General features: G+C 61.7%; 58 protein-coding genes and 1 riboswitch (2 of these 59 running past the window's edge). Of the genes, 33 read left to right on the forward strand and 25 right to left on the reverse strand.

Annotation, left to right across the window (positions count from 1 at the left end; all coding sequences use genetic code 11):
* From EFD56_RS10200 to crcB, 5 genes are all read right to left on the reverse strand, one after another.
* Positions 1 to 277, reverse strand: partial view of a calponin homology domain-containing protein gene (locus EFD56_RS10200; RefSeq protein WP_064825309.1) — the 5' portion only. 182 nt of this gene lie to the left of the window's left edge; the window shows 277 of its 459 coding nt (coding positions 1-277); its start codon is at positions 275 to 277; its stop codon lies beyond the left edge, outside the window.
* A gap of 67 nt (positions 278 to 344) precedes the next feature.
* Positions 345 to 1130 carry an ATP12 family chaperone protein gene (locus EFD56_RS10205; RefSeq protein WP_004675560.1) on the reverse strand — a complete coding sequence of 262 codons (786 nt, stop codon included), beginning with the start codon at positions 1128 to 1130 and terminating at the stop codon, positions 345 to 347.
* Positions 1131 to 1139: 9 nt separating this feature from the next.
* Positions 1140 to 1793, reverse strand: coding sequence for an HAD-IA family hydrolase (locus EFD56_RS10210; protein ID WP_004675562.1), 654 nt, complete (start codon positions 1791 to 1793; stop codon positions 1140 to 1142).
* On the reverse strand, positions 1790 to 2782 hold the full coding sequence (locus EFD56_RS10215; RefSeq protein ID WP_012483948.1) for an RluA family pseudouridine synthase: 993 nt from the start codon (positions 2780 to 2782) through the stop codon (positions 1790 to 1792). The genes EFD56_RS10210 and EFD56_RS10215 overlap by 4 nt, the downstream gene beginning before the upstream one ends.
* 94 nt (positions 2783 to 2876) lie before the next feature.
* Positions 2877 to 3254, reverse strand: coding sequence for a fluoride efflux transporter CrcB (crcB, locus tag EFD56_RS10220; RefSeq protein ID WP_004675568.1), 378 nt, complete (start codon positions 3252 to 3254; stop codon positions 2877 to 2879).
* 120 nt (positions 3255 to 3374) lie between these two features.
* On the opposite strand from crcB, the gene EFD56_RS10225 reads away from it, so the two are divergent.
* Positions 3375 to 3641: a hypothetical protein gene (locus tag EFD56_RS10225; protein WP_010002004.1), complete on the forward strand. Its 267-nt coding sequence runs from the start codon at positions 3375 to 3377 to the stop codon at positions 3639 to 3641.
* A 75-nt stretch (positions 3642 to 3716) separates the two neighbouring features.
* On the opposite strand, the gene EFD56_RS10230 is transcribed toward EFD56_RS10225, so the two are convergent.
* Together EFD56_RS10230 and EFD56_RS10235 are read right to left on the reverse strand one after the other, a co-directional pair.
* Positions 3717 to 4745: a DUF1775 domain-containing protein gene (locus EFD56_RS10230; RefSeq protein WP_085742573.1), complete on the reverse strand. Its 1029-nt coding sequence runs from the start codon at positions 4743 to 4745 to the stop codon at positions 3717 to 3719.
* A 73-nt stretch (positions 4746 to 4818) separates the two neighbouring features.
* Positions 4819 to 5199, reverse strand: coding sequence for a hypothetical protein (locus tag EFD56_RS10235; RefSeq protein WP_010018907.1), 381 nt, complete (start codon positions 5197 to 5199; stop codon positions 4819 to 4821).
* Between the two features lie 158 nt (positions 5200 to 5357).
* Positions 5358 to 5450, forward strand: a riboswitch (glycine riboswitch).
* A gap of 157 nt (positions 5451 to 5607) precedes the next feature.
* Here EFD56_RS10235 and gcvT point away from each other — a divergent pair.
* The 6 genes from gcvT to EFD56_RS33690 all read left to right on the forward strand — a co-directional run bounded on the left by gcvT (position 5608) and on the right by EFD56_RS33690 (position 12428).
* Positions 5608 to 6744, forward strand: a complete 1137-nt coding sequence (gene gcvT, locus EFD56_RS10240) for a glycine cleavage system aminomethyltransferase GcvT (protein ID WP_037139556.1) — start codon at positions 5608 to 5610, stop codon at positions 6742 to 6744.
* A 26-nt stretch (positions 6745 to 6770) separates the two neighbouring features.
* The gene (gene gcvH / locus EFD56_RS10245; protein ID WP_010017992.1) at positions 6771 to 7133 is read left to right on the forward strand and encodes a glycine cleavage system protein GcvH; all 363 of its coding nucleotides are present in this window, start codon (positions 6771 to 6773) and stop codon (positions 7131 to 7133) included.
* On the forward strand, positions 7133 to 9997 hold the full coding sequence (gcvP, locus tag EFD56_RS10250) for an aminomethyl-transferring glycine dehydrogenase (protein WP_037139559.1): 2865 nt from the start codon (positions 7133 to 7135) through the stop codon (positions 9995 to 9997). The genes gcvH and gcvP overlap by 1 nt, the downstream gene beginning before the upstream one ends.
* 209 nt (positions 9998 to 10206) lie before the next feature.
* Entirely contained in the window at positions 10207 to 11247 is a 1041-nt protein-coding gene (locus tag EFD56_RS10255; protein ID WP_037139562.1) for a glycoside hydrolase family 25 protein, read from the forward strand.
* A gap of 139 nt (positions 11248 to 11386) precedes the next feature.
* Positions 11387 to 11689: a flagellar basal body rod C-terminal domain-containing protein gene (locus EFD56_RS10260; protein WP_004675582.1), complete on the forward strand. Its 303-nt coding sequence runs from the start codon at positions 11387 to 11389 to the stop codon at positions 11687 to 11689.
* A gap of 346 nt (positions 11690 to 12035) precedes the next feature.
* Positions 12036 to 12428, forward strand: a complete 393-nt coding sequence (locus EFD56_RS33690) for a hypothetical protein (RefSeq protein WP_406549600.1) — start codon at positions 12036 to 12038, stop codon at positions 12426 to 12428.
* Positions 12429 to 12493: 65 nt separating this feature from the next.
* Here the strand turns inward: EFD56_RS33690 and sufA are convergent, their stop codons facing one another.
* From sufA to sufB, 7 genes are all read right to left on the reverse strand, one after another.
* Entirely contained in the window at positions 12494 to 12886 is a 393-nt protein-coding gene (gene sufA / locus EFD56_RS10270; RefSeq protein ID WP_004675584.1) for a Fe-S cluster assembly scaffold SufA, read from the reverse strand.
* A gap of 92 nt (positions 12887 to 12978) precedes the next feature.
* A complete protein-coding gene (locus EFD56_RS10275) occupies positions 12979 to 13359 on the reverse strand; it encodes an SUF system Fe-S cluster assembly protein (protein ID WP_004675587.1) in 381 nt (126 codons plus the stop codon).
* A 12-nt stretch (positions 13360 to 13371) separates the two neighbouring features.
* The gene (locus EFD56_RS10280) at positions 13372 to 14613 is read right to left on the reverse strand and encodes a cysteine desulfurase (protein ID WP_004675588.1); all 1242 of its coding nucleotides are present in this window, start codon (positions 14611 to 14613) and stop codon (positions 13372 to 13374) included.
* 12 nt (positions 14614 to 14625) lie between these two features.
* Entirely contained in the window at positions 14626 to 15900 is a 1275-nt protein-coding gene (gene sufD / locus EFD56_RS10285) for a Fe-S cluster assembly protein SufD (protein WP_037139566.1), read from the reverse strand.
* Positions 15901 to 15924: 24 nt separating this feature from the next.
* Positions 15925 to 16680, reverse strand: a complete 756-nt coding sequence (gene sufC, locus EFD56_RS10290) for a Fe-S cluster assembly ATPase SufC (protein WP_004675591.1) — start codon at positions 16678 to 16680, stop codon at positions 15925 to 15927.
* Positions 16681 to 16760: 80 nt separating this feature from the next.
* The gene (locus tag EFD56_RS10295; protein WP_004675593.1) at positions 16761 to 16994 is read right to left on the reverse strand and encodes a hypothetical protein; all 234 of its coding nucleotides are present in this window, start codon (positions 16992 to 16994) and stop codon (positions 16761 to 16763) included.
* A 1-nt stretch (position 16995) separates the two neighbouring features.
* Complete coding sequence (gene sufB, locus EFD56_RS10300) at positions 16996 to 18465, reverse strand: Fe-S cluster assembly protein SufB (RefSeq protein ID WP_004675596.1); 1470 nt, start codon at positions 18463 to 18465, stop codon at positions 16996 to 16998.
* Positions 18466 to 18514: 49 nt separating this feature from the next.
* Here sufB and EFD56_RS32580 point away from each other — a divergent pair, with 49 nt between their 5' ends.
* The gene (locus EFD56_RS32580; RefSeq protein ID WP_164736823.1) at positions 18515 to 18661 is read left to right on the forward strand and encodes a hypothetical protein; all 147 of its coding nucleotides are present in this window, start codon (positions 18515 to 18517) and stop codon (positions 18659 to 18661) included.
* A 68-nt stretch (positions 18662 to 18729) separates the two neighbouring features.
* On the opposite strand, the gene EFD56_RS10305 is transcribed toward EFD56_RS32580, so the two are convergent.
* Positions 18730 to 19896: a cysteine desulfurase family protein gene (locus EFD56_RS10305; protein ID WP_037139570.1), complete on the reverse strand. Its 1167-nt coding sequence runs from the start codon at positions 19894 to 19896 to the stop codon at positions 18730 to 18732.
* Positions 19897 to 20113: 217 nt separating this feature from the next.
* Between EFD56_RS10305 and EFD56_RS10310 the strand changes: the two genes are divergently transcribed.
* Both EFD56_RS10310 and EFD56_RS10315 read left to right on the forward strand, forming a co-directional pair.
* Positions 20114 to 20791 (forward strand): alpha/beta hydrolase, encoded by a 678-nt coding sequence (locus tag EFD56_RS10310; protein ID WP_004675601.1) that lies wholly within the window; start codon positions 20114 to 20116, stop codon positions 20789 to 20791.
* A 142-nt stretch (positions 20792 to 20933) separates the two neighbouring features.
* Positions 20934 to 22100, forward strand: a complete 1167-nt coding sequence (locus EFD56_RS10315; protein ID WP_037139573.1) for an acyltransferase family protein — start codon at positions 20934 to 20936, stop codon at positions 22098 to 22100.
* Here the strand turns inward: EFD56_RS10315 and EFD56_RS10320 are convergent.
* Positions 22090 to 22620 carry a GNAT family N-acetyltransferase gene (locus EFD56_RS10320; RefSeq protein WP_037139576.1) on the reverse strand — a complete coding sequence of 177 codons (531 nt, stop codon included), beginning with the start codon at positions 22618 to 22620 and terminating at the stop codon, positions 22090 to 22092. The two genes, EFD56_RS10315 and EFD56_RS10320, sit on opposite strands and share 11 nt — an antisense overlap.
* Positions 22617 to 23735 (reverse strand): anhydro-N-acetylmuramic acid kinase, encoded by a 1119-nt coding sequence (locus EFD56_RS10325; RefSeq protein WP_037139579.1) that lies wholly within the window; start codon positions 23733 to 23735, stop codon positions 22617 to 22619. Before EFD56_RS10325 ends, EFD56_RS10320 begins: the two co-directional genes overlap by 4 nt.
* A gap of 132 nt (positions 23736 to 23867) precedes the next feature.
* Between EFD56_RS10325 and tyrS the strand changes: the two genes are divergently transcribed.
* Complete coding sequence (tyrS, locus tag EFD56_RS10330; RefSeq protein ID WP_037139583.1) at positions 23868 to 25124, forward strand: tyrosine--tRNA ligase; 1257 nt, start codon at positions 23868 to 23870, stop codon at positions 25122 to 25124.
* A gap of 83 nt (positions 25125 to 25207) precedes the next feature.
* Here tyrS and EFD56_RS10335 read toward each other — a convergent pair whose 3' ends face one another.
* Positions 25208 to 25489, reverse strand: coding sequence for a hypothetical protein (locus tag EFD56_RS10335; protein ID WP_037139585.1), 282 nt, complete (start codon positions 25487 to 25489; stop codon positions 25208 to 25210).
* A 181-nt stretch (positions 25490 to 25670) separates the two neighbouring features.
* Here EFD56_RS10335 and EFD56_RS10340 point away from each other — a divergent pair, with 181 nt between their 5' ends.
* On the forward strand, positions 25671 to 27332 hold the full coding sequence (locus EFD56_RS10340) for an alpha-amylase family protein (protein WP_126905196.1): 1662 nt from the start codon (positions 25671 to 25673) through the stop codon (positions 27330 to 27332).
* An 18-nt stretch (positions 27333 to 27350) separates the two neighbouring features.
* Here EFD56_RS10340 and EFD56_RS10345 read toward each other — a convergent pair whose 3' ends face one another.
* Positions 27351 to 30749, reverse strand: a complete 3399-nt coding sequence (locus EFD56_RS10345) for a YhdP family protein (protein ID WP_085742575.1) — start codon at positions 30747 to 30749, stop codon at positions 27351 to 27353.
* Positions 30750 to 30874: 125 nt separating this feature from the next.
* Between EFD56_RS10345 and EFD56_RS10350 the strand changes: the two genes are divergently transcribed.
* The 5 genes from EFD56_RS10350 to EFD56_RS10370 all read left to right on the forward strand — a co-directional run bounded on the left by EFD56_RS10350 (position 30875) and on the right by EFD56_RS10370 (position 35687).
* A complete protein-coding gene (locus EFD56_RS10350) occupies positions 30875 to 31348 on the forward strand; it encodes a peroxiredoxin (RefSeq protein WP_085742576.1) in 474 nt (157 codons plus the stop codon).
* Positions 31345 to 32172 (forward strand): ferritin-like domain-containing protein, encoded by an 828-nt coding sequence (locus EFD56_RS10355; protein WP_085742577.1) that lies wholly within the window; start codon positions 31345 to 31347, stop codon positions 32170 to 32172. The genes EFD56_RS10350 and EFD56_RS10355 overlap by 4 nt, the downstream gene beginning before the upstream one ends.
* Positions 32173 to 32277: 105 nt before the next feature.
* Positions 32278 to 33600, forward strand: coding sequence for a M23 family metallopeptidase (locus EFD56_RS10360; protein WP_085742578.1), 1323 nt, complete (start codon positions 32278 to 32280; stop codon positions 33598 to 33600).
* 157 nt (positions 33601 to 33757) lie between these two features.
* Positions 33758 to 35257, forward strand: coding sequence for a DEAD/DEAH box helicase (locus EFD56_RS10365; RefSeq protein ID WP_064818309.1), 1500 nt, complete (start codon positions 33758 to 33760; stop codon positions 35255 to 35257).
* Between the two features lie 7 nt (positions 35258 to 35264).
* Positions 35265 to 35687, forward strand: coding sequence for an NUDIX domain-containing protein (locus tag EFD56_RS10370; RefSeq protein WP_085742579.1), 423 nt, complete (start codon positions 35265 to 35267; stop codon positions 35685 to 35687).
* A 350-nt stretch (positions 35688 to 36037) separates the two neighbouring features.
* Here EFD56_RS10370 and EFD56_RS10380 read toward each other — a convergent pair whose 3' ends face one another.
* Positions 36038 to 36358: a TfoX/Sxy family protein gene (locus EFD56_RS10380; RefSeq protein WP_038689192.1), complete on the reverse strand. Its 321-nt coding sequence runs from the start codon at positions 36356 to 36358 to the stop codon at positions 36038 to 36040.
* A 31-nt stretch (positions 36359 to 36389) separates the two neighbouring features.
* Positions 36390 to 36884, reverse strand: a complete 495-nt coding sequence (locus EFD56_RS10385) for a flavin reductase (protein WP_029531238.1) — start codon at positions 36882 to 36884, stop codon at positions 36390 to 36392.
* 251 nt (positions 36885 to 37135) lie between these two features.
* Here EFD56_RS10385 and EFD56_RS10390 point away from each other — a divergent pair, with 251 nt between their 5' ends.
* The 5 genes from EFD56_RS10390 to purB all read left to right on the forward strand — a co-directional run bounded on the left by EFD56_RS10390 (position 37136) and on the right by purB (position 41633).
* Complete coding sequence (locus tag EFD56_RS10390; RefSeq protein WP_085742580.1) at positions 37136 to 38218, forward strand: ABC transporter substrate-binding protein; 1083 nt, start codon at positions 37136 to 37138, stop codon at positions 38216 to 38218.
* 63 nt (positions 38219 to 38281) lie between these two features.
* On the forward strand, positions 38282 to 38959 hold the full coding sequence (rpe, locus tag EFD56_RS10395) for a ribulose-phosphate 3-epimerase (protein WP_037139608.1): 678 nt from the start codon (positions 38282 to 38284) through the stop codon (positions 38957 to 38959).
* Entirely contained in the window at positions 38956 to 39681 is a 726-nt protein-coding gene (locus EFD56_RS10400) for a DUF2259 domain-containing protein (protein ID WP_085742581.1), read from the forward strand. The genes rpe and EFD56_RS10400 overlap by 4 nt, the downstream gene beginning before the upstream one ends.
* 17 nt (positions 39682 to 39698) lie before the next feature.
* Positions 39699 to 40196: a hypothetical protein gene (locus EFD56_RS10405; protein ID WP_085742582.1), complete on the forward strand. Its 498-nt coding sequence runs from the start codon at positions 39699 to 39701 to the stop codon at positions 40194 to 40196.
* A 129-nt stretch (positions 40197 to 40325) separates the two neighbouring features.
* Complete coding sequence (gene purB, locus EFD56_RS10410; protein ID WP_004676261.1) at positions 40326 to 41633, forward strand: adenylosuccinate lyase; 1308 nt, start codon at positions 40326 to 40328, stop codon at positions 41631 to 41633.
* Between the two features lie 523 nt (positions 41634 to 42156).
* Here purB and EFD56_RS10420 read toward each other — a convergent pair.
* Together EFD56_RS10420 and EFD56_RS10425 are read right to left on the reverse strand one after the other, a co-directional pair.
* Positions 42157 to 42636, reverse strand: a complete 480-nt coding sequence (locus EFD56_RS10420) for a low affinity iron permease family protein (RefSeq protein ID WP_010009445.1) — start codon at positions 42634 to 42636, stop codon at positions 42157 to 42159.
* A 106-nt stretch (positions 42637 to 42742) separates the two neighbouring features.
* Positions 42743 to 43546, reverse strand: coding sequence for a DUF2189 domain-containing protein (locus EFD56_RS10425; protein WP_004676259.1), 804 nt, complete (start codon positions 43544 to 43546; stop codon positions 42743 to 42745).
* 173 nt (positions 43547 to 43719) lie between these two features.
* Here EFD56_RS10425 and EFD56_RS10430 point away from each other — a divergent pair, with 173 nt between their 5' ends.
* The 7 genes from EFD56_RS10430 to EFD56_RS10460 all read left to right on the forward strand — a co-directional run bounded on the left by EFD56_RS10430 (position 43720) and on the right by EFD56_RS10460 (position 49683).
* On the forward strand, positions 43720 to 44277 hold the full coding sequence (locus EFD56_RS10430; protein WP_004676258.1) for an alpha/beta hydrolase: 558 nt from the start codon (positions 43720 to 43722) through the stop codon (positions 44275 to 44277).
* Positions 44278 to 44368: 91 nt separating this feature from the next.
* Positions 44369 to 46663 (forward strand): putative bifunctional diguanylate cyclase/phosphodiesterase, encoded by a 2295-nt coding sequence (locus EFD56_RS10435; RefSeq protein ID WP_085742583.1) that lies wholly within the window; start codon positions 44369 to 44371, stop codon positions 46661 to 46663.
* A 249-nt stretch (positions 46664 to 46912) separates the two neighbouring features.
* Positions 46913 to 47677, forward strand: coding sequence for a phosphoribosylaminoimidazolesuccinocarboxamide synthase (gene purC, locus EFD56_RS10440; protein WP_004676256.1), 765 nt, complete (start codon positions 46913 to 46915; stop codon positions 47675 to 47677).
* 15 nt (positions 47678 to 47692) lie between these two features.
* Positions 47693 to 47935 carry a phosphoribosylformylglycinamidine synthase subunit PurS gene (gene purS, locus EFD56_RS10445; RefSeq protein WP_085742584.1) on the forward strand — a complete coding sequence of 81 codons (243 nt, stop codon included), beginning with the start codon at positions 47693 to 47695 and terminating at the stop codon, positions 47933 to 47935.
* A 43-nt stretch (positions 47936 to 47978) separates the two neighbouring features.
* Entirely contained in the window at positions 47979 to 48533 is a 555-nt protein-coding gene (locus EFD56_RS10450; protein WP_085742585.1) for an RNA 2'-phosphotransferase, read from the forward strand.
* The gene (gene purQ / locus EFD56_RS10455; RefSeq protein ID WP_126905197.1) at positions 48530 to 49201 is read left to right on the forward strand and encodes a phosphoribosylformylglycinamidine synthase subunit PurQ; all 672 of its coding nucleotides are present in this window, start codon (positions 48530 to 48532) and stop codon (positions 49199 to 49201) included. Before EFD56_RS10450 ends, purQ begins: the two co-directional genes overlap by 4 nt.
* 83 nt (positions 49202 to 49284) lie before the next feature.
* Complete coding sequence (locus EFD56_RS10460; RefSeq protein WP_085742586.1) at positions 49285 to 49683, forward strand: hypothetical protein; 399 nt, start codon at positions 49285 to 49287, stop codon at positions 49681 to 49683.
* A 28-nt stretch (positions 49684 to 49711) separates the two neighbouring features.
* On the opposite strand, the gene EFD56_RS10465 is transcribed toward EFD56_RS10460, so the two are convergent.
* Positions 49712 to 49966: a DUF1127 domain-containing protein gene (locus tag EFD56_RS10465; RefSeq protein ID WP_085742587.1), complete on the reverse strand. Its 255-nt coding sequence runs from the start codon at positions 49964 to 49966 to the stop codon at positions 49712 to 49714.
* Between the two features lie 80 nt (positions 49967 to 50046).
* Between EFD56_RS10465 and EFD56_RS10470 the strand changes: the two genes are divergently transcribed.
* From EFD56_RS10470 to EFD56_RS10485, 4 genes are all read left to right on the forward strand, one after another.
* Positions 50047 to 51465 carry an aminotransferase-like domain-containing protein gene (locus tag EFD56_RS10470; protein ID WP_085742588.1) on the forward strand — a complete coding sequence of 473 codons (1419 nt, stop codon included), beginning with the start codon at positions 50047 to 50049 and terminating at the stop codon, positions 51463 to 51465.
* Positions 51466 to 51587: 122 nt separating this feature from the next.
* Positions 51588 to 52166: an acyloxyacyl hydrolase gene (locus EFD56_RS10475; RefSeq protein WP_085742589.1), complete on the forward strand. Its 579-nt coding sequence runs from the start codon at positions 51588 to 51590 to the stop codon at positions 52164 to 52166.
* A gap of 171 nt (positions 52167 to 52337) precedes the next feature.
* Positions 52338 to 54569 carry a phosphoribosylformylglycinamidine synthase subunit PurL gene (gene purL, locus EFD56_RS10480; protein WP_085742590.1) on the forward strand — a complete coding sequence of 744 codons (2232 nt, stop codon included), beginning with the start codon at positions 52338 to 52340 and terminating at the stop codon, positions 54567 to 54569.
* 19 nt (positions 54570 to 54588) lie between these two features.
* The gene (locus tag EFD56_RS10485; protein WP_004676237.1) at positions 54589 to 54822 is read left to right on the forward strand and encodes a BolA/IbaG family iron-sulfur metabolism protein; all 234 of its coding nucleotides are present in this window, start codon (positions 54589 to 54591) and stop codon (positions 54820 to 54822) included.
* A 372-nt stretch (positions 54823 to 55194) separates the two neighbouring features.
* On the opposite strand, the gene EFD56_RS10490 is transcribed toward EFD56_RS10485, so the two are convergent.
* Positions 55195 to 55469 carry the end of a hypothetical protein gene (locus EFD56_RS10490; RefSeq protein ID WP_085742591.1) on the reverse strand. The gene runs 943 nt beyond the window's last position, so only the last 275 of its 1218 coding nucleotides appear in the window; its start codon lies beyond the right edge, outside the window — the gene reads right to left on this strand; the stop codon is at positions 55195 to 55197.

Here is a 55469-nt window from a genome sequence, read left to right on the forward strand (position 1 = left end):
CCTTCTGGAAGCCGAGGCCTTTCTGGATTGATATCACGCGGATCGTCAGCACAACCCGCGGCAGCACGGTATCACGCACGGTGGCATTGATGGCGGCATTGACGCGGTCGTTGATGCCGGAGAGCAGCTCGGCCGGCATGTTCGGGCCGGAGAGAACGACGGCGCTGCGCACATCGTAGAGCGGCGTCGCAGGCTTCGGGCCAAAAAGGCTGGCGCAGGCCGTGAGCGTAATACAGACGAGTGCGGCCCGGCAAAAACACGACCTCAGCCAATTCATCGCAAAATCCCGCACCACCCCGTTGGAGTCGCAGATTTCGTCATAATGTCCGGGAAGGCAATATGTTTCAGTCGCTTAGGGCGAAAAAAACATCCGCTGCCGCCTTGAACTCGACAAAGCGCTTGGCGCGGCGCTCCTCAGCCTCCTCGTCGCGTCCCCAGTGCTCGATCGTCCAGTCCTCGTCGAGATGGGCAAGCGACCACACCTCTTCGACGGTCAGCCGGCCCTCGGCGAAGGCGAGCGCCAGAATTGCCGAGCCGGTCAGCGTGGTGATGGTGTGGAGAGCAGCGAGCGCCATCGGGCTCTGATGCCGCGCCAGCGTAACGGCAAAGGCTGCAGTCGCCTCGCGCGGCTGCTCATGGTGCATCACCCCTTCAATGAGGATGAAGCGGGCGCCCAGATCATTTGCCGCCCAGTCGATCACCGGATCCCAGCGCTGCCGCTGGCGCTCGACCAGCAGTTCGGGTCCGTCTGCGCGGTAGCAGAGAAGGTCGCTCGAGGAAAAACGCAGAATGTCTTCGAAGATCGCCTGCGCATTGGTCGCCACCCCGTCGAGCGCGGTATTGACCAGCCGCGTCGCCGGCATGGTGACGGGATCGATCTCCTCACCCTGGGCCCGCCATTCGGCGGCGACAAGCTGCGCGAGCGCCTCGGTCGGCACGGCGAGGACCTGCCGCGCCGGCGTGCGGACCATCTTGCCGTCGAGGGTGATCGCAAAACCACCCTCGTGTTCGGCGACGGCGACCTCGGCATAGAAGCGCTTAGGCAGCGGCTTCTTCATCTGGATCTGCGCGCGGCGGATGGGATCGGGATGGCTCAGGCCTTCGGAAAGATCGTTCAGCAGATCGCGCATGGCATCACCTCAGGAAAAATGGCGCAATATCTCGTTTGGATGATAGGCGATCGCATCGGCGCCATTGGCGATCAGTTCATCCACGCTGGCATAGCCCCAGGCAACGCCGATAGCCTTGGCGCCGGCAGCCTTTGCCATCTGCATATCGTAAACCGCGTCGCCAATGACAATGGCGTCGCGCGCATTCATGCCGGTTTCGTCGCAGCATTCCGTCACCATGGCCGGGTGCGGTTTCGACGGGCAATCGTCGGCGGTGCGGGCAACGACAAAATGCTGGTCGAAACCGTGCGTCTCCATCACCAGATTCAGTCCGCGCCGGGATTTTCCCGTCACCGCTCCGATCAGCAGGTCCTCGCGGCCGCTGATCGCATCGATCATCTCGCGAATGCCGGGAAACAGCGGCTCTCTGTAGTCGAGATCCTGGCGCACGACGGTAAACAGCGATTTGTAATGCGCCGTCATGTCGATGTCCTGCTGCTCGACATGTGGTCTGCCTTGCATCCGGGCGATCGCTATATCGAGCGACAGGCCGATAATGGCCTTGGTGTCCTCGAACCGAGGTTCCGGCTTGCCGAATTTGTCGAAAGTCCGTCGCATGGTTTCATGGATCAGCCCGGCGCTGTCGACCAGCGTGCCGTCGCAATCGAAAAGAGCGAGTTTCATTCGCTGTCCCTTTCAGCGCCGGCAAGGTCGAGACCGAGCAGGTTCCAGGTCTGCACCATATGCGGCGGCAGCGGCGCGCTGACGCGCAGGCGGCCGCCGGATGGATGCGGGATGTCAATGTGGCGCGCGTGCAGGTGCAGCTTCTTCTGGATCCCGCCCGGAAAATCCCAATTCGGATCGTCGTCGAAATATTTCGGATCGCCGATGATCGGATGACCGATATGCAGGGCATGCACACGCAGCTGGTGGGTACGGCCGGTATACGGCTCCATTTCAAGCCATGCGAGATTCTGCGCCGCCGTCTCCAGCACGCGGTAGAAGGAAATCGCATGGTCGGCGCCGTCTTCGCCGTGTTTAGCGATGCGCATGCGGTCGCCATCGGCCGTCGCTTCCTTGACGAGCCAGGTCGAGATCTTATCCTCGTGCTTGCGCGGCACGCCCTTGACCAACGCCCAATAGGTTTTCTTGGTGTCGCGCTCGCGGAAGGCGGCGGTCAGCTTCTGTGCGGCGCCGCGGGTGCGAGCGATGACGAGAACGCCCGAGGTGTCGCGGTCGAGGCGGTGAACGAGCCGCGGCTTTTCGCCCTTCGGGCTGGTCCAGGCTTCGAGCATCTGGTCGATGTGCCGGGCCACGCCGGAGCCGCCCTGCACCGCAATACCGGGCGGCTTGTTGAGCACGATCACCTTTTCGTCCTCATGCAGCACCATGCGCGACAGGAGGTCGAAATCGCTGGAATGCTTGAGATCCTTGCCGGCGATCGGTCCCGATTTCAGCTTCGCATCGACATCGAGCGGCGGCACGCGCACCGTCTGGCCGGGCTGCACGCGCGCATCCGATTTGACACGGCCGCCGTCGACGCGCACCTGGCCGGAGCGCAACAGCTTCTGCAGCGGACCGAAGCCGAGCCCGGGAAAATGCACCTTGAACCAGCGATCGAGCCGCATGCCGGCTTCGTCGGGTTCAACCTTGATATGTTCTATGCCAGCCATACTCGATCTTTCGGAAATTGCCGCACGGGCCGAGCCGGCGTTCTTGCCGCAGCCTTTAGAGCATTTTCACACAAAACGGAAACCGGAATCGAAATCAGGCCAAAGCGCGCATGACGGCGAGCCCTGATATGACCGCCGCCATCGAAAGCCCGACACTTGCAGCGATGTAGATCCCGCCGGTGATGGCCTCGCCGCGCTCGAACAGGGAGATCGCATCCAGCGAGAAGGCCGAGAAAGTGGTGAAGCCGCCGAGAAAGCCGGTAATCAGCAAGAGGCGCAGCTCCATTGAGGCGTTGAACCTGCGCGCGATCAGCTCGGCGAAGACGCCGATGACGAAGCAGCCGACCACATTGACGGCGAGCGTGCCCCAGGGAAAGGCGGGCCCCATGAGCCTCAGCGCCCATTGGCCGACGTAATATCTGAGGACGGAACCGATCGCGCCGCCGAGGGCGACAAGGAAAGCCTGAATCATAGACCGGATTTACCGCAATTCGGGATCAACTCCAATCGAGTCGCACGAAATCCTGCCAGTCGGTAAAATGCCAATGATTTTCTTACGATAGCGCCAAGATCATGCCGATACCGTGACGGCATGACGCAGCTCCTGTCCATATCGGCCAACACCGCCGCCGTTGCCTTCGAATCGCTGAGGATCCCGCAGCGTGTGGCAACGAGCACGGCGGCGCGTGATGCAAAGCGCATTGCCGACCGGCAATTGAAGGCCGAAAACCTTGATGAAGCCGAGGAGCCCTCCAGCATCATTCAATCGACGGAAGTGGCGCTCGACCTGATGACCAAAGGCAACCGCCAGCCGCAGACCGGCCTCAGGCAGGCGCTGCAATCCTACGAGGACGTCTGACACAGCCACTTTCCGAACGAAGCCAGACCTTGTCATGAGCCCGCAGCCACGGCCGCGGGCTCATGGACTGCGCTGTCACTTGCTCTGGGCCGAAAGCACCTGCAGCACAAGGTCGACCTTGCCGGCCTTCTCGAAGATAAGGGTCACGGGAACGGTATCGCCCTGCTTGAACGGCGTTTTCACCTTCTGGAACATCAGATGCAGGTTGCCGGGCTCGAGCTTGACGGTTTCGCCGGCGGCGATGGCGACGCCATCCTTCAGCTGTCGCATCCGCATGACATTGTCCTTCGTTTCCATCGCATGGATCTGAACTTCACCTGATACCGGCGAGGTTACCGACAGCAGGCGATCGTCCGTCTGGCCGCTGTTCTTCACCGTGAAGAAGCCGCCGCCGACCGGCTGGCCGGGCAGCATCGCCTTGGCGAAGCCGCCGGAGATTTCGAGGTCTCCGGCCTTGACCGTTTCGCCGGCCGGCGCAGCAGCGCCCATGCCGGTCATGTCCATGCCGGTCTTACCGGTCATGTCCATACCGGCCATATCCATGCCGGCCATGTCGTGGTCGTGACCATGGCTATCCCCCGCGACGACTTTCAGGAGCGGCGCCGGGCTTTTCATCCCATGTGGGTCGCCGCCGTCCTTCGCCACCTGATCCCAGGCGGTGACCGCATCGCCGCACATCTGGGTCACCGGGAAGGCGAGCGAGGTGCCGGCTTCAACCCCTGACACCTTACCCTGGATGACGAAGGTGTCGTAGAAGTCGTCGGAGAGATTGCCGTTCTTCCAACGAATCTCGACCGCGCCCGTCTTCACCTTGTCGCCGTGATTGTCATAGGTCTTCTGGTAGTCGCCTTTGATCACTTCGAGTTCCCAGCCGGCCTTCGGCTGCGGCTTGGCGAAGACGAAGCCTTCCGGCAGCTTGACCCGCACCTCAGTGGTCGCCTTGCCGTCGCAGCCATGCGGCACCTGCAGCGTGGCGAGAATCGTGCTTTCCTGGCTCGCCTCCTTGTCGAGGAAGCTCACATGCGCCTCGGCGTCGGCAAAGGCGGTTGCAGAAAGAAGGACGGCAAACGGGAATGCCTTGCCAAATGTCTTGATGGTCTTCATCGGATATCTCCTCGCCGGCCGAAAATTTCTGTTGGGCGGACCGGCATGCTTCATCATCGGTTGCAAAGGCAGATCAGATGAGGACCGGAGGGGCGCGGGAGTTCGGTCGGCTGACGGCGCTGACGCCGGCAACGGCTGAGGTCTCGATCGGGGGATTGATGAGCGAGGCGAGCTTGCGCTCGAGCCATGAACCCGCATCCGGCGTCGGCAGGATCACCGAGGCTGACAGTCGGCAGGCTTCGCAATTCGGCTTGAAGGCAACAGTCTTGTCGCCGGTGTCTCTCACGGTAACGCAGAGCGAGGCAAAGCTGCCGTCGGGCAGCACATAGGCAGCCGCATCATAACCGTCGGAAGCGACAGCCTGCGGCGCCTGGTGGGCAAAGCCGAGCAAAAGCAGGCTCAAGGCGCAAAACATGCGCAAAAAGAGCGTTGCTTTCAGTCCGTTCTGCCGCATGAGATCCCCTTCAACAGCATGTCGCGATAGCCGGTTTCCTCTTGGATTGCAAAAGCAGATTTGCCGCAGCCGGGGGCCGGACCTGACTATGGCGACAAAAATTTGTCCGGTCACGACATTTGGCCTTGCCAAGCGCCACGCTCGCCGGATAATTGCGACCAACCCTGTTGGGAGAATCCGGTGCATTCGTCACCGGTGCCGAAGGAGCAACCGCCCCGGAAACTCTCAGGCCAAAGGACCAGCAAGGGGCAGACGGAACTCTGGAGAGAAGCGTTCTCGAAACGCTCGCCGAAGGGATAACAATCTCAGGCGTCAAGGACAGAGGGGGCTCAGGAGAGAAGCGCGCAGCCGCGCCTTCAGATTTGAGCCCGCGCCTTCGCAACAAGGCGCAAACCCCGGAGGCGTCGTTTGGACGATACTGCTGCCCTGAAGAAAACCCCGCTGCATGCCCTGCATCTTTCGCTCGGCGCCCGCATGGTGCCGTTCGCGGGTTACGACATGCCGGTACAATATCCCGCCGGCGTGATGAAGGAACATCTTCATACCCGTACCGAAGCCGGCCTCTTCGACGTCTCCCATATGGGTCAGGTCATCGTGAAGGCGAAGTCGGGCAGCTATGAGGATGCGGCGCTGGCGCTCGAAAGCCTCGTGCCTGTCGACATCCTCGGCCTTCCCGAAGGTCGCCAGCGCTACGGTTTCTTCACCGACGACACCGGCGGCATTCTCGACGATCTGATGATCACCCATCTCGATGACCACCTGTTCGTCGTCGTCAACGCTTCCTGCAAGGAGGCGGACCTCGCCCATCTGCAGGCCCATATCGGTGACCAGTGCGACATCACGCTGCTGAACCGCGCTTTGATCGCGCTGCAGGGGCCGCGCGCCGTCGAGGTTCTCGCCGAACTCTGGGCCGATGTCGCGGCAATGAAGTTCATGGACGTGCGCCACTGCCGCCTGCACGACGTTTCCTGTCTCGTCTCGCGCTCGGGCTATAGCGGCGAGGACGGCTTCGAAATCTCGATTCCATCAGACAAGGCCGAGGATGTCACCATGCGGTTGCTCGAACATCCCGACGTTCAGGCAATCGGTCTCGGCGCCCGCGATTCGCTGCGCCTGGAAGCCGGCCTCTGCCTCTATGGCAACGATATCGACGCGTCCACCTCGCCGGTCGAGGCAGCGCTGGAATGGGCGATGCAGAAGGCGCGACGGGCCGGCGGCGCACGCGCCGGCGGTTTTCCGGGCTCCGGCCGCATTCTCTCCGAACTCGAAAACGGCGCCGCCCGCCGCCGCGTGGGCCTGAAGCCGGAAGGCAAGGCGCCGGTTCGCGGCCATGCCAAACTCTATGCCGATGCCGAGGGCCAGACCGAAATCGGCGAAGTCACCTCGGGCGGCTTCGGCCCCAGCGTCGAAGGACCCGTCGCCATGGGCTACGTTCCGGTCTCTCATGCCGTGGCCGGCACGCAGGTTTATGCCGAGGTGCGCGGCAAGTTCCTGCCGGTCACCGTCTCCGCCCTGCCCTTCGTTACGCCGACCTACAAACGCTGAAACTCTGTTTCCGAAAGGATTTTTCCATGCTGAAATTTACCGCTGAACATGAATGGCTTGAACTCGACGGCGATGTCGCAACCGTCGGCATCACCACCTACGCCGTCGAACAGCTGGGCGATCTCGTCTTCGTCGAACTGCCGGAAGTCGGCAAGAGCTTTTCGAAGAACGACGATGCGGCGACCGTCGAATCCGTCAAGGCAGCCTCCGAAGTCTATTGTCCACTTGACGGCGAGATCACCGCTGTCAACGACGCGATCGTCGCCGATCCCTCGCTCATCAATTCCGATCCGCAAGGCGCCGGCTGGTTCTTCAAGCTGAAGCTCAAGAATCGCGCCGATGCCGACGGCCTGCTCGATGAGGCCGCCTACAAGGAGCTCACCGCGTAATGACGACGCCGACCGAATTCCAGTTCACCGATTACCAGCCCTACGATTTCGCCAATCGCCGCCATATCGGCCCGTCGCCGGCCGAGATGACCGACATGCTGAAGGTGATCGGTTTTAACAGCCTCGACGGCCTGATCGACGCGACGCTGCCGCCCACCATCCGCCAGAAAGCGCCGCTCGTCTGGGGCGCGCCGATGACCGAGCGCGAGGCGCTCGACAAACTGCGCGAGACCGCCAACAAGAACAAGGTGCTCGTCTCGCTGATCGGCCAAGGCTACTACGGCACGATCACGCCGCCGGTCATCCAGCGCAACATCCTGGAGAATCCCGCCTGGTACACGGCTTACACGCCTTACCAGCCGGAGATCAGCCAGGGCCGCCTGGAAGCGCTCCTGAATTACCAGACGATGGTCTGCGACTTGACCGGCCTCGATGTCGCCAACGCCTCGCTGCTCGACGAGGCGACCGCCGCTGCCGAAGGCATGGCGATGGCCGAGCGGGTCTCCAAGTCGAAGGCCAAGGCCTTCTTCGTCGATGCCGACTGCCATCCGCAGACCATTGCCCTGATCCGCACCCGTGCCGAACCGCTCGGCTGGAGCGTCATCGTCGGCAATCCCTTCACCGATCTCGATCCCGTCGACGTCTTCGGCGCGATCTTCCAGTATCCCGGCACCCATGGCCACGTGCATGATTTCACCGGCCTGATCGCACGCCTGCACCAGGCCGGCGCCATATCAGTGGTCGCGGCCGATATCCTGGCGCTGACGCTGCTGAAATCGCCCGGCGAAATGGGCGCCGACATCGCCGTCGGCTCCTCGCAGCGCTTCGGTGTCCCGGTCGGCTACGGCGGCCCGCATGCGGCCTATATGGCGGTCAAGGACGCCATCAAGCGCTCCATGCCCGGCCGCCTTGTCGGCGTTTCCGTCGATGCCCGCGGCAACCGCGCCTACCGCCTGTCGCTGCAGACCCGCGAACAGCATATCCGCCGCGAGAAGGCGACGTCGAACATCTGCACCGCCCAGGTGCTGCTCGCCGTCATGGCCTCGATGTATGCGGTCTTCCACGGGCCCGATGGCATCAAGGCGATCGCCCAGCAGGTGCACCAGAAGGCCGTGCTGATGGCCAAGGGCCTGGAAAAGCTTGGCTATAAGATCGAGCCGGAATGCTTCTTCGACACGATCACCGTCGATGTCGGCCACATGCAGGGTCTCATCCTGCGCGCCGCCGTTGCCGAGGGCGTCAATCTGCGCAAGGTCGGCGAGACGAAGATCGGCATGAGCCTCGACGAGCGCACCCGACCCGCGACCCTCGAAGCCGTCTGGCGTGCCTTCGGCGGCAATTTCACCATCGCCGATTTCGAGCCGTCCTATCGGCTGCCGAAGGGCCTGCTCCGGACGACCGATTATCTCGCCCATCCGATCTTCCACATGAATCGGGCCGAGAGCGAGATGACCCGCTATATCCGCCGGCTCTCCGACCGGGATCTGGCGCTCGACCGCGCCATGATCCCGCTCGGTTCCTGCACGATGAAGCTCAATGCGACGGCGGAAATGCTGCCGATCACCTGGCCGGAATTTTCCGACATCCATCCCTTCGTGCCGGCCGACCAGGCGCTCGGTTATCGCGAGATGCTCGACGACCTGACGGAAAAGCTCTGCGCCGTCACCGGCTACGACGCCTTCTCGATGCAGCCGAATTCCGGCGCGCAAGGCGAATATGCCGGCCTGCTGACGATCCGCAACTACCACATCGCCAATGGCGAGGGCCATCGTGACGTCTGCCTGATCCCGACCTCCGCGCACGGCACCAACCCGGCCTCGGCCCAGATGGTCGGCATGAAGGTGGTCGTCGTCAAGGTGCGCGAGAATGGCGACATCGACATGGAGGATTTCCGCGCCAAGGCCGAGGAGCATGCGGCAAATCTTTCCTGTTGCATGATCACCTACCCTTCGACGCACGGTGTGTTCGAGGAGACGGTCAAGGAGATCTGCGAGCTGGTGCACAAGCACGGCGGCCAGGTCTATCTTGACGGCGCCAACATGAACGCCATGGTCGGCCTGTCCCGCCCTGGTGACATCGGCTCCGACGTGTCCCATCTCAACCTGCACAAGACCTTCTGCATCCCGCACGGCGGCGGCGGTCCCGGCATGGGTCCGATCGGCGTCAAGGCGCATCTGGCGCCCCACCTGCCCGGCCATCCCGAGACCGACGGCCGTCCGGGCGCGGTGTCGGCCGCTGCCTTCGGCTCGGCTTCGATCCTGCCGATCTCCTGGAGCTATTGCCTGATGATGGGCGGCGAAGGCCTGACGCAGGCGACCAAGGTGGCGATCCTCAACGCCAACTATATCGCCGCCCGGCTGAAGGGCGCCTATGACGTGCTCTACAAGTCGAAGACCGGCCGTGTGGCGCATGAATGCATCATCGACACGCGGCCGCTGGTCGACAGTTCAGGCGTCACCGTCGACGACGTCGCCAAGCGGCTGATCGACTGCGGCTTCCATGCGCCGACCATGAGCTGGCCGGTATCAGGCACGCTGATGATCGAGCCGACGGAAAGCGAGACCAAGGCCGAGCTCGACCGCTTCTGCGAGGCGATGCTGGCGATCCGCGAGGAAGCCCGCGCCATCGAGGACGGCCGGATGGACAAGGTCAACAACCCGCTGAAGAACGCCCCGCACACGGTGGAAGATCTTGTCGGCGAATGGGATCGGCCCTACAGCCGGGAACAGGCCTGCTTCCCGCCCGGCGCCTTCCGCGTCGACAAATACTGGTCGCCGGTCAACCGCGTCGACAACGTCTATGGCGACCGCAACCTGATCTGCACCTGCCCGCCGGTCGAAAGCTACGCCGAGGCAGCGGAGTAACAGCAATCTGCAAGCCCTCCGGCACCGTTCTGGAGGGCTTGCACGCGGGGCCTTGCATAGGCGGCGAGCGGCGGAATGAACTCGGCCCCCTTTCACGGCATTGGATTCAAATTTAACCTTTCTTAGCAAGTCTCTGTTAGCAATTCAAAATGGGCGGTTTTCCCTACCGGAAACGTCGCCGTCGATCTTGGTTTTGCGTGCAGGTTCTTATGCGCTCATCGGCTGTATCAGCAATTCTCCTCGCCGCCGTGATCCTGTCGGGATGCTCCACGAGCTCTGGCGCCGAAGACGTGCTCACCCCTGTGCCGTCGAAGGAAACCACCAATGCCATCGCGAAGCCGACCGGTCCGATACCGGCCGCCGCCGTTGGCGACGCCGCCCCGCAGGCAAGCCCGCCGCAGGAAGTATTGAGCTGGACGGGACCGGTTCCGGAACCTCAAGCGCTGGTACCGGCGGAAAGACCGGTTGGCATGCCGATGCCGACGGAAAGGCCGGTTGCGATGTTGATGCCTGCCAATCCGGGGATCGACCCGGAGGCAGGTCCGAAATCACCGACACGCTCGCGAATTTATAGCCACCGTTTCCGCGACGCCAAGCCGATCAACTTCGGCTCGACCTCACCCCGAAAGCTTGCCGTGCATGGCGTCGACGTCTCGCGCTGGCAAGGCGAGATCGATTGGGACACTCTGCGGCAGCAGGGGGCGAACTTCGTCTACATCAAGGCGACCGACGGCGGCGATCATCTCGATCCGATGTTCAGGAAGAACTGGCGCCGGGCCAAGGAAGCCGGCCTGAAACACGGCGCCTACCATTTCTTCTACTGGTGTCGCACGGCCGGTGAACAGGCCGACTGGTTCATCCGCAACGTGCCGAGAGAAGCAAACGCGCTTCCGCCGGTGATCGACGTCGAATGGAACGGCGAATCGAGCTGCAAGCGGCGCATTTCCCCGGCCCGCGTCCGGGAGAAGATGCAGGTCTTCATGGACAAGCTGGAGCGCTATTATGGCCAGCGCCCGATCATCTACACGGCACCGGATTTCTACCGCGACAATTTGAAGGGCCAGATGCTCGACTATCCCTTCTGGCTGCGCTCGGTCGCCGCCCACCCGTCGAAGGTCTATCCGGGCCGCAAGTGGCTGTTCTGGCAATATTCCGGCTCCGGCCTCTCCGACGGCGTCGACGGCAAGATCGACCTAAACGTCTTCAACGGCAGCGAAAGCGACTGGCACGATTGGGTGGCGTCGCGATAGCGAAACCGGATCCGTGCCAATCCGGAACAGCTGGAGCGGCAGGCCGCGCCGGCTATAGCTTTTCGCTAACGCAACGCCTTCAGCATTCCCTAAATCCTTGCAGGTAAAAGACGATCATCCAGTTCTGGGGAAACGGCTGATGAGCATATCGGGCATTACCAACATTGCTCTTTCGGGAATGCGGGCGCAGATGACCCGGATCGGCGCGATCGCCAACAATGTCGCCAACAGCAGCACGCCGGGTTACGCCAGGCTGAACACCAGCCTCACCTCCACTGAACCGGGCGTGCAGGCCATCGTCGAACCAACGACTTCGGACGTCGATCCGGCCACCGAACTGACCGAGATGATCGAAGCCGAACAGGCCTACAAGGCAAACGCCGCTGTCTTCGAGACCGGCGCCGACATGTGGGAAATGCTGATGAGCATTAAACGCGACTGAGCGCGATTCTCGAAGTTATTGTTATAAATTTTCGGATCGGTCCTCTGTCCGTTTGCCTACTGACTCGGCCATCACGAAATCAGCCGCCCTGCACCATCTCAGGAAAGAATTCCGCTTGCGCCGCATTACCCTATCAATCCTTCTGAATTTAGCCCTGATAACCAGCGCTGGCGCTAACGAAGACCTTTCCGGTGTTTGGCGTGATTTGTTCACACGCTGTCGGATCGCCGTGGAGACCGGTAAAGACTTTGACGCGACAGGATTACGCGACCTTGGGCGTAGCGTGAGAACGGTGCCCCCCATAACTGCTCCGGGGGTACCCTTTCCACTTCTACATGGATACAAAATGGCAGAACAACGCTGGGAGGTTCCAGGATCTCGTTTCGTTGTCGTGGAAGCCGAGTACCCACCAGATGGTGGCAAATCAAGACGTTCGTGCAAACTCGAACTCGCTCAGGGAGCGGAACCAATTTCCACGGAGGAGGAAAAGCTACTGAGAGCGACATTCTTCGTCGAACGGGGTGAGCTCCTCAGCACCGGACGCCACGAATATTGGAACCCGGATTCGTTATTTTCCACCAATCTTGGTATTCGACTGGCAGGGAACAATCCCTACGGCTGCCGCGTGGTCTCTTTCCTGGACATCGACACACGATCCCATTCACAGTCGTTTTTTCAGACAGGTTCCGCTGAGCAGGACGCAGCATGCGGTGCGGCACCTCGTTTCACTCATCCATAAATTGAAACGACTTGAACCGGATTCCTCCGGAATGATCGGCGGAAATTTCTAGCCAGCCTGCCGGGTTAGGAATGCGCCGGCTCGCTCTGGCGCTGCGCGGCAAGGGCCGCGAGATCGGCGGGCTTCAATTCGACGGATTCGCCGCAGCCGCAGGCCGATGTCTGGTTCGGGTTGGTGAAGGTGAAGCCGGAGCGCAGCGTCGTCTGCTCGAAGCCCATTTCGGTGCCGAGCAGATAGAGCACGGCCGATGGCTCGACCCAGACCCTGGCGCCATCGCGCTCGATCAGGTCGTCCTTGGCATTGGGCTCGGTCACCAGATCGATGGTATATTCCATCCCGGCGCAGCCGCCCTTCTTGATGCCGACGCGAACGCCTTTGGCCTCCGGGCCGGAATTTTCGACGATCGCTTTGACGCGGGCCGCGGCCCCTTCCGTCATGCTCATCACTGCAAAGCCCATCGGCTTCATCTCCTTCCGCAACCGGGGTCAAGATCCGGTGCTTCGTGATTCAAATGTAGTCGTCCGGGGTAAACGGATCAATACCGGCCGACTTAATACCAGCCGACAGCGACCTGCGCCTCTTCCGACATGCGGTCCGGCGTCCATGGCGGATCGAAGGTCATTTCGACTTCGACGCCGGACACGCCTTCGACGGCGCCGACGGCGTTTTCCACCCAGCCCGGCATCTCGCCGGCGACCGGGCAGCCGGGCGCGGTGAGCGTCATCATGATCTTCACCATCCTGTCGTCCTCGATGTCGATCTTGTAGATCAGACCGAGTTCGAAGATGTCGGCGGGAATTTCCGGGTCGTACACCGTCTTCAGCGCGCCGATGACGTCGTCGCTCAACCGTGCCAACTCATCGGCCGGGATGCTGGAATGCACGATGCCTTCGCGCACATCGATCTTCTGTTCGCTTTCGTCCAGGCTCATCACGGACACTCCTCAAGCAAAGAACTTGCGCGCATATTCAAGCGCATCGGCCAGGGCATCGACCTCGGCGCGGGTATTGTACATGCCGAAGGATGCACGGCATGTGGAGGTGACGCCGAAGCGTTTCAAGAGCGGCATGGCGCAATGGGTGCCGGCACGCACCGCAACGCCCTGCCGGTCGATCACCATCGAGACGTCGTGGGCGTGGATGCCGGCAAGCTCGAAGGAAAAGATGCTGCCCTTGTCGGGCGCCGTGCCGAAAACGCGCAGCGAATTGACCGATTTCAGCCGTTCGACCGCGTAAGCGGCAAGATCGGCCTCGTGCCGGGCGATCGCCTCGCGGCCGACCTTCTCCATATAGTCGAGCGCATAACCGAGCCCGATCGCCTGGACGATCGGCGGCGTGCCGGCTTCGAAGCGATGCGGCGGATCGTTATAGGTGACCGCGTCCTCGGCGACCTCGAAGATCATCTCGCCGCCGCCCTGGAATGGGCGCATCTGGGCAAGCCGTTCCTTCTTGCCGTAGAGCACGCCGATGCCCGACGGGCCGTAGAGCTTGTGGCCGGTCATGACATACCAGTCGCAATCGATATCCTGCACGTCGACCGGCAGATGCACGGCGCCCTGGCTGCCGTCGATCAAGACCGGAATGCCGCGCTCATGGGCGATGCGGCAGACCTCCTTGACGGGAACGATCGTGCCGAGCGCATTCGACATATGGGTGATGGCGACGAGCTTGGTGCGCTCCGTCAGGCTCTTCTCGAAATCCTCGATATGGAAGGCGCCCTCGTCGTCAACAGGCACCCAGACCAGTTTCGCGCCCTGCCGCTCGCGGATGAAGTGCCAGGGCACGATGTTGGAGTGGTGCTCCATGATCGTCAGGACGATCTCGTCACCCTCCCCGATCTGAGGCATGCCCCAGCCGTAGGCGACCGTATTGATCGCTTCGGTCGAATTCTTGGTGAAGACGATGTCGTTGACAGAAGGAGCGTTGAGGAAGCGGCGCACCTTCTCGCGCGCCGCCTCGTAGGCATCCGTCGCGACATTGGAGAGATAATGCAGGCCGCGATGCACATTGGCATATTCGCGGGCGTAGGCATGCGAGATGGCGTCGATCACCACCTGCGGCTTCTGGGCCGAGGCGCCGTTGTCGAGATAGACCAGCGGCTTGCCATGCACCTTCTCCGCCAGGATCGGAAAATCCCGGCGGATGGCTTCGACATCGTATGGCGTGGCCGGCACGATCTTGTCCATTATTATATCCGATCAGGCGTGCTTCTCGAGCCAGGCCGAGATTACGCCTTCCAGCGCCTCGACCAGGGCTTCATCTTCCAGTTCCTCGACAATCTCGGCGACGAAGGCATTGACGAGCATCGCCCGCGCCTTGTTCTCCGGAATGCCGCGCGCCATCATGTAATAGAGATGGTTGGCGTCGATATCGGTCACGGTCGCGCCATGGCCGCACTGGACGTCGTCGGCGAAGATCTCGAGCTCGGGCTTGACCGAGAACTCGGCATCGTCGGACATCAGCAGCGTATTGCAAGCCATCTTGGCGTCGGTCTTCTGCGCATCGGGCGCCACCCGGATCATGCCCTGGAAGACACCCTTGGCACGGTCGAAGACGACGTTGCGGATCACCTCGGTCGAGCCGGTATGCGGCACGTCGTGGCCGAGCACCATCGTCACGTCGGTATGGCTGTCTGCCCCGAGCAGGTTGATGCCGCGCAGCGTCAGATCGGCGCCCTCGCCCGTCACCTTGATGTGCAGTTCCTGGCGCACCAGCTTGCCGCCGGCATTGATGACGAACAGGCGAAGCTTGGCATCGGCGCCGAGATCGATGCGGATCTGGCCGAGATGCGTATCGTCAGCGCCCTGCTGCTGCAGGATGATCCAGGTCAGCTCCGTGCCTTTGCCGACGGTAATGTCACTGATATGAGACACGAAGGCGGCGTCACCCGTCACCGCACGGTGACGTTCGATAACGGTTGCCTGGACGCCGGCGCCGAATGAAACGGGAAGGCGCGTATGCGTTTGCCCGCCGGCATGGATGAACTGGATCTCGAGCGGATCTTCAAGATCGGTATTATCAGGCACGTCGACCACATAACCGTCGCGCACGAAACTGCCATTGATGCGGCCGACCGCATCGTCGCCGCCGAGCGCATCGAGCCCGCCTGCGGCCGAGCCGTCGCGCAGACTTTCGCTATAGGCTGACACGCCGAGACCCTCTGCGGCCGCCTTCTGATTGGCATGGCCCTGGATCACCGCCAGCACACTGGAACCCGCGACGAGCGGCTCAAGCGGGTCGGAGCCGGCGTCGCCTGCCTGCGACGGCAAGCCGCGCAGCAGGTTTTTGAAGTCAGTGTAATGCCAGGCTTCGATGCGGCGCGTCGGCAGGCCGGCCTTCTTCAGGTCATCGAGAAGCCGGTCGCGCAGCGCCGTCACCGCGCCATTGCCCGGCAGGTCACCGATCTGCTGGTTGAAGGCCTCGATCAGCGCCGTTTCGGCCGCGGTCAGGCGACTCGTCGTCTGCATGTTCATGGAGGTCGTCCTTTCCACCCGAACTCAGGCCGCCGCGCCGATGATATCGGCATAGCCGTTGGCTTCGAGCTCATGCGCCAGCGTCTTGTCGCCCGACTTGATCACCTGGCCCTTGTAGAGCACGTGAACGGTATCAGGCACGATATAGTCGAGCAGGCGCTGATAGTGGGTGATGACGACGACGGCGCGATCGGGCGAACGCAGCGCGTTGACGCCGTCGGCGACGATCTTCAGCGCGTCGATGTCGAGGCCGGAATCGGTTTCGTCGAGCACGCAGAGTTTCGGCTCGAGCAACGCCATCTGCAGGATCTCGGCGCGCTTCTTCTCGCCGCCGGAGAAGCCGACGTTGAGCGGACGCTTCAGCATCTCGGTGTTGATCTGCAGCTTGGCCGCGGCATCCTTGACGCGGCGCATGAAATCCGGCGTTGTCAGCTCGTCCTCGCCGCGCGCCTTGCGCTGCTCGTTCATCGCCACCTTGAGGAACTGCATGGTGGCGACACCGGGGATTTCGACCGGGTACTGGAAGGCAAGGAAAACACCCTTGGCGGCGCGTTCGGCCGGATCGAGTTCGAGAATGCTCTCGCCGTTATAAAGAATATCGCCCTCGGTCACTTCATAGTCTTCACGACCCGACAGCACATAGGAAAGCGTAGACTTGCCGGAGCCGTTCGGGCCCATGATGGCGGCCACTTCCCCGGCTTTCACCGTCAGGTTCAGGCCACGGATGATCTCGGTGCCATCTTCGGCAATGCGGGCATGAAGGTTTCTGATTTCAAGCATCTTTGGTTCCTGCGTTTTCTCTGCGTAGCTCACCAGAGCCTCGCGTAATTTCTAAGGACATCGACCTGTTGCGCTCGGCGCTACCGCGCCAAAAAACGAATGACACGGAAAACCGCGAGCGTTACGAACCAAAACCATTCGAGAATCTGAATAATCTTTCCTGGTTTTTCCATGCGCTGCTGGAGAAACACGTAAGGCTGCTCCGGCGGCGTTTCCGTCTCGTACCTTTGCTCGCGGGGGCGAATTTTCGCCAATATCTCCCCGCGCATATTCTCCAGACGTTCAAGAATGCGCTTCTTGTCCGTCTCGTCCATATCAGCCTACAGAGCCTTCAAGCGAAATGCTGATCAGCTTCTGCGCCTCGACGGCAAATTCCATCGGCAACTCCTGCAGCACTTCCTTGACGAAGCCGTTGACGATCAGGGCGATCGCCGCTTCGGTCGGGATACCGCGCTGCAGGCAATAGAACAGCTGGTCCTCGGAGATCTTCGAGGTCGTCGCTTCGTGCTCGAACTGCGCCGTCGAATTCTTTGCTTCGATGTAGGGCACGGTATGAGCGCCGCACTTGTCGCCGATCAGCAGTGAATCGCACTGGGTGAAGTTGCGCGCGTTCGATGCCTTGCGATGAGCCGAGACCTGGCCGCGGTAGGTATTGTTGGAAACACCGGCGGCGATACCCTTGGAGACGATGCGGCTCGAGGTGTTCTTGCCGAGATGGATCATCTTGGTGCCGCTGTCGATCTGCTGATGGCCGTTCGAGACGGCGATCGAATAGAATTCGCCTCTGGAGTCGTCGCCGCGCAGAATGCAGGACGGATATTTCCAGGTGATGGCCGAGCCGGTTTCGACCTGCGTCCAGGAGATCTTCGAGCGGTCGCCGCGGCAATCGCCGCGCTTGGTGACGAAATTGTAGATGCCGCCCTTGCCTTCCTTGTCACCAGGATACCAGTTCTGGACGGTAGAATATTTAATCTCGGCATCGTCGAGCGCCACGAGCTCGACCACGGCGGCATGCAGCTGGTTTTCATCGCGCTGCGGGGCCGTGCAACCTTCGAGGTAGGAGACGTAGGCGCCTTCCTCGGCGATGATCAGCGTGCGCTCGAACTGGCCGGTGCCCTTCTCGTTGATGCGGAAATAGGTGGAGAGCTCCATCGGGCAGCGAACGCCCTTCGGCACGAAGACGAAGGAGCCGTCGGTAAAGACAGCCGAATTGAGCGTCGCGTAGTAATTGTCCGAGGTCGGCACGACCGAACCGAGATATTTCCGCACGAGATCGGGATATTCGCGGATGGCTTCCGAGATCGACATGAAGATCACGCCGGCCTTCTTCAGCTCCGCCTTGAAGGTGGTGACCACCGAGACGCTGTCGAAAACCGCGTCGACAGCGATCTTCGGCTTCTCGACGCCGGCCAGGATCTCCTGCTCACGCAGCGGAATGCCGAGCTTCTCGTAGACCTTCAACAGCTCCGGATCGACCTCGTCGAGCGACTTCGGACCCGGCGCGCTTTTCGGCGCGGCATAATAGTGGATGTCGTTGAAATCGATCTTCGGATAATTGACGCGCGCCCAGGTCGGCTCTTCCAGCGTCAGCCAGCGCCGATAGGCCTCCAGACGCCATTCCAGCATCCACTCCGGCTCCTGCTTCTTGGCCGAGATGAAGCGGATGATATCCTCGGACAGGCCCTTGGGCGCCTTGTCCATTTCGATGACAGTCTCGAAACCGTATTTGTACTGGTCCACATCGATCAGGCGTACCTGGTCGATCGTTTCCTGCACGGCAGCCATTTCGTTCTCCAATCTCGCCGGATACAAGGTCCGGCAGCTTGTAGCGTCTATGGGCAATTTCCTTGCCCTGATGGTCGGACAATTCCTTGCCCCGATGGTCGGGCAATATCTTGCCCTGATGGTCGGGCAATATCTTGCCCTGATGGTCGGGCAATATCTTGCCCTGATGGTCGGGCAATATCTTGCCCTGATGTAAGAGGCCAAAAGGGACTTTTCAGCCCGATTGGCAAGCGGAAATTTGCATTTCCGCAAGTTTATATCAGGTCAGGCCGCCTCGCCCGCCGACCTGCGCCGGCAGGCGATCTTCGCAAAAGCGGCAATCGCCCTGTCTATATCCTCTTCCGTGGTCGAAAAGCCGAGCGAGATGCGCAGCGCGCCAAGCTTGGCATCGCGTCCCATCGCCGTCAGCACATGGCTTTCGCCGAGCCGGCCGGACGAGCAGGCCGAGCCTGCCGAAAGTGCCACGCCTTCGAGATCGAAGGCGATCTGCCCGGTCTCGGCCTTCAGCCCCGGCAAGGTGAAGAAGATGGTATTGGCGACACGCTCGCCGCCCTCGCCGTGGATGATCACGTCCGCCGCCGCCTGGCGCATGCCGGCTTCCAGCCGCTGGCGCAGCGCGCCGATGGCGGCGTTGCGCGTCTCCAGTTCATTCGCTGCCACCTCGGCCGCCGCGCCGAAGCCGATCAGCGCCAGTGAATTCTGCGTCCCCGACCGGTGACCACGCTCCTGCCCACCGCCCTGGATCAGCGGCCGCGGCATCAGCGCCTCGCCGCGCGCAATCAGCGCGCCGGCGCCCTTCGGCCCGCCGATCTTGTGCGAGGAGACAATGATGAAATCGGCGCCGAACCTGTCGATATCGAGCGTGATGCGGCCGGCGGCCTGCACAGCATCGACCACGAAGAGCCCGCCATGCGCGTGAACGATCCTTGCCGCCGCCTCGACCGGCTGGACGATGCCCGTCTCGTTGTTGACGAGCATGATGGCGACCATCGGCAGACCGGCAGCCTTGTCATGAGCATCGAGCAAAGCACCGAGCGCATCGAGATCGACGGTGCCGGCTTCGGTCACCGGAATCTCCGTCATCTTCTCTTTGGCGAAACGCCCGCCCTCACGCACGGCCGGATGCTCGATCGCGGAAAAATAGAGATGGCCGAGCCGCAGCGGCGTCCGCCCCATGCGGAATTCCGGCGTCAGCACCAGATTGGCGGCTTCGGTAGCACCACTGGTGAAGACGACATTGCCGGGTTCGGTGCCGGCAAGGGCGGCCACCTGGCGTCGCGCACCCTCGATGGCGGCGCGCGCGGCGCGGCCTTCTCCATGCACGCTGTTCGGATTGCCAAACACGTCGATGGCGCGCATGATCGCCTCGCGTGCTGCCGGGTGCAGCGGCGCTGTGGCATTCCAGTCGAGATAAAGGCGTGGCGGCGCCATGATCTTCAGTCCTGCGCTTGACGAGCTTGCTTCAGCACCCGCGGCTCATTTTTCTTGAAATTTCCGCCGGGCTTGCCTTATGACACGTTCCACGAAGCGTGGATCGCCATGCAAGTTTCGAATTGTTCTAAACTGCGTTTTAGAAAAGCTGACAACATTAGTCAAGTCATGTTGTCGTCCGACGCAGCGCGAACGCGAAATAAAACCCGGAGTACCAATGCCCGAAGTTATTTTCAACGGCCCAGCCGGCCGTCTTGAAGGCCGCTACCAGCCCTCCAAGGAAAAAAGCGCGCCCATCGCCCTGATTTTGCATCCACATCCGCAGTTCGGCGGCACGATGAACAATCAGATCGTCTACCAGCTCTTCTACATGTTCCAGAAGCGCGGGTTCACGACGTTGCGCTTCAATTTCCGGGGCATCGGCCGCAGCCAGGGCGAATTCGACCACGGCGCCGGCGAATTGTCGGATGCCGCCTCGGCGCTCGACTGGGTGCAGAGCCTGCATCCCGATTCGAAGACCTGTTGGGTCGCCGGTTATTCCTTCGGTTCCTGGATCGGCATGCAGCTCCTGATGCGCCGGCCGGAGATCGAGGGCTTCATGTCGATCGCCCCGCAGCCCAATACCTACGACTTCTCCTTCCTGGCGCCCTGCCCCTCCTCCGGCCTGATCATCAACGGCGAGGCCGACAAGGTGGCGCCGGAAAAGGACGTCAACGGCCTCGTTGAGAAGCTGAAGACGCAGAAGGGCATTCTCATCACCCATCGCACCGTGGCCAACGCCAACCACTTCTTCAACGGTCAGGTGGAGACGCTGATGAGCGAATGCGAGGACTATCTCGACCGCCGCCTCAATGGCGAACTGGTGCCGGAGCCGGCCGCCAAGCGGATCCGCTAAAGCGTAGCGCGAACCCTCGTCCCTTTAAGAGGCGCTCGCCCCCTGCGGGCCGATTGTGCCGCAACAGATCACCTTACCGTGTTGCAATATATTTTGCAGTGCGGTAGGGTCCCCGCGATCGAAACAGAAGCGAGGTCCGCAAATGACCAAGTCGTTCGGGGAAGTCCTGGATAAGTATCAAGGAATCGGTCCGGGATTTGATTTTCTTCGAATTGGTCTCGCCTTTTCTATCGTCCTGACCCATTCGTTTTTGCTGACTGGAAACGATGCTTTCATCAGGGGCTCGATATTCTGGTTTACCGAATACGCTCTTGTTCCGATGTTCTTTGCCCTGAGCGGATTCCTGATCGCCGGCAGTGCCCAGCGGCTGAGCCTGCGGAATTTCCTGATCAACCGCGGATTGCGCATCGTACCGGCTCTTGCCGTCGATATCGTCGTCTGTTCGCTGATCATCGGCCCGATCGTCACGATCGTCTATCACTCCGAATATTTCACCGACCCGCGCTTCTTCAAATACTTCCTGAACATCGTCGGCTGGATCCATTACGAGCTGCCGGGCGTGTTCCAGGACAATCCGAGCCAGAAGGTCAATGGCGCTCTGTGGACGGTTCCCTGGGAAATCTTCTGCTACATCATCATGTCGTTTCTGATGATCACCGCCATCGTCAAGACGCGCTACAAGCTGCTCGCGGTGACGGCCGCCTATATCGTCATCGGTCTCATCGTGCAGAAGATGCCCTATCTCCTGCCTGATACAGTCAAGCCCGTCGCCCGCTTCCTGTTCATGAGTCGCGGTTCGCAGCTGATAACCGCCTTCCTGATGGGCATCGTCGCTTTCCAGTTCAAAGCGGTCATTCCGCATTCGCGCTGGATCTTCGCCGCCGCCTGCCTCGTTTGCGTCGCCGCCATTCTCACTCTCGACAGCCGGGCGATTGAATCGGTGATCAACCGGCCCCTCGTCATCACCTCGCTTGTTTACATGACGGTCTTCATCGGTCTGTCGGAAGTCCCGATCCCCGCCTTCTTCCGGAAAGGCGACTATTCCTACGGTGTCTATCTCTATCACGACCCCTTCCTGCAGATCTGGATAAGCGCATTCCCCTCGGTCTTTCTCTATCCGAAATATGGGGCGCTGGCGCTCTATGCCGTCGGCTTGCCTTCGGCTCTCGCTGTCGCGGTGCTGTCCTGGCACTTCATCGAGAAGCCGATCCTCGGCCTTCGCAAGAAGTTCTCGTTCATCGCCCAGGTCAGGGGCGTCGAGGACGGCCATCAGGGCGGACGCGTCCGGCCGCTTGCCGTCAAGAGTTAAGCTTTGCCGGCCGCATGTCAGCGGTCATCTCGAAAGCCATATCGAGCACTCCATCAATCAGGATCGGCGCACGTTCGCGCATGCCGATCTTCCTGAGAACGCGCTGCGAGGCGATGTTTTCGGGATGCGTGAAGGCAATGAAACCGGACGCAAGTCCCCTTTCGAAGAACCAGTCGGCCAGAGCGCTCGCCGCTTCTGTTGCCAGGCCCTTGCCCCACACCTCCTCGATCAGGGAATAACCGAGTTCGAACTGCTCGCTCCCGAACCGCGAAATGCCGGCGCGGCCGACGAAACGTCCATCCTCGGCGACAATCTTGTATTTGGTCGTGCCGTCGCGCGCCTGTTCTTCGAACCAGCCCCGCAGCCGTTCAGCGGCCTTCTCCGGGCTCCAGGGCGCGCTGTCGGGAAGATAGCGGGTCGTTGCCATTGTCGAATGCAGCTGCTGGACAAGGGCCGCATCGCCTTCGTCCCACATGACGAATCTGAGCCGCGGCGTCTTCAGGATGATCCTGTCGCTCATGGCGTTGCGAGCACACCGCCGCTGACGGGAGCGCTGACCCCGGTCGTGCCTGGAAACGTCAACGGCAGCCCGTCCAGCGAGCGGACGGCGAGATAGGCCCAGGCCTCTGCCTCCATCGCATCGCCGTCGAAGCCTGCCTCCTCGGCGGTCAATACGCGCGATCCCCGCTCTTCGGCCATGGCCGAGAACTCCGCCATGAGAGTGCGGTTCAGCCGCCCGCCGCCGCAGACGATATAGATTGACGGGTTCTCCGGCAGGAAACTGGCAGATTTGACGATCGAGGCGGCAGCGACGTGCGCGAGTGTGCGGGCACCGTCTTCGAGGCTCGCCTCTCCCTGATCAAGCGGCGCAAAATCACCTCGGTCGAGCGAGCGGCGAACATTGCCACGGAAGAACGGGCTCTCCAGATATCGCTCCGTGACAGCGGTCACGACCTTGCCGCGTCCGCCGATTTCGCCGCCGGGATCATAGGTTTTGCCGGTCTGCATCTCCACCCATTGGTCGATCAGCGTATTGCCCGGCCCGCTGTCGAAGGCGACGATCCGGCCGTCCGTACCGATGAAGGTCAAATTGGAGATACCGCCAATGTTGACGAAGCAGACCGCCTGCCCCGCCTGCTGGAATTTTCCCGCAAGCGCGGCGTGATAGGCCGGCACCAGCGGCGCGCCCTGCCCGCCATGCACCATATCGTTGGCGCGCATGTCATAGACCACCGATATGCCGGTGCGCCGAGCGAGGTCGCCGCCATCGCCAATCTGAATCGTCAGTCCTTCATCGGGCCGGTGAAGCACGGTCTGGCCATGAAAGCCGAGAACATCGACAGCATCAGCCGAAAGCCCGAAACGTTCAAGGAATGCCGTAACGGCAGTTACATGCCGCCCGGTCAGTTCAAGCTCGATGTCGCGAAGCTCGCCGGGCCGCTCGTTCCTGTCGCAGAGGGGACGGGCCAGTTGCAGCGCCCGTTTGAGCCGCTCGCGAAACGCCGCATCATAAGGCACGCCCAGGAACGGCCCACGCTCGATGAAGCCACGGCCGTCGGTTCTGATCAACGCGACATCGATTCCGTCCATCGACGTGCCGCTCATCAGACCGATCGCGGTCCTGATGACATCCATGAGGCTTCCTTCCCGTGCGATTCCCGGATGCACTTTTGTAAAAACAGTGCTAAACGCGCCGCGACAGATCAACAACAACGAAGTTGCGTAAGGCCACACGGGACCGAGCGCAGACACCAAGAGACGAAAGCCATGTCCGAGTTCAAGTCCGATTTCCTCCGCACGCTGAAAGAACGCGGTTTCATTCATCAGATCTCTGATGAGCGCGGCCTCGACGACCTGTTCGCCAAGGAAACCGTGACGGCCTATATCGGCTACGACCCGACGGCATCGAGCCTTCACGTCGGTCATCTCACCCAGATCATGATGCTGCACTGGCTGCAGGCGACGGGCCACCGCCCGATTTCGCTGATGGGCGGCGGCACCGGCATGGTCGGCGATCCCTCCTTCAAGGAGGAGGCGCGCAAGCTGATGACGATCGAGACAATCGAGCAGAATATCGCCTCGATCAAGAGCTGCTTCTCGAACTATCTCGATTACGACAAATCCGGCAACGCCGCGCTGATGATCAACAACGCCGAATGGCTGCGCTCGTTGAATTACCTCGAATTCCTGCGCGATGTCGGCCGCCATTTCTCGGTCAACCGCATGCTGTCCTTCGACAGCGTGAAGACGCGCCTTGACCGCGAACAGTCCCTGTCCTTCCTGGAATTCAACTACATGATCCTCCAGGCCTATGATTTCGTCGAGCTGGCCAAGCGCTACGGTTGCCGTCTGCAGATGGGCGGTTCGGATCAGTGGGGCAATATCGTCAACGGCATCGATCTCGGTCACCGCATGGGGACGCCGCAGCTCTATGCACTGACCTCGCCGCTGCTGACGACGTCGTCCGGCGCCAAGATGGGCAAATCGGCATCCGGCGCGGTCTGGCTGAATGCCGACCTGCTGCCCGTCTATGACTTCTGGCAATATTGGCGCAACACCGAGGATGCCGATGTGCCACGCTTCCTCAAGCTCTTCACCACCTTGCCGATGGATGAAATCGCACGGCTTTCGGCGCTCGGCGGTTCGGAACTGAACGAGGTCAAGAAGATCCTGGCAACCGAAGTCACCGCAATCCTGCACGGCCGCGCAGCTGCTGAGCAGGCAGCGGAAACGGCGCGCAAGACCTTCGAGGAAGGCGGGCTTTCGGAAAACCTGCCGTCGGTCGATATCCCAGGCACCGAACTCGACGGCGGCATCGGCCTGCTGTCGTTGATGGTCCGCGCCGGCCTTGCCGGCTCCAACGGTGAGGCCCGCCGCCACGTCCAAGGCGGCGCAGTCCGCATCAACGACGAGGCGGTGAGCGATGAACGCCGCCTGATCGGCAGCGACGAGATTACCGCCGACGGCGTCATCAAGCTCTCGCTCGGTAAGAAGAAGCACATACTGATCCGCCGCGCGGCGTAAGCGGCAGCAAATGAGAACAGTGACAGTGGCCGGCGCTTAGCCGGCCTTTTTCATTTCGCTGAAGGCGCTGGCGAGGCAGACGATCACTCGACACCAGGCCGAGATATCGCATCCGTTCGTTCGACCGCTTGAAAGACATAGGGTGGTGGATTGACGTCTGTAGCGGGTGGCACGCGTGACCACCAACTGATCGAGAAGATCGGCGGCGTCACCGTCGCGTCGAGAGGCACGATGAGGATATGGTCGGAGCGGACGGTCTGCGGCCTCAGTCGCGCTCCCTTTTCTACGGCATAGGAAAACTGGTGGCCAAACGTGACTGCGATCACGGCGGCAGATGCGAAAGAGATTGTCCGGGCGCACAGCATGGCATTCTCCGCCGGCCACGGTTTTCCGGCCGAACCTTATCTTACATCAGAACAAGCTAAAATGTTCCGGCATCGATGACGAAATTGTCGGCCGAACTTGCCCGCCAGCCGGCCACGCACCGCCTGATCGGAACCTTTTCCGCCCGGCGGGATTTGCGACCAGATGGATTGGAGAGCCGGCATGATCAACGACCTCTGGTATAAGAACGCCGTCATCTACTGCCTGTCCGTCGAGACCTTCATGGATGCGAACGGCGATGGCGTCGGTGATTTTCAGGGCCTGATGCGCCGCCTCGACTATCTCTCCGGCCTCGGCGTGACGGCGATCTGGCTGATGCCGTTCCAGGAGTCTCCCGGCCGCGACGACGGCTACGACGTCTCCGATTATTACAATGTCGACCGGCGTTATGGCACGCTCGGCGATTTCGTCGAATTCACCCACGGCGCCAAGCAGCGCGGCATCCGGGTGCTGATCGATCTCGTGATCAATCACACGTCGAAGGATCATCCTTGGTTTCAGGACGCCAGGAGCGATCCGCATTCGCGCTATCGTGAATGGTACGTGTGGTCGGACAAAAAGCCTGCGAATGCCGATCATGGCATGGTCTTCCCCGGCGTGCAGAAGACTACCTGGACCCATGACGAAAAAGCCGAGGCCTACTATTTCCACCGCTTCTATGATCACCAGCCCGACCTCAACACGTCCAATCCCGAGGTGCAGGCCGAGATCCTCAAGATCATGGGCTTCTGGATCCAGCTCGGCGTCTCGGGCTTTCGGATGGATGCCGCCCCCTTCATCATCGCGACCAAAGGCGCCGAGGTCACCAAGCCGGTCGAGCAGTTCGATATGCTGCGGAAGTTTCGCGAATTCCTGCAATGGCGCCTCGGCGACTCCATCGTCCTGGCGGAGGCCAATATCCTGCCGAAGGACAATTTCGAATATTTCGGCGACGATGGCGACCGTATGCAGATGATGTTCAATTTCCAGGTCAACCAAGCGCTGTTTTATGCCTTCGCCAGCGCCGATACCCGGCCGCTGAAGAAGGCGATGGAGGCAACGAAACCGCGGCCGGCAACCGCGCAATGGGGCCTCTTTCTGCGCAACCACGACGAGCTGGATCTCGGGCGGCTGACGGACAAACAGCGCGGCGCTGTCTTTGCCGAATTCGGGCCTGACAAGAACATGCAGCTCTATGACCGCGGCATTCGCCGCCGGCTGGCGCCGATGCTTGGCGGCGACCGCCGCAGGATCGAAATGGCCTACAGCCTGCTGTTTTCGCTGCCCGGAACGCCCGTTATCCGCTACGGCGACGAGATCGGCATGGGCGACGATCTGAACCTGCCGGAGCGCGATTGCGCCCGCACGCCGATGCAGTGGTCGACCGAGCCGGAAGGCGGCTTCACCAAAAGCCCGAAACCGATCACCCCTGTGATCAAGGACGGTCCCTACGGCTTCGAGCATATCAATGTCGCCGAACAGCGGCGCGATCCGAACTCGCTGTTGAACTGGACCGAGCGGATGATCCGAATGCGCAAGGAAGCTCCGGAGATCGGCTGGGGCAATTTCTGCGTGGTCGACACCGGCGACGACGGCGTGCTGGCGCTTCGTTACGACTGGCGCGGCAATTCCGTCTTGATCCTGCACAATCTGCATGCGCAGCCGGCGGAAGTGACCTTCGATCCCGATATCGGCGAAGACGGGCGACAGCTGATCGATATTGCCGATGGCGCAAGCAGCAGCGCCGACGAGAAAGGCCGTCACACCGTCCGGCTCGATGCCTACGGCTATCGCTGGTATCGTGTCGGCGGCCTCGACTATCTCCTCAGGCGCAAGGAAATTTAGGCTTCTGGCTTGCCCGTCTTATTGAAACTCGAAGATTTGCCGGAAAACACCGGGCGCGATGATCGAAAGCGGGTTGATCTGCAGGTTCGGCTGGTCGAACTTGCCGGTCAACTTGAAGGTGATGCCGATCAGTCCGCGGTCGCTGCCATTGCCGAGGATGACCCCGATCAGCGGCAGTTCGGCGAACAGGCGATTGAGACCGTAGGCGGGCATGAAGGTGCCGGTCATATCCATATTGCCCTTGCGGTCGCGCACCACACCCTGGAAGGTCGCACCGATCTGGTCGCCGCGCAACACGCCGTTCTCGATACCGATCATGCCGTTGCGCGAGACGATGCGGGCAAAACCGCGCTGGAAGCGTTGCGACGAAGTGTCAATGTCGCGTTTGACGGCCTCGTTGAGGCTGCGCTGCTCGTTTCCGACGGGTGTCGAGACGATCGAACGCAGGCGCTGTTCGTTGACGATCGAGAAGCGGCGCACATCGAGCGAGCCGTCCCAGCCGCCCTCAGCACCCAGCCGGATCGCCAGATTGAGCAGGCCGCCCTGCATATGCTGGTAGAGATCGGCGAAACGCGAGACTGCGCCCGCATCACCGCTGGTGATGTTGATGACGCCGCCATCCTTCATCTGGCTGACAACCGCTTCGCCGCTGTCGGTGATGCCGGAAAAATTCAGTGCCTGCAGCTTGTCGCCGCGCAGTGACAGCTGCGCCTGGAAGTTGCCGACCTTCTCGTCGTTGAAGCCGATGACGTTTTTCAGCCTGGCGCGCACCGACACGCCGGTGTTGTCGGCATTCCCACCATCCTCGTCGCCGGAGCCCGATTTCAACCGCGCGATTACCGGCCGCGCATCGGCGCTGTCGCCGGAGACGGAAACGTCGAAATTGCCTTTGCTGCGCTTCACCGACAGGGCGAAATCATCAAGCGAGGAGAGCCTGACGCTGTCGAAATCGGCCGAGATCAGTCCCGCCTTGCCGACATTCAGCGAACCAGTGGCGCCGAAACCGTCGCCTTTCAGCCGGAAGTTCCTGATCTGGATATTGTCGGTCGGGCCGGATGTTTCGAATTCAGCCGTGGCGGCAATGCCGCTGCCTTTCGACCAGCCGATCCAGGGCAGTTCGAGCAGCGACTTGGTGAGATCCAGCTGGACGTCCTGCCGGTCCTCGTCGATCCGCGTCAGCACCATTTTCACGCTGCCGCCGACGATGCCGGAAAGGCCGGGCACCAGCCTGTTGCGCTGCTCCTCGGAGAGTGTCGCGGTGATCACCCGTTGCCGCGCCGCGCTGTCGGATGCCTCGACCGGCTCGGTCAGATCGATGTCGGCCGGGACACCGTCGATCTCTGCCTTGGCGTCAAGCGTGATCTGTTTCGGATTGCCGTTCAAAGTACCGTCGAGATTGCTGATCGTCCGGCCGGAAAACGGCTTGGCGAGATTGACGTCCGCAAGCTTCATAACCGCCGTCCATTCGGCCGGCGGGGGGTTCTGCGAGGAGAGCAGGCCGAAATGCGCCTTCACGTTCGCGTCGATGTGTCCCTTGAAATCGTCGGGCGTGAAGCCGGCGCGCTGCAGCACCCGGATCGGTTTGTAGGTCAACAGCTCGCCGACGGCATCCGCCGCACCCGAGACGGCAAGATTGATATCGGCCATCAGCGGTTTGTCGTAGGCGGAGGGTATGACGAACGTTCCCTGCCCGAGGCCAACGGACCGGCCGGAGGGGAAATAGGAAGTGCCGCTTTTGATCGAAATCGTCGCAACAGGACCGGTCAGGTCGAAATGCGCCGCCGTATCGCGCACCGGCGGAATGTCGCCGGCAACGTTCATCCGCGCGCCGGCGATGTCGAAGCCGATGCGGATTTGGTTGGCGTCGAGTTTCAATCCCTTGCCGCCGGCTGCCTCGTCGAGCCGTCCAAATGGGATGAAGACGGATATGGCGGCGTCGGTGACGGTGCCGCCAAAGAGATTGCCGTGCACCCATGTGCGCACCTTGGGTGCCATCCAGAACGGCCAGAGCTGCTTGATCGCCGTCGTCTGCAGCTCTCTGGACTGCCCGGCGAAGCTGATTTCCGGCGATTTATCGCCGAGCTTGACGTGCAACGCCCCGTAAAGCGCGCCGAGCGGACTGGAAACGGTCATGTTGGGAAACAGGAATTCCCGCCCGGCGACCATATAACGTCCGGTCGCCTGGATATCGAAGGAGAGCGGCTGTTCGCCGGAGCCGCCAGGCGCGGCGGTGCCGCCGCTGACAAGCACGTCGATGCCGAAGCCCTTGCCGGCTTTCGGATCAAGTTTGTCGAGATCGATCAGCGCGCCGTTGAGAGGAACCGTGGTCGCGCCGAATTGGGCGTTCGACTTGGCGATCTCGAGCGTCTGCTTGGCGAAATCGTAGACCAGGTTGATTTGTCCGCCCGACAGTTCCTGCGGATCGCCATCCGCATAAATCAGGCCAGGATCAATATCGACCGTTGCAGCAAGTGCTGGCTGCGCGCCGTCGCGCTCCCTGGTCGCCGAAACCGTCAGGTCGACGAAGGCGCTGAGCCCCTGCCGTATCACGCCCTGATCGTTGCGTTTCAGCGCAAAGGGCGTGAGGTCGGCGTGCTTGAGCGTCGCAACCACCCTCGACACCTGGCCGCCTTCCTTCTCGGCCAGCACGTCGAGTTCCGCCACCTCGCCGTTCAGCGCAACCTCACCTGTCAATTGCAGCGAGGATGGACCGACATGCGCGAAGACGAGATTGTCGACGACGAGCGATAACGGGCCGTTTGCGGTATCGGCCAATTTAACGTCGATGCCGGAGATGCGCACGGAATTGGTCGAGCCGCGTGTCACGATGCTATCGAACATGTCGAGCTGCGAGAAGATCTTCTCCATCGCCGCCGGCATGGCGTCGATGCGCAGATCGTCGAGCTTGATAGGATTGCCGGAGGGCAGAAGCGCCGTATCGAGCGCGATATCGTCTGCTTCTATATCGGCGACGGCGATACGGCCGCGGAAGAGCTGCAGCGGATCGAGCCCGAGCCGCACCGAACCCGTGGTCGACAGGTGCTGGCCGCTCTGCTGGTCGATCATATTGACGTTGCGCGCTTCGAGCGCCAGCCGGAAGTCGGAGGTGAAGCGGATGACCGTGGAGCCGACTTCGGCGCGGTAGCGCGGTCCGGCCACACTGTTCAGCGCCGCCTGCGCCTGCTGCGACAGCGGTTTGTCGAACATGCCGCTTTCGACGGTGAAGACGATCGCCGCGAGAATCAGGAGAATCAGTCCCAGAAAGCCGCAGGTCAGCTTCGCCGTGCGCCGCATCGGCGACCGCGGCGGCGGGCAATGAACGATGATCGGATCCTCGGCCTGGGCGGACGGCAAGCGGTCCAGCGCAACGATATCCTTCTTGCGAAACGTGACCTTTTCGCCGCGGATGGCTGACATGCGCCCTCGGGCTCTCCCTTAAATCGAAGAATTGAACCCGGTCATGCTGGACGGGTTTCCGTCCACTATATAATTCGGGGAGAGAGAGTGTCATCCACAAACCCGGCAAAAGAAAGGTTTTCCCAATGGCGGTTCCCGGCATCGGTGCCCTGGCCCCCGATTTCAATCTCCCCCGCGACGGCGGCGGTCGCGTCTCGCTTTCCGATTTTCACGGCAAGCCGCTGGTGCTGTTCTTCTATCCGAAGGATGACACCACAGGCTGCACCGCCGAATCGCTGGCTTTCTCGGCGCTGGCGCTGGAGTTTGAAGCAGCCGGCGCTGCCGTGATCGGCATGTCGCCCGATTCGGCCGCCTGCCACGACAAGTTCATCAGGAAACACCGTCTTTCGGTGGCGCTCGCCTCCGACGAGGAGAAGACAACGCTGCAGGCCTATGGCGTCTGGAAGGAAAAGAGCATGTACGGCCGCAACTTCATGGGCGTCGAGCGCACCACGTTCCTCATCCGCCACGATGGCACGATCGCGACGATTTGGCAGAAGGTGAAAGTGCAGGGCCATGCCGAAACCGTGCTCGAGGCCGTCAGGAATCTGGCCGCGTGACCGGTGATTTCGCGATAAGCTCGTTGCGCGGCGGCGCCATCGACGCCATCCGCTCGGCCGATCTCGGCCGCAAGACGGCCCTTGCGCAGGAAAGCGCCACCCGCTGGTTCGCCCGCCGGGTGTCGCTGCGCTCGCCGCTCGACGCCGCCCTGCCGGAAAGACCAGGCCGTCCCGACAAACCGCTGCTGACGCCGCCGACCCAGGTAGAGAAGCGCTCGCTGCACACGCTGAAGGGCCGGATCGCCCTGCTGCATGCCATCGCCCATATCGAGCTTAACGCCGTCGATCTGGCGCTCGATATCGTTGCGCGATTCGCGACCGAACAGGTGCCGAATTCCTTCTTCGACGGCTGGATGCAGGTCGCTTTCGAGGAGGCGAAACATTTCCGCATGGTGCGCGCCCGCCTCAACAATCTCGGCGCCGATTACGGCGATCTTCCCGCCCATGACGGGTTGTGGCAGGCGGCCCATTCGACGCGCAACGACCTGACGGCAAGGCTCGCCGTCGTGCCGCTGATTCTCGAAGCCCGCGGCCTCGACGTCACGCCGTCGCTGCAGGCCAAGATGCGCGAGACCGGCGATCTCGAAAGCGCTGCCGTTCTCGATGTCATCTATAACGACGAAAAGGGCCATGTCGCCGTCGGCGCCAAATGGTTCCGTTTTCTCTGCGCCCGCGAAAAGCGCGATCCGGCAAAGGCCTTTCAGGAGCTGGTGCGCGCTAATTTCCGCGGGCCGCTGAAGCCGCCCTTCAACGATCTCGCCCGTGCCGAAGCCGGACTGACGCCGTCCTTCTACCGCTCGCTGGCATCGATCAGCCACGCCTGAGGTGATTGATTTTCTGGCGCAAATGACGGCCGCGAAAGCATTCATTAACCATAACCGTGTCTAATTTTCCGAAAGAGGCGTAGAGCATCAATCGGGAGAGCCTGCGTGAACAGCGGACATCAGCACCGGGTATTCGGCAGGCGGGCGCAGGAACACATCCTCATCCTGGCAAGTGGCGACAAGGTGCGCCACATGACGGTCCGGCCATGGATGGCAGCACTTGCCTTCTGCTTCGTCGGCGTCTTCTCGATCGGCTATCTCCTGGCGACCTCCTACCTCGTGCTGCGCGACGACCTGATCGGCGCCACCATGGCACGCCAGGCCCGCATGCAGCATGACTACGAGGACCGCATCGCTGCCCTTCGCTCGCAGGTCGACCGCATCACCTCCCGCCAGCTTCTTGACCAGCAGCTGGTCGAGGATAAGGTCGACAAGCTGATGGAGCAGCAGATGGCGCTCACCTCGCGCCACGGCAAGCTCGACAACCTGCTCGACCGCGCCGAAAGCTCCGGCCTGACGGAAAAGGATGGCGCCCTGCCCGCGCCGTCATCGCCCGTCCAATCCTTTGCCCCCGATATCAAGGACAAGCGCGCTTCACTCACCGGCGGCCTCGAGGCGATCGAAAGACAGCTGGCGAGCGGCGCGCCCGCTGACGCGACGCCCGACAATTCGACGCTTGCCTATGTCCCGTCCGCCGAGACGGTCGGCGACCGCGCCGACCGGATCTTCTCCAAGGTGACGCTGTCGCTGAAGGATGTCGAGCAGGACCAGCGCAACCGCGTCGAGCAGCTGACGAGTGACGCCGGCCATGCCGCCAGCGCCATCGAAACCGTGCTGACCCGCTTCAAGATTCCTGTGCCTGAGGAGACGGCCGCGGCCAGACAGGAAGAGGAGAGTGCTGTCGGCGGCCCCTATCTGGAGCCCGAGAGCAACGACGACTTCAACAATTCGCTGGCCGCGCTCGACGGCGCGCTGACCCGGCTGGAGGCCGTGCGCAGCACTGCCGAGTCCCTGCCCTTCCGCAACCCCGCCATCGGCAAGGAAGTCACCAGCCCCTTCGGCAACCGCCGCGACCCGTTCCTCGGCCGCCTGGCCCTCCATTCCGGCATCGACTTCCGCTTTTCGCCGGGCGAAAGGATCCGCCCGACGGCGCCCGGCAAGGTCACCGCCGCCGGCTGGACCGGCGGCTACGGCAACATGGTCGAGATCGACCACGGCAACGGCATCTCGACGCGCTATGGCCATATGTCACAGGTTATGGTGAAGGTCGGCGACACGGTCGGCCGCAATGACGTCATCGGCCTTGCCGGCAGCACGGGCCGTTCGACCGGTACCCATCTGCACTATGAAGTGCGCCAGAACGGCCAGGCGGTAGATCCAGTATACTTCATGAATGCCGGCCTTAAACTCGCGACCTATATCAAGTAACAGCCATCAAGTAACCATCGCTTCACTCTGCACGGAGTGCCGCCTCTCTATTTCTTGACTTGCCAGCCATTCGGGGCTATGTCGCGCTGCATTGCGGCATGCAATCCCGCCGACTCGTTCAGAGCTCGGCCGAACCGGAACGGAAACAGTTTTCCCTTTGACGACATTTGCTGACCTTGGCTTGAGCCAAAAAGTGCTATCCGCTGTTGCCGACGCGGGCTATTCGACCCCCACGCCCATCCAGGCGGGGGCCATTCCCTTTGCGCTCGAGCGCCGCGATATTTGCGGCATCGCGCAGACCGGCACCGGCAAGACGGCATCCTTCGTGCTGCCGATGCTGTCGCTATTGGAAAAGGGCCGTGCCCGCGCGCGCATGCCCCGCACGCTGATCCTCGAGCCGACCCGCGAACTTGCTGCCCAGGTCGCCGAGAATTTCGAAAAATACGGCAAGAACCATCGTCTGAACGTTGCCCTTTTGATCGGCGGCGTGTCCTTCGAGGACCAGGACCGCAAGCTCGAGCGCGGCGCCGATGTGCTGATCTGCACGCCCGGCCGCCTGCTCGACCATTTCGAGCGCGGCAAGCTCTTGATGAGCGGTGTAGAGATCCTCGTCATCGACGAAGCCGACCGCATGCTCGACATGGGCTTCATCCCCGATATCGAGCGTATCGCCAAGCTGATCCCCTTCACCCGCCAGACGCTGTTCTTCTCGGCGACCATGCCGCCGGAAATCCAGAAGCTCGCCGACCGCTTCCTGCAGAATCCGGAGCGCGTCGAGGTGGCAAAGCCGGCCTCGGCGGCAAAGACGGTGACGCAGCGCTTCGTTGCATCGCACAGCAAGGATTACGAGAAGCGCGCTGTCCTGCGCGAACTCGTGCGCGCCCAGGGCGAACTGAAGAACGCCATCATCTTCTGCAACCGCAAGAAGGATGTCGCCGATCTTTTCCGCTCGCTCGAGCGCCACGGCTTCTCCGTCGGTGCGCTGCATGGCGACATGGACCAGCGTTCGCGCACGACCATGCTGCAAAACTTCCGTGACGGCAATCTCCAGCTGCTGGTTGCCTCCGACGTCGCCGCCCGCGGCCTCGACATTCCCGATGTCAGCCACGTCTTCAATTTCGACGTGCCGATCCACTCCGAGGATTATGTCCACCGCATCGGCCGCACCGGCCGTGCCGGCCGCTCGGGTGCTGCCTTCACGCTCGTCACCAAGCGCGACACCAAATTCGTCGATGCGATCGAGAAGCTGATCGGCGAAAAGGTCGAATGGCTGAATGGCGATCTGAACTCGCTGCCGCCTGCCGAAGAAGGCAAGGACAGCGATCGCCCGCGGCGCAACGGACGCGAGCGCGGCGACAAGGATCGTGGGCGCGGACGCGGCAATCGCGGCGCTGCGAGTCATAAATCTGATAACGACATCCAGGATAATGACGTCCAAGTGATTGAAGCAGCACCAGCAAGGGCCGAAGTCTTGAAGAACGAGCGCAAAGCAGAGCAGAAGCCGCAAAACAATGCGCGCAACAATCGGCCCTACCCGGCAAACGACGACAGCCGCGACCGCCGCCGTCATCGCGATCACGACGACGGCCCGACCCCGGTCGGTTTCGGTGACGACATCCCGGCCTTCATGCTGATCGCCGGCAGCGCCAAGGTCTGAGCATCCGATGGGCAAGCCCGGTCTCGATTTCCCGGGCTTCGGCGTCGGCCTGGTCATTGTGCGTGACGCCAAGGTTCTTCTCTATAAACGCGTGCGTCCACCGGAAGCCGGCTATTGGAACATTGTCGGCGGCAAGGTCGACCACATGGAGCCGGCTGAAGAAGCCGCGCGCCGCGAGGCCGAAGAAGAAACCGGCCTCAGGATCGGTCGGATCGAGCAAATCGGCATGACCGAGCAGATTATCGATACCGACCGCCAGCACTGGATTTCACTTCTTTATCTCGCCCACGATGTCGAAGGCGAACCGCAATTGACGGAACCGGATAAACTTTCGGATTTCGGCTGGTTTTCGCTGACGGATCTGCCCGAGCCGCTATCGGCGTTCACCAAGGCGGCGATATCGACCCTGCCCGCAATCAAACGCGGTTAGAGCCTTTCCTGGTTAGATTGAAGCATTCTGCCGGAGCAGGTTTTCGTCAGGGCAGAGGCGATTGGCGATGGGCATACCCCCAGGTATGTCCGAGCCGATCGCCTCTGATCCTGGCTAGAGATGCCCGGCCCACCGGCCGCACCGCTTCGCCGTGGCGAAGCGATCAGTGCGTCCGGCGATTCCTAAGTCTTGCAGATTTGCCTGGCAAATCTGCGGGAGGGTTGGCTGAAACGGGCCGGCTGATCGACTGGCCGGCTTGGCCGTAGAGCTGGGCTACGACGCGCGCCGGCCGGTCGACCATCCGACTCCGTTTGAGCCAACAGAATGATTCAATCTAACCAGGAAAGGCTCTAGCCCTCGGCGCGAAGCGCTGCCTCATAGGCCAGCCGCACCCATTTCGCCATCAGATCGGGATCGTCGTAGGCCTCCTCGGGGATCGACCAGTAGGGCATTTTCACCGGCTTGCCCTTCTTGCCCTCATAGGCCCATTGCGTGGCGCCGGCGGCGGCAAATTCCGGGGCACTTGTCTCGTCGGCCTTCAGCAGCATCTCGTCGCGCACTTCGACCGCGACGATGCGCCCGAGGTGATAAATGCCCTTGCCGCCGAACATACGCTTGATCGTGACGGGGCCGAGCCCCTGAAACATTTCCTCGATCCCGGCATTGTCCATTCTCAGTCCCTCGAATACCCGGCCAGCCGGATCACAGCGTGTGATAATCCCGGTTCATATAGATGAGTGCCGGATGCTTCTCGCTGAAGCGGACGGCGGCGACTTCGCCGAAGATGACGTTGTGGGTCGGCATTTCCTTGATGTCGGTCACCCGGCAGTCGAAGGCGGCAAGCGCATCGGCAAGGACCGGCGCGCCGGTGACGAGGGTGTCGAAACGGGCGCTGGCGAAGCGTTCCTCATCGGTGAGCGCCGTGCGTCCGGAGAAAGCGTCGGCGACGCCCTGGTGGTGAGCGCCGAGCGTATTCAGCACGAAGATGCCGCTGCGGAAAAAAATCTCGTTCTTTGGATTGGTGTTGTTCAGGCAGATCAGCACCGAGGCCGGATTATCCGAGACCGAGCAGGCAGCCGTGATGGTGACGCCCCGACGCAAGCCTTCCGTAGCCGTCGTCACGAGCTGCACATGGCCGGCGTAGCGGCTCATGGCATCCCGATAAAGGCCGGGGTCGATATGCTGCCTGTTCAACACCTGCGTCTCCATGCGCTCTTCTGCCGACTGCATACAATTACATAGCAATGCAAAGTCCTGCAGCGTCCTTTGCGTCACCGAAACGACGCCCTGCGCTGCTGTTCGACTTCCATCGCGCCAATATGGCGAGCATCGGTTACCTTTTCTACAATAGGACCGGTGAAAAGCATTGGGTTGCGCTTGTTTTTCTTTGACGATCGCGGCCTTGCGGATAAAAGGGCATGGACGATGGCTAGGGATCTCCGCCTTTCATGATCAACCTGCGTGGCATAGCAGCCGTTCTGATGCTGCTGGGAGCGGCGGCGCAAGGCCATGCGGCCGGCGTGACGATCGGCGTCGTTGCGCCCCGGAATGGCCCGCTCGCCCTGCTCGGCGCCCAGATTGCTGCCGGCGCCGGTTTCGAGATCCAGCAGTCAGGCAATACGCTCGTCGCGGTCAACGAGACCTGCGAAGACAATAGCGGGGCGGCAGTCGGCGATGCGCTTGTCGCGGCCAAGGTGCAGATCGCCGTCGGCTTTCTTTGTAGCGAGACGCTCGAAGGCGCCCTGCCGAAGCTCAAGGATGCCCGTATCCCGGCGATCACCGTCTCCGTGCGCTCCCGTATCCTGATGGAGGATGCGCTGAAAAACGGCTGGCCGCTCTTCCGCATGGCGCCTGCCGATGGCGCCGAGGCGGCAAAGATCAATGAAGTGATCCTGAAGGATTGGGCCGCCGATCCGATCGCCCTGATCGAGGACGGCACCATTCACGGCCGCGAACTGACGGAAGCGGTGCGCAATACGCTGGAACAGAACGGCCTGAAACCCGTCTTCACCGATACCTATCGCCCGGGGCAGGAGCAGCAGATCGCTCTTGTCCGCCGCCTGAAACGGGCCGGCGCCACCAGGGTTTTCGTCGGCGGCGACCGCAACGACGTCGCCGTCATCGCCCGCGACGCGGAGGCTGAGAACATCCCGCTCGCCATCCTCGGTGGCGACGCCATGCGCGCCGCCGATCAGCCGCTGCCGCTCGGGCCTGGCGTGCGCGCCGTCGCCCTGCCCGAATATGCCGTCCTGCCGGAGGCCGCGGCGACGGCCGAAACGCTGCGCGCCAAAGGGATCGAGCCGGAAGGTTATGTTTTGCCATCGCTGGCAGCGGCATTGATTGCCGGCCAGGCGGCCGAAGCCGCCGCTGCGGCCGGCAAGCCCCCCCAGGAGACGCTGCTCGGCACGACATTCCAGACTCCGGTCGGTGCCGTCGCCTTCACCGGCACGCATGAACTGTCGCAAAACCCGTACCGTCTGCTCGAATGGCGCGGCAACGGCTTTTTTCCACCGGCTGCGCCGACGCAATGAGCGGCCGTCAGCCTTGAATTCCGGCGCCGTGCTCGGCTGGCGCCCATAGGAGAGTAAGACTTGATGACGCTGCCCATTCGCATTGCCCCCTCGATCCTCGCGGCGGATTTCGCCAGGCTCGGCGAGGAGGTGCGCAATGTCACCGCCGCCGGGGCCGACTGGATCCACCTCGACGTGATGGATGGGCATTTCGTGCCGAACATCTCCTTCGGCCCGGATGTCATCAAGTCGCTGCGCGCCTATACCGATGCCACCTTCGACTGCCACCTGATGATCTCGCCGGTCGACGACTATCTCGAAGCCTTCGCCAAGGCCGGCTGCGACCGCATCACCGTCCACGCCGAATCCGGGCCGCATCTGCACCGGTCGCTGCAGACCGTCCGCAATCTCGGCAAGAAGGTCGGGGTGACACTCAATCCGGCAACTCCGCTCAGCGCCATCGAGAACGTGCTCGACGATGTCGACCTCATCCTCATTATGTCGGTCAATCCAGGCTTCGGCGGACAGAAGTTCATTCCGGCAATGGCGGCCAAGATCGCGGCGGCAAAATCAATGATCGGAGACAGGCCGATCGAGCTTGAGGTCGATGGCGGCGTCACCGTGGAGACGGCGCCGGCAATCGCCCGCGCCGGCGGTAACGTCCTCGTCGCCGGTTCGGCGATTTTCAAGGGCGGCACGGTCGAGAATTATCGCAAGACCGTCGCCGATCTGCGCCAGGCAGCCGAAGGGGCACGATCATGAAGAAGCAGCTTTTCATCGGCGGCCTGCTGGCCGCGGCACTGGCTGGCCTGCCCGGCGCGTCACTTGCCGGCGACATTGCCAGCATCCAGCCGATCGGCTTTTCCGCCGACGGCAAGGTCTTCGCGTTCCAGGAGTTCGGCATCAAGGAGGGCAGCAATGTCCCCTATTCCAACACCTATTTCATCGATACCGACAATGGCCAGTATCTCGAAGGCACGCCCTTCCGCACCGAGCTGACCGACAAGGACGCCAATCTTTCCAAGGCACGGCGGCAGAACCTGACGGCGGCGCGCGGCCAGATGGACAAATACGATCTGCTGACCAACCCCGGCCTGATTGCCGCCTTCAATCCGCCGACCGAACTCGGCTCTCCCGCAAAGACGCTGCGCTACACGACACTTGCAACCGACGGCCCGCCGAAATCGCCCTACACGCTTTCGCTCGGCGAGTTGCCGATAGCGGCGCCGACGGACTGCGCGGCGGTCGCCAAGCGGGTCCTCGGCTTCAGCCTGCAGATGATCGAGAAGGAAGGCGTTCCGAACCGGCAGGCAGCGCGCCAGGTGCAAACGGTTCCGACCGAGCGCGCGTGCTCGGTCGAATATAGAATCGGCGGCGCCGTCGTCTATCAGCCGGAAGCGGGAAACCAGGTTCATATCGCCCTGGTGCTGGCCTTCGATGCGCAAAGGAACGGGCGCTGGATCGCCGTTCCGGTTCATCCCTGAGCCTGGATCATTCCAGAATGGAGCGCCGGAGGAGCCGCATACGCGCGGCATGGCCGCCCTACCCCGATCTGGTTGCCGGCGCGCCGCTCTGGGGCATGCAGATGCTCGTCTCCGCCATGCTCGGCCTTTATCTGCGCAACGGCCTGGAGACGAGCCGCCTTGCCGAAGTCGCCGCGCTCTATTTCCTCGGAGGCCTGCTCGCCTGGCCCTTCGCTTTGCCGACCGCCCGCTTCCTCGCCTATGGCAAGCCGCCGGAGGCGCGTTTCGCCGCCTTTTTCGTGACGCTGATCGCGGCCACGATCGCCATGACCGCCTTCCTCTTCGCGATGGAATATCGGATCTTCTATTCGCGCTGGCACGCGCCCTTCGGAAGCAGCATCTGGGTCTTCCAGTTCATCTTCACCAGCATCAGCGCCGTCTATCAGTTCCTGGTGATCGGTCTGCGCCTTTTCCTGCCGCTCGGTCTCGTCTGCCTTGTGGTCAGCAGCTATTATCTTGCGAAACGCATGCGTTGAGATTGCCGCCCGTCTTTGCTACAGGGGCGCTGAAGCAATTTCAGCAAAAGTGTTCAGCGGTCTTGCGCCCGAAATTGCGCAAAAACAGAACATTGACGCACAAACCTCTTGAAGTGAAGGCAGCCGCCCATGATCCCGCGTTATTCCCGGCCCGAAATGGTCGCCATCTGGTCTCCCGAAACCAAGTTCCGCATCTGGTTCGAGATCGAGGCGCATGCCTGCGACGCGCTGGCCGAGCTCGGCGTCATCCCGAAATCGGCGGCAAAGACCATCTGGGAAAAAGGCGGTGCGGCCACCTTCGACGTCGCCCGGATCGACGAGATCGAGGCTGTCACCAAGCATGACGTCATCGCCTTCCTGACCCATCTCGCCGAGATCGTCGGCCCGGATGCGCGCTTCGTCCACCAGGGCATGACCTCGTCAGACGTGCTCGACACCTGCTTCAACGTCCAGCTGGTGCGCGCCACCGATATTCTGATTGCCGATCTCGACCGGCTGCTGGCAGCGCTGAAAACCCGCGCCTTCGAACACAAGGACACCGTCACCATCGGTCGCTCGCACGGCATCCATGCCGAGCCTACCACCTTCGGCGTCAAGCTGGCTCTCGCCTATGCCGAATTCGAGCGCTGCCGCCAGCGCCTCGTCGCCGCCCGCGAGGAAGTCGCGACCTGCGCCATCTCCGGCGCCGTCGGCACCTTCGCCAATATCGATCCGCGCGTCGAGGAACATGTCGCCGAGGCGCTTGGCCTGAAGGCCGAGCCGGTCTCGACCCAGGTCATCCCGCGCGACCGCCACGCCATGTACTTCGCCACCCTCGGCGTCGTCGCCTCCTCGATCGAGCGGCTCGCGACCGAGATCCGCCACCTGCAGCGCACCGAGGTTCTGGAGGCCGAGGAATATTTCTCGCCCGGCCAGAAGGGCTCCTCGGCCATGCCGCACAAGCGCAACCCGGTTCTCACCGAAAACCTCACCGGCCTCGCCCGCATGGTCCGCTCCTACGCCCTACCGGCCATGGAAAACGTCGCCCTCTGGCACGAGCGCGATATCTCTCACTCCTCGGTCGAGCGCATGATCGGCCCCGACGCTACCGTCACCCTCGATTTCGCCCTCTCACGTCTGGCCGGCGTCATCGAAAAGCTGTTGGTCTACCCGGAGAACATGGAGAAGAACCTCAACAAGTTCCGCGGCCTCGTCCACTCCCAACGCGTCCTCCTGGCGCTGACCCAGGCTGGCACCTCCCGCGAGGACGCCTACCGCCTGGTGCAGCGCAACGCCATGAAGGTCTGGGAACAGGGCAAGGATTTCCTGGAAGAGCTGCTGGCGGATGCGGAGGTCCGCGCGGCGCTGTCCGAGGAGGATATTCGCGAGAAGTTCGACCTTGGCTATCATACCAAGCACGTCGATACGATCTTCCGGCGGGTGTTTGGAGCCGCATAAGGATTCTTTTCTGCGTCATGGCGGCGCCTTCCGGCGCCGTTGTCTCCTGCGCGTGTCTACCCGACGCTCCGTCTTAGCCGCAGCCTGATCATGACCGGAAAGTAGATGCATGTCGCAAGGAGAGAAGGAGCGGACACAATCAGGATAATTTCCAATATTGCCATGTCCTTCCGTGTAAGATCATTTATCCCACCGCGCATCAAAAAGAACGACGCAACGATGAAAACCAACGTTGCGATAAAGATGACGGATCCCCACAAAAATGGGCGTGAATTTACTGCCGCATATTTAATGCGACAAAAATAAACAATAAAAAAACGATCGGAAGCGAAAGAAAAAACTTCGCGAACAGCAGACCAAGGCCTAGATCACTGAAGAAAAATGGCAAATGGCCCAATGGCAGCCCTATGAGATAGGCCTGAAAAAACAATTCGACCTGCGGTTCTCTGAGAAAGGAATCGCGCATTTCCCCCTGCAAAACAGCTTTAGACCCGACATGCGTTATAAATGCATATTGAGGAATTCAGCTCTTCTCAAGCGGTCGTTGCTTCATCTTCGAGCCCTTAGCATTCGCCGATCGCTTACGCGCATCGGTCTTTTTCGGCGCAGCGGCTTCCACGGCCTCCGCAGTTCTGCAAGCCTCCGTCTCGCCCCTGCCCTTGGCAGCCTTGGCGACCAGCTGGTCGAGATGTTTCAGCTCCTCCTCGTCGAGATTTTCGATGCCGATGAAGCGATTTTCGGCATGGCTTGTCAGGATGATTTCGTTGAGTTTGGCCTGGATCGCCCGCGTGTCGCGCGTCTGTGCGTTCTGCAGCACGAAGACCATCAGGAAGGTGATGATGGTCGTGCCGGTGTTGATGATCAGCTGCCAGGTTTCCGAATAGTCGAAGAAGGGCCCGAGCAACGCCCAGATGATGACGATGCTCAGGGCCAGGATGAAGATGACGGGCTTGCCCGCCCATTCTGATGTCTTGGTTGCGAAGCGGGCAAACAGATGCTTCATCGTTACCTCTGAAATCCTCCCTCGGAGCCATATTTAAACTCCGAGGTAGGTTCGGAGGTTCCCCTGAAGAATCGGAATCCGAAATCTCCGAGGGGCAAAACCGTGGCTACGCGGCCTCCCGCGCAACCAGCTTGCGATAGAGATGCCAGGTCGCATGGCCGAGGATCGGGATGACGAGCGCAAGCCCGGCAAAGACGGGGATCGTGCCGATGACGAGGAGTGCGGCGACGATCAGACCCCAGAGCAGCACCGGCACCGGATTGATGATCGTGGCGCGGATCGAGGTCACGACGGCGGCGACCGCCCCGACATCGCGGTCGAGCAGCAGCGGAAAGGTGATGACGGAGATCGCCAGCACCACCAGCGCGAAGCCGAAGCCGATGAGATTGCCCCAGATGATCAGCTGCAGGCCTTCAGCCGTACCGAAAACCTGGCGGGTGAAATCCGTCATGGTGCGCGGAAACACTTCTCCGAGGAGATTGGTATAAAGCGTCTGCGCCGTCACCAGCCAGACGACGAAAAGCCCAAAAAGCATCAGCCCGACCGCGACGATCGACGGCAATGCCGGCGAATGGCGCACGTCGAGTGCATGCGTCCATGACGTATCGAGTCCATCCTCGCGCCGGCGACTGATCTCATAAAGGCCGATCGCCGCGATCGGTCCGATCAGCACAAAACCGGACATCAGCGGGAAGACCATCGGCAGAAGATTGGCGCCGGAGGTCCATAGCGTCAGAAAGACGCCTGCGATCGGGTACATCAGGCACAGGAACACGTAATGCGAGGGTTTTTCCTTAAAATCCTCGAACCCGCGCTTCAATGCGTCGAAGACGTCAGCAATGCCAATGCGATTGACGACGGGCCGCGCCAAGCTGTCGCTGGCACCCGTCATGACATGAAATGCCGCCATGGCTTTCTCCTCCTCAGCCGAGATTGGTCGGCAGCGGCACGCATCGGCGGGCAAGCCGACACGAAATCCGCAACCGGCACTGGAGCAATATAACAAATATCAAGGCGCGTGTCGCTCTCTCCCTTGATGCCCCTCTTGACATCTTCGACAGGCTTTCTCACATCGGCGGCACTATGAAAGCCTCAGACGCAGATATCCTCATCATCCCCGGCTATACCAATTCCGGCCCCGGCCATTGGCAGAGCCGCTGGGAAGCGAAGCTCAGCACGGCGCGGCGCGTCGAACAGGCGGAATGGACGAAGCCGGTCCGCGAGGACTGGATCGCCCGCATCGCCGAGGAGGTGAACGCCTCGACCCGGCCCGTCGTGCTTGTCGCCCATTCGCTCGGCGTGCCCTCGGCGATCCACGCCATCCCGCTTTTCCGCAACCGGGTGGCAGGAGCCTTCTTCGTAGCCCCGCCCGATGTCACCAATCCCGATATCCGCCCGAAGCATCTGATGACCTTCGGCCCCTATCCGCGCGATCCGCTGCCCTTCCCGTCGATCACCGTCGCCAGCCGCAACGATCCGTTCGGCAGCTATGAGCATGCCGACGATATGGCCAGCAGCTGGGGCTCGTTTCTCGTCGATGCCGGTGAAGCGGGACATATCAATGCCGATTCCGGTCACGGTCCCTGGCCGGAGGGCACCATGGTCTTTGCCCAGTTCCTGAGCCGTCTCTCTGCTGATTGAGGAAAACCGCCTTCTCGTTAATTCAGCAATTGCTTTCTAAGTCTTTCTTAATGGAAAGACAGCAGACTGCGCCCGAGATGAATAAGCGAGAATGCCCGTGAAGAAAGCCCATCCAGAGGCCGAGAGCCCGCATGGCGATGCCGCAGCGGCTGCGGCAGGCGTCGACGGGGCAGCCGGCGATGCCGAGCTGGCGGAGCGGGAGAGCCGATGGAACCATGCGCTGGTCGGCTCGGGCCTCGGCGTATGGGATCACAACTATCGGCTCGACCGGAAATATTACTCGCCCACGTGGAAAACCATTCGCGGCATGGCGCCCGACGAGGTGGTCGCTGGCGATTACGATGCATGGCTGCAGCTCGTCCATCCCGATGACCGAGATTTCGTCGCGCATGCCATCGAGCGCCAGAACGCCGGCGACCCGAATTTTCAGATCTTCCAGTATCGTGAGCGCCACAGGGACGGCCACTGGGTCTGGATCGACTGCCGCGGCGCTTGCGTGGAATGGGACGAGAACGGCGTACCGTCACGCATCGTCGGCACGGATATCGATATCACCGCCCGCAAGGAAGCCGAGGAGACGCTGTCGCGCCTGTCACGCCGGCTCGACCTGGCGCTGGAGATTTCCCATATCGGCGTTTTCGAGGCCGATATAGAGAATGATACGGTCGAATGGGACGATCGCCTCATCGCGATTTACGGCCTGCAGGGCGCCTCGCATCAGATCGCGAGCGATGCCTGGGCGAAAAGCCTGCATCCCGACGACCGCGAACGGGTGCTCGGCCTCGCCGGCAGCAGCGTCGAAAGCGGCAGCGATTTCCAGCAGGAATATCGCATCATCCGTGGTGACGGCGTCGAACGCATCATCCGCGCCCGCTCGGCCTTTTTCGTCGATGGCAACGGCCACCGCAAGCTGATCGGCGCCAACTGGGACGTCACCGAGGACGTCGCGTTGCGCAATGAGCTGCAGCGCGCCAAGGATCTGGCCGAGGCCCGCAACCGCGAACTCGAAGCCGCCAAAGAGAGCATCGAGCGCTTGGCGCTGCATGATTACCTCACCGATCTGCCGAACCGGCGCTATCTCGACAAGATGCTGGAAGAGCGCTCGGCCGAATGTCGCGCCAAGGGCCTTGCCCTGGCGATCCTCCACGTCGATCTCGACCGCTTCAAGCAGATCAACGACACGCTTGGTCACCGCGCCGGCGACGCCATGCTCCAGCACGCGGCGAATGTGCTCAGAAACTCCGTCCGCGCCGCCGATTTCGTCGCCCGCATCGGCGGCGATGAATTCGTCATCCTCTGCACCATGGATGTCGCGTCGAAGAAAATCGGCGGCCTTGCCCAACGCATCATTCACAAATTGCGCAAACCCGTCAGATATGAGGGGCACGACTGCCGTTTCGGCGCCAGCATCGGTATCGCCATCGATAGCAGTCCGAAGCTCGACGCCAAGCAGACGCTGCTTGATGCCGATATCGCGCTCTATCGCGCCAAGGGCCTCGGCCGCAACCGCTTCGAATTCTTCTCGGCGTCAGCCCGCCGCGACATTGTTTTGGCCAAACATCTCGCCGACGAGATCCTGATCGGCCTCGAGCGCAACGAATTCGTGCCCTTCTATCAATTGCAGTTCGATGCCCGCACGCTCGATGTCACCGGCGTCGAGACGCTCGCCCGCTGGCAGCATCCCCGGCACGGGCTGCTGGCGCCCGACCGCTTTCTCGATATCGCCGAGGATCTCGACGTCGTCTCGACGATCGACGCGCTAATCCTGGAGCGCGCGCTGGCCGACCGCCGCGCCTGGATCAAGGAGGGCTTGTCGATCCGGAAAGTATCGGTCAACGTTTCCGCCCGCCGGCTTGCCGATCCCGATCTCGGCAAGAAGCTCCGCGCCCTGAAGATTGAACCCGGTGCCATCGCCTTCGAACTGCTGGAATCGATCTCGCTCGACGATTGCGACGAGCTGGTGACGGCCAACCTTAAGAAGCTGCGCAAGCTCGGCATCGACATCCAGATCGACGATTTCGGCACCGGCCACGCCTCGATCGTCAGCCTGCTGCGCCTGAGCCCGAAGACGCTGAAGATCGATCGCGAGCTGATCCGGCTGCTGCCGCAATCGGCCGAGCAGCGCAAGCTGGTCGGCTCGATCATCGACATCGGCCGCTCGCTGAACATCCGCGTCATTGCCGAAGGCGTCGAAACGGCCGACCACATCCGCATTCTCGAAGACCTCGACTGTGACACCCTGCAGGGCTATGCGCTCGCCCGGCCGATGCCCGCCATGCAGATCCCCTCCTTCATCCGTGCCGGAAGCTGGCGCCACGGGCCGACCGGCGCACGCGCCTTGCAGGCGCATCTTCGCCACGCACTGCCAGGCAGAGCCAACAAATAAAACCTGTATAAGCCGCCCGCCATTTCGCCTTCATTCCACCGTACAGCAAAAGGCGCTAAACTCGCCTTGGGAATCCATTCGATTCTCTTGACGGTATTTCCGTAGAATCCGGGAACCGGGGCCAGAATCACGAAAAGAGGGAAGGAGCGACAGGCGGATTGTGAAACTCACTCTTTTCCTTTAAGGGGACGCCACGAGATCGATCCACTCGCGCCATCCCAAGAGCGCCAACAACAGAGAATGACCACGATGAACCGTCGCCGCCGTATCTACGAGGGCAAGGCAAAGATTCTGTATGAGGGTCCGGAACCGGGTACCTTGATCCAGTTTTTCAAGGACGATGCCACCGCCTTCAATAAGAAGAAACACGAAGTCATCGACGGCAAGGGCGTCCTCAACAACCGCATTTCCGAATATATCTTCAGCCATCTGAACAAGATCGGCATCCCGACCCATTTCATCCGCCGGCTTAACATGCGCGAGCAGTTGATCAAGGAAGTCGAGATGATTCCGCTGGAGATCGTCGTGCGCAATGTCGCCGCCGGTTCGCTTGCCAAGCGGCTCGGCATCGAGGAAGGCGTTGTCCTGCCGCGCTCGATCATCGAATTCTATTATAAGTCCGATGCACTCGACGATCCGATGGTCTCCGAAGAGCATATCACCGCTTTCGGCTGGGCCAATCCGGCCGAGCTCGACGACATCATGGCGCTCGCCATCCGCGTCAACGATTTCATGACCGGTCTTTTCCTCGGCGTCGGCATTCAGCTCGTCGATTTCAAGATCGAATGCGGCCGCCTCTTCGAAGGCGACATGATGCGGATCATCCTCGCCGACGAAATCTCGCCCGACAGCTGCCGGCTCTGGGATATCGAAACCCGCGAGAAGATGGACAAGGACCGCTTCCGCCGCGATCTCGGCGGCTTGCTCGAAGCCTATTCCGAAGTCGCACGCCGTCTCGGCATCATCAATGAAAACGAGCCTGTGCGCGGCACCGGCCCGGTTCTCGTCAAGTAAGGCAGGATAGACAAAGTGATCAAGGCTCGTGTCACCGTCACGCTGAAAAACGGCGTTCTCGATCCGCAGGGCAAGGCTATCGAAGGCGCGCTCGGCGCCCTCGGTTTCTCGGGCGTCGGCCATATCAGACAGGGCAAGGTCTTCGACCTGGAGCTCGATAGCGCCGACAAGGCCAAGGCAGAGGCCGACCTCAAGGCCATGTGCGAGAAGCTCCTCGCCAACACCGTGATCGAGAACTACGCGATCGCAATCGACTGACGATCGCAGCCCGTCGTCCGGCGGACTTTGAGGATTTGGCGTCATGACGCAGGCAAAGCTGGAGACGGAAGTCTCGAAATATATGAGCTATGTTTTGCGTCATGCGCCTGAAGCCGCCGGTTTGACGCTTGATGCCGAGGGCTGGGTGTCGTTCGATGAACTCGAAAAAGCGCTGACGTCGAAATATGACGTTTCCCGCGCCGATATTATCGCGGTCATCGAAAACAATCCGAAGAAGCGCTTCACCCTTGCCGACAACAGAATTCGCGCCAATCAGGGTCATAGCGTCGACGTCGATCTCGCATTGAACCCGTTGGAACCGCCTGCCACTCTTTTTCACGGCACGTCTTTGGTGAACTGGCCGTCGATCGAGCGTGAAGGCTTGCAGAAGATGCAGCGGCATCACGTTCATCTCTCAGCGGATGTCGAAACCGCGAAAATCGTCGCAATGCGCCGCAAGGGTGAATATCTCATCCTGCGTGTGGATGCGGCCCGCATGTTTTCAGAGGGTCATTCTTTCTTTGTCTCCGACAATGGAGTATGGCTCGCCGAAAGCGTTCCAGTTCAATATCTTTCGCCAGACACGGGGACCCCATGAAATCAGCCGTCGTTCAACTTCCGGGCCTCAACCGCGACCGCGACATGATCGCCGCCTTGACCAAGATTTCGGGAAAACCGCCGGTGACGATCTGGCAGACGGAAACCGAGATCCCCGATGTCGACCTGATCGTCATCCCCGGCGGCTTCTCCTATGGCGATTACCTGCGCTGCGGCGCGATTGCCGCCCGCATGCCGGTCATGCAGGCGATCGTCGACAAGGCGGCCAAGGGCGTGAAAGTGCTCGGCGTCTGCAACGGCTTCCAGATCCTCGTCGAAGCCGGCCTGCTGCCGGGCGCGTTGATGCGCAATGCGTCGCTGAAATTCGTCTGCCGCGAGATCAAGCTTGAAGTCGTCAATGCCGAGACGGATTTCACCCGCGCTTATGCGCAGGGCCAGGTCATCCGCAGCCCGGTCGCCCATCATGACGGCAATTATTTCGCAGACGAAGCAACGCTGGCCAAGATCGAAGGCAATGGCCAAGTCGTCTTCCGTTATGCCGAGGGCACCAACCCCAACGGCTCGCTCAACGATATCGCCGCCGTCATGAACGAAAAGGGCAACGTGCTCGGCATGATGCCGCATCCGGAAAACCTGATCGAAGCCGCCCATGGCGGTTCGGACGGCCGCGGCCTCTTCGACTCGGCGCTCGACGTCATCGCCGCCTGAGCCCGTCCTCAATGCATGCCGCCCGCAGGCCTCTGCGGGCAATGGCATGCGAAAGACCGTCATCCGGATCATTGGAGCAGATCATGCGCCCTCGCCTCTCCGTCGCAAACGCCGCCCTGCTGACCGCTCTTGCAGCTGTCGTTGCCGGCTGCCAATCGCCGGCACCCGCAGCAGGTCCGAACCGCGCTGCGCTGCCGACCATGGAACGCGTTGCACTCGGCGCCAATGCCTGCTGGTTCAAGTCGAACGATCCGGCCTTTGCGGCCTATAAGCTCGCCCCGGAGCTCAATTCTTTCTCCGGCCGGCCGCGCATCCTGCTCGTCCATAAGGGGAGCCCCGAAAGCCGGCCGCTGCTCGTCGTGCAGGCCGAGGGCAGCCCGGCCCATCTGCAGGCTTTTGGTCCAATGATGCAGGAACCGGTTGCCGGCCGCATTACCGCCGACGTCAATCGCTGGTCGGGCGGCAGCAATGGCTGCAACTGATAGTTGTCGTTAGGTTCGACAAACGGAATCAATCCCAGAAAAACGACTTGCCGACCTCGCGGGCCGCATCGGACTGCGACAGCCCGATATCCTTGAGTTCGCTCGCCGTCAGGCCTCGCAACGCGCGCCGACCTTCCCGCTTCTGGTGCCACAAAAGAATTGCGGCCCAGATCCGCTTCAAAGGCGTCGCCTCGGCGGGCGCGTCGGGGACAATGATCTGCCTCCTGTCCTCATAAGAGACAATCGGTACAATTGGCATTTTGATCTCAGGCAAGGCAGACATTCCAGGAATCCTCTCGGTTGTCCGTTGTAATTGACTCTTAATCTTGACAGGGACAATGTGACAATATACGAATTGTCACCATGACAAATTGGCTTCCCGATCTCTCCCGCGGCTCAGGACCGGTCTATCTCCGCCTTGCCGACAGCATTGAATCCGCCATATCCAGCGGTGCCCTGCCCGCTGGCAGCAAATTGCCGCCGCAGCGCAACCTCGCCTATGATATCGGCGTGACGATCGGCACGATCGGCCGGGCCTATGCACTGGTGCATGAACGTGGTCTCGTTGCCGGCGAAGTCGGGCGCGGCACCTATGTGCTGAACCGTTCCGAATCGCCGCCCGGCGAACAGATCGATCCGCTGACGATCTCGCTCGGCGGCACCCGTCTCCAGGATGCGCCCGCCGACAAGATCCGTTTTGACACCACCGCTGCGCCGGATCTTGGCCAGGGCAAGATCATTGCGGGCATCCTCGCGGAGATCGGCGAGCAGCATCTCTCCGAAATCTCCTCCTATTCCCGAAGCTTCCCGAAGAACTGGTTCGAGGCCGGACGCCGCTGGCTGGCCCGAAGCGGCTGGACGCCGGAGGCCGAAAACATCGTGCCGACGCTCGGAGCCCATGCCGCGGCGATATCAGTCATCGCCGCCGTCTCGGCGCCCGGCGACAAGATCGTCTTCGAAAATCTCAGCTACACGCAGGTTAGCCGCAGCGCCCGCCTTCTCGGCCGCCGCACGGTCACCGTCGATTTCGACGACCAAGGCGTGCTTCCCGACGATTTCGAACGGCTCTGCCAGCAGCAGCATCCGAAACTCGCCTTCCTGATGCCGACCGTTCACAATCCGACTGTGACAATCATGCCCTATGAGCGCCGCGCGGCAATTGCGGCAATCGCCAGAAAACACGGCGTCTGGCTGATCGAGGACGACCTCTACGGCGGCATGGCCGCCGATGATACGCCGCTGATCGCCTCGCTTGCACCCGATCGCACCTTTCTGGTCAGCGGCCTGTCGAAATCTGTCGCCGCCGGCGTGCGTGGCGGCTGGGTCGCGTGCCCGCCGCATTTCGCGCAGCGGATCAGGGTAACGCACCGGATGATTACCGGTGGCCTGCCCTTCATCCTGGCGGAGACCTGCGCACGCCTCGTCGAAAGCGGCATGGCGCACGAGATTCGCAAACAGAGCGTCGAGGAACTCTCGCGGCGTGTCCGGATCGCCCGCGAGCAGTTGCGAGGCTTCGAGTTCGAATCGCACCTGCACGCGCCCTTCCTCTGGCTGAAATTGCCGGAGCCGTGGATGTCCGGCACCTTCAAGAACGCCGCCTTCCGGGACGGCGTGCTCGTCGATGATGAGGACGAGTTCAAGGCGGCGCGCGGCGACAAATCCTATCATCGCGTTCGCGTCGGTTTCTCCTCGCCGAAGACAGGGCAGGAACTGATCTCCGGACTGATGATCCTGCGCCGACTCCTGGAAAATGGCGGCTCCGCCTACGACGGCGAAATATGACCTGTTGCAAATACACGTCATAGTTCCAAAAAAACATTAGCGCGGAACGGCAATGCTTTACCGGCCGGACCTCCATGCTACCTCTTGGTTATCCCGCAAGTGAGGGAATCAAAGGACAGCAGATGAAGATCGACTTCGGCAAAGTCGCTCTGCGCTTCTTGGGTACAGCGTCGGCGGCAGCGGTAGTTGGCTTTTTTGCCATGACCGGCTCCGCAAGTGCAGGTGAACAAATATTCGACGAACTGCGCTTCGGCGTTTCGGCCTCGGTACAATCGGGGCACTCCAGGGAAAATGGCGTCTTTCCCGAAGTTACCGCCCTCTTCGATCCCTTCGGCTATGATGAAACGGTCGGTTGGCAACAATTGCTGCGTCCCCGTGTCCATCTCGGCACCTCGATCGGCACATCGGGGGAAGCCACCCAATTCTTCACCGGTTTCACCTGGACCGTCGATTTCAACGACAAGCTCTTTGCCGAAGCCGGTTTCGGCGGCGTCGTTCACACCGGCGATCTTGATGACGATGATGACGGCCCGGAACTCGGCTGCCGCGTCCTCTTCCACGAATATGCCGGTGCCGGCTACCGTTTCACCCCGCATTGGAACATCATGGCCCAGATTGCCCACTCCTCGCATGCCAATCTCTGCGACGGCCCGAACGACGGCATGACGCGCGCCGGCCTGCAGATCGGCTACAAGTTCTGATCGATTGTCCTTTTTGCTGGAAAAGTCTGGCCGCCCCGTGAACTGCCCCCGAAGTTGGGTGTTCAACTTTCGGGGGTCAGTTCACTGTGTTTGACGGCGGGCATTTTCCTGTCGCGCATCGCCGCGACATAAGCTAAAGACAGCGCAAAACGCGCCAGGGACCTTCCGCTCATGACCATTCCAAACACCATCCCGATCACGCCGGAACTCATCGCGGGCCATGGCCTGAAGCCGGACGAGTACCAGCGCATCCTGGATCTGATCGGCCGCGAACCGACTTTCACCGAGCTTGGCATCTTCTCGGCCATGTGGAACGAGCATTGCTCCTACAAATCCTCGAAGAAATGGCTGCGCACGCTGCCGACCAAGGGGCCGCGCGTCATCCAGGGGCCCGGCGAAAATGCCGGCGTGGTCGATATCGATGACGGCGATTGCGTCGTCTTCAAGATGGAGAGCCACAACCACCCCTCCTATATCGAGCCTTACCAAGGGGCCGCGACCGGCGTCGGCGGCATTCTGCGCGACGTCTTCACCATGGGCGCGCGCCCGATCGCGGCGATGAACGCGCTGCGCTTCGGCGAACCGGATCATCCCAAGACCCGCCATCTCGTTTCCGGCGTCGTCTCCGGCGTCGGCGGCTACGGCAATTCCTTCGGCGTGCCGACGGTCGGCGGCGAAGTCGAGTTCGATGCGCGCTACAACGGCAACATCCTCGTCAACGCCTTTGCTGCCGGCATCGCCAAATCCAACGCCATCTTCCTGTCCGAGGCCAAGGGCGTCGGTCTGCCGGTGGTCTATCTCGGCGCCAAGACCGGCCGCGACGGTGTCGGCGGCGCGACGATGGCCTCGGCCGAGTTCGACGAATCGATCGAGGAAAAGCGCCCGACCGTTCAGGTCGGCGACCCCTTCACCGAAAAGTGCCTGCTCGAAGCCTGCCTCGAACTGATGCAGACCGGCGCCGTCATCGCCATCCAGGACATGGGGGCTGCCGGCCTCACCTGCTCGGCCGTCGAAATGGGCGCCAAGGGCGATCTCGGCATCCTGCTCGAGCTCGACAAGGTGCCGGTGCGCGAAGAGCGGATGACCGCCTATGAGATGATGCTGTCGGAAAGCCAGGAGCGCATGCTCATGGTGCTGCAGCCGGAGAAGGAAGAGCAAGCCAAGGCGATCTTCGTCAAATGGGGTCTCGATTTCGCCATCGTCGGCAAGACGACCGACGACCTGCGCTTCCGCGTCGTGCATCAGGGCGAAGAAGTCGCCAACCTGCCGATCAAGGATCTCGGCGACCAGGCGCCGGAATACGATCGCCCCTGGCGCGAATCCGGTAAGCCCGCGCCCCTGCCCGCCAATCTCGTCGCCGCACCTAAGAATTACGGCCAGGCGCTGCTGCAGCTCGTCGGCTCGGCCAACCAGTCGAGCCGCCGCTGGGTCTATGAGCAATATGACACGCTGATCCAGGGCAATTCGCTGCAGCTTCCGGGCGGCGACGCCGGCGTCGTGCGCGTCGACGGCCATAAGAGCAAGGCGCTCGCCTTCTCCTCCGACGTGACGCCGCGTTATGTCGAGGCCGACCCCTTCGAGGGCGGCAAGCAGGCGGTCGCGGAATGCTGGCGCAACATCACCGCAACGGGCGCCGAGCCGCTCGCCGCCACCGACAATCTCAACTTCGGCAATCCCGAAAAGCCCGAGATCATGGGCCAGTTCGTTCAGGCGGTGAAGGGCATCGGCGAGGCTTGCCGGGCGCTCGACTTCCCGATCGTCTCAGGCAACGTCTCGCTTTACAATGAGACCAACGGCGTCGCCATCCTGCCGACGCCGACGATCGCCGGCGTCGGCCTGTTGCCGGACTGGCGCAAGATGGCCCGCATCGGCAGCGCCAATGACGGCGACAAGGTGATCATGATTGGCCTCGACGGCAGCCATCTCGGCCAGTCCGTCTATCTCAGGGATGTGCTCGCCAGCCGCGAGGGCCCCGCCCCCGAAGTGGATCTCTTCGCCGAGCGCCGCAACGGCGATTTTGTCCGCTCCGTCATCCGCAACGACCAGGCAACCGCCTGCCATGACATTTCTTCGGGCGGCCTTGCCGTCGCGCTGGCTGAAATGGCCATGGCATCCGGCAAGGGGCTGACGATCGATCTCGGCGAATGCAAGGGTGCGCCGCATGCGCTGCTCTTCGGCGAGGATCAGGCGCGTTATGTGCTGACGGTGCCGGCCGATGTGGCGGATTTCGTCTGCGTCAATGCCGAAGGCGCCGGCGTTCCCTTCCGCCGCCTCGGCACGGTCGGTGGAGATGCACTCGTCGTCGGCGATCTCATTACGCTGCCGATTCAGCAATTGCGCGATACCCATGAATCGTGGTTCCCTGATTTCATGGAAGGCCGCGGCGAACTCGCCGCGGAATAATGCGCAAGGAGTAACGATCATGGCCATGAAACCCGGCGATATAGAAGACATGATCAAGGCTGGGATTCCCGGTGCCAAGGTGACGATCCGCGATCTGGCGGGCGACGGCGATCATTACGCCGCCGAAGTTGTCGCCGAAGCCTTCCGCGGCAAGAGCCGCGTGCAGCAGCACCAGATGGTCTACGAGGCGCTCAAGGGCAATATGGGTGGCGTATTGCACGCACTCGCGCTGCAGACCTCAGCGCCGGATTGACATTGAAGCAGGCCGCCGCCATCCCCTCTGCTCCTCGTTCCTGTGACAAGCACAGGTGGTAAGGGAGGGCGAATTAGCTGCCGGGATATAGCATCTGCTGTGTACACCGGGGGCGAGTTGGCGAGAACGCCAACCACACCCTCCGTCATCCCAGGCCTTGAGCCTGGGATCCATGCGACTGCTGCTGACGGATGCGGTGTGGATGCTCGGCTCAAGGCCGAGCATGACGGAGGCTGGGGTCGGGCCGTGGTGGTGAGCACCCATTGATCCCGACGCCCTGGCGGGCTGGAATTAAGTCAAGCCCCGAAAAGAACCCACCAACGAACTCGATCTAGACGCTATACGTCCATCGCTATCGAGGTACTCGGGCCTTCAAGCCGGCAACCTGTCCTGCTCCGGATCGGCAAACACCGAAGCCGTCAGCGGCCCCGATGTCATCAGCGTGAAGTCGAAGGGCGCTTGCAAATCCGGCCCCAATACATATTGCCGATGGACGCGCAGCTGATCCTTGCGGATCTTGCGGTAATGTTCGCGTGTCAGCATCTGTTTGACGCGGATCAGGAGCATTTTCGCCGGGGGCGCGTCCGCGTGACCGCAGACGGCGACAACCGGTACCTTGTAGAAATTGATCGAATCCGTCAGGCACT

The organism is Rhizobium phaseoli, from assembly GCF_003985125.1.
GTDB classification, from domain to species: domain Bacteria; phylum Pseudomonadota; class Alphaproteobacteria; order Rhizobiales; family Rhizobiaceae; genus Rhizobium; species Rhizobium phaseoli.

Coding starts and splice junctions, on each gene's coding strand:
- EFD56_RS10205 (WP_004675560.1), bottom strand. CDS start 1,130: ATGCGCGATCTGCTGAACGATCTTTCCGAAGGCCTGAGCCATCCCGAT.
- EFD56_RS10210 (WP_004675562.1), bottom strand. CDS start 1,793: ATGAAACTCGCTCTTTTCGATTGCGACGGCACGCTGGTCGACAGCGCC.
- EFD56_RS10215 (WP_012483948.1), bottom strand. CDS start 2,782: ATGGCTGGCATAGAACATATCAAGGTTGAACCCGACGAAGCCGGCATG.
- crcB (WP_004675568.1), bottom strand. CDS start 3,254: ATGATTCAGGCTTTCCTTGTCGCCCTCGGCGGCGCGATCGGTTCCGTC.
- EFD56_RS10225 (WP_010002004.1), top strand. CDS start 3,375: ATGACGCAGCTCCTGTCCATATCGGCCAACACCGCCGCCGTTGCCTTC.
- EFD56_RS10230 (WP_085742573.1), bottom strand. CDS start 4,745: ATGAAGACCATCAAGACATTTGGCAAGGCATTCCCGTTTGCCGTCCTT.
- EFD56_RS10235 (WP_010018907.1), bottom strand. CDS start 5,199: ATGCGGCAGAACGGACTGAAAGCAACGCTCTTTTTGCGCATGTTTTGC.
- gcvH (WP_010017992.1), top strand. CDS start 6,771: ATGCTGAAATTTACCGCTGAACATGAATGGCTTGAACTCGACGGCGAT.
- gcvP (WP_037139559.1), top strand. CDS start 7,133: ATGACGACGCCGACCGAATTCCAGTTCACCGATTACCAGCCCTACGAT.
- EFD56_RS10255 (WP_037139562.1), top strand. CDS start 10,207: ATGCGCTCATCGGCTGTATCAGCAATTCTCCTCGCCGCCGTGATCCTG.
- EFD56_RS10260 (WP_004675582.1), top strand. CDS start 11,387: ATGAGCATATCGGGCATTACCAACATTGCTCTTTCGGGAATGCGGGCG.
- EFD56_RS33690 (WP_406549600.1), top strand. CDS start 12,036: ATGGCAGAACAACGCTGGGAGGTTCCAGGATCTCGTTTCGTTGTCGTG.
- sufA (WP_004675584.1), bottom strand. CDS start 12,886: ATGGGCTTTGCAGTGATGAGCATGACGGAAGGGGCCGCGGCCCGCGTC.
- EFD56_RS10275 (WP_004675587.1), bottom strand. CDS start 13,359: ATGAGCCTGGACGAAAGCGAACAGAAGATCGATGTGCGCGAAGGCATC.
- EFD56_RS10280 (WP_004675588.1), bottom strand. CDS start 14,613: ATGGACAAGATCGTGCCGGCCACGCCATACGATGTCGAAGCCATCCGC.
- sufD (WP_037139566.1), bottom strand. CDS start 15,900: ATGAACATGCAGACGACGAGTCGCCTGACCGCGGCCGAAACGGCGCTG.
- sufC (WP_004675591.1), bottom strand. CDS start 16,680: ATGCTTGAAATCAGAAACCTTCATGCCCGCATTGCCGAAGATGGCACC.
- EFD56_RS10295 (WP_004675593.1), bottom strand. CDS start 16,994: ATGGACGAGACGGACAAGAAGCGCATTCTTGAACGTCTGGAGAATATG.
- sufB (WP_004675596.1), bottom strand. CDS start 18,465: ATGGCTGCCGTGCAGGAAACGATCGACCAGGTACGCCTGATCGATGTG.
- EFD56_RS32580 (WP_164736823.1), top strand. CDS start 18,515: ATGGGCAATTTCCTTGCCCTGATGGTCGGACAATTCCTTGCCCCGATG.
- EFD56_RS10305 (WP_037139570.1), bottom strand. CDS start 19,896: ATGGCGCCGCCACGCCTTTATCTCGACTGGAATGCCACAGCGCCGCTG.
- EFD56_RS10310 (WP_004675601.1), top strand. CDS start 20,114: ATGCCCGAAGTTATTTTCAACGGCCCAGCCGGCCGTCTTGAAGGCCGC.
- EFD56_RS10315 (WP_037139573.1), top strand. CDS start 20,934: ATGACCAAGTCGTTCGGGGAAGTCCTGGATAAGTATCAAGGAATCGGT.
- EFD56_RS10320 (WP_037139576.1), bottom strand. CDS start 22,620: ATGAGCGACAGGATCATCCTGAAGACGCCGCGGCTCAGATTCGTCATG.
- EFD56_RS10325 (WP_037139579.1), bottom strand. CDS start 23,735: ATGGATGTCATCAGGACCGCGATCGGTCTGATGAGCGGCACGTCGATG.
- tyrS (WP_037139583.1), top strand. CDS start 23,868: ATGTCCGAGTTCAAGTCCGATTTCCTCCGCACGCTGAAAGAACGCGGT.
- EFD56_RS10335 (WP_037139585.1), bottom strand. CDS start 25,489: ATGCTGTGCGCCCGGACAATCTCTTTCGCATCTGCCGCCGTGATCGCA.
- EFD56_RS10340 (WP_126905196.1), top strand. CDS start 25,671: ATGATCAACGACCTCTGGTATAAGAACGCCGTCATCTACTGCCTGTCC.
- EFD56_RS10345 (WP_085742575.1), bottom strand. CDS start 30,749: ATGTCAGCCATCCGCGGCGAAAAGGTCACGTTTCGCAAGAAGGATATC.
- EFD56_RS10350 (WP_085742576.1), top strand. CDS start 30,875: ATGGCGGTTCCCGGCATCGGTGCCCTGGCCCCCGATTTCAATCTCCCC.
- EFD56_RS10370 (WP_085742579.1), top strand. CDS start 35,265: ATGGGCAAGCCCGGTCTCGATTTCCCGGGCTTCGGCGTCGGCCTGGTC.
- EFD56_RS10380 (WP_038689192.1), bottom strand. CDS start 36,358: ATGGACAATGCCGGGATCGAGGAAATGTTTCAGGGGCTCGGCCCCGTC.
- EFD56_RS10390 (WP_085742580.1), top strand. CDS start 37,136: ATGATCAACCTGCGTGGCATAGCAGCCGTTCTGATGCTGCTGGGAGCG.
- rpe (WP_037139608.1), top strand. CDS start 38,282: ATGACGCTGCCCATTCGCATTGCCCCCTCGATCCTCGCGGCGGATTTC.
- EFD56_RS10400 (WP_085742581.1), top strand. CDS start 38,956: ATGAAGAAGCAGCTTTTCATCGGCGGCCTGCTGGCCGCGGCACTGGCT.
- EFD56_RS10405 (WP_085742582.1), top strand. CDS start 39,699: ATGGAGCGCCGGAGGAGCCGCATACGCGCGGCATGGCCGCCCTACCCC.
- purB (WP_004676261.1), top strand. CDS start 40,326: ATGATCCCGCGTTATTCCCGGCCCGAAATGGTCGCCATCTGGTCTCCC.
- EFD56_RS10420 (WP_010009445.1), bottom strand. CDS start 42,636: ATGAAGCATCTGTTTGCCCGCTTCGCAACCAAGACATCAGAATGGGCG.
- EFD56_RS10425 (WP_004676259.1), bottom strand. CDS start 43,546: ATGGCGGCATTTCATGTCATGACGGGTGCCAGCGACAGCTTGGCGCGG.
- EFD56_RS10430 (WP_004676258.1), top strand. CDS start 43,720: ATGAAAGCCTCAGACGCAGATATCCTCATCATCCCCGGCTATACCAAT.
- EFD56_RS10435 (WP_085742583.1), top strand. CDS start 44,369: ATGCCCGTGAAGAAAGCCCATCCAGAGGCCGAGAGCCCGCATGGCGAT.
- purC (WP_004676256.1), top strand. CDS start 46,913: ATGAACCGTCGCCGCCGTATCTACGAGGGCAAGGCAAAGATTCTGTAT.
- EFD56_RS10450 (WP_085742585.1), top strand. CDS start 47,979: ATGACGCAGGCAAAGCTGGAGACGGAAGTCTCGAAATATATGAGCTAT.
- purQ (WP_126905197.1), top strand. CDS start 48,530: ATGAAATCAGCCGTCGTTCAACTTCCGGGCCTCAACCGCGACCGCGAC.
- EFD56_RS10460 (WP_085742586.1), top strand. CDS start 49,285: ATGCGCCCTCGCCTCTCCGTCGCAAACGCCGCCCTGCTGACCGCTCTT.
- EFD56_RS10465 (WP_085742587.1), bottom strand. CDS start 49,966: ATGTCTGCCTTGCCTGAGATCAAAATGCCAATTGTACCGATTGTCTCT.
- EFD56_RS10470 (WP_085742588.1), top strand. CDS start 50,047: ATGACAAATTGGCTTCCCGATCTCTCCCGCGGCTCAGGACCGGTCTAT.
- EFD56_RS10475 (WP_085742589.1), top strand. CDS start 51,588: ATGAAGATCGACTTCGGCAAAGTCGCTCTGCGCTTCTTGGGTACAGCG.
- purL (WP_085742590.1), top strand. CDS start 52,338: ATGACCATTCCAAACACCATCCCGATCACGCCGGAACTCATCGCGGGC.
- EFD56_RS10485 (WP_004676237.1), top strand. CDS start 54,589: ATGGCCATGAAACCCGGCGATATAGAAGACATGATCAAGGCTGGGATT.